This window comes from Solilutibacter pythonis, assembly GCF_003697345.1.
Taxonomy (GTDB): domain Bacteria; phylum Pseudomonadota; class Gammaproteobacteria; order Xanthomonadales; family Xanthomonadaceae; genus Solilutibacter; species Solilutibacter pythonis.
In genome coordinates this window covers 1-54,722 of record NZ_RFLY01000006.1, presented here as the reverse complement: position 1 = coordinate 54,722, position 54,722 = coordinate 1, and the positions used below count along the sequence as shown (strand labels likewise).

Here is a 54,722-nt window from a genome sequence, read left to right as displayed (position 1 = left end):
CGCAGTATTCCGGCCTTTGGGCGCGCGAGGGCGACATCTTCCTCAATGCCGGGTCCGGCCAGGAGCGCACGAATGGCGAAGACGCCTGGCTGGAGTTGAAGGACCTGCGCCTGTACCGCTTCGACGAGGCCGGCCAGTTGACCTCCATCGCCCACGCGGCGGTGGCCGAGCACCGTCCCGGTGGCTGGCTGCTGAGGAACGTGGCGCGCACCCACTTCGACGCGCGCAGCGTGCGGCGCGAAACCGTGGCCGAGGAGCGCTGGGAATCGAAGCTGGATGCCGCCGCGTTGTCGGCCAGCGTGGCGCAGCCGCGCTATCTGGATTCGGCCACGCTGAAATCGAGCATCGACTACCGCAAGCGCAACCAACTGGATGCCAGCGAGTTCGAATCGTTCTACTGGGGCCGCTGGTTCTATCCGCTCAACGTGCTGGCGCTGTGCCTGGCGGCGATTCCGTTCGCCTTCGGCACCCTGCGCGGCGGCGGCCTGGGTAGGCGTCTCTTTCTGGGCGTGGTGTTCGCGCTCGGGTTCTGGCTGTTGCAGGAGATGTCGGCGCGGCTGGCCGGCGCGTACAAGTTCGACTACCGGCTGGCCTACGTGCTGCCTTCGGTATTGATGCTCACGGTTTCGTGGGGGCTGTTCCGCCGCCGTAGCGGTTGAGGCTCACGGCACTTGCGGCGGCTCCCCGCCGACGATCACCACGTCGGCCGGGCGGCGCGCGAACAGGCCGACGCTGACCACGCCGGGAATCTGGTTGATCGCCATCTCCAGCGCCTTGGGGTCGGTGATCGAGAGGTGGTGGATGTCGAGGATGACGTTGCCGTTGTCGGTGATTACCGCCTTGTCCCCGGCCTGCATGCGGAATACCGGCTGGCCGCCGGTCATCGTCGTGATCTGCCGCGCCACCAGGCTGCGCGCCATTGGGATCACTTCGACCGGCAGCGGGAACCTGCCCAGCACTTCCACCTGCTTGGACGCATCGATGATGCAGACGAAGCGCTCGCTGGCCTCGGCGATGATCTTCTCGCGGGTCAATGCCGCGCCGCCGCCCTTGATGAGATGCCTGCGCGGATCGCATTCGTCGGCGCCATCGACGTAGAGCGACAGCGGCCCGGTGTGGTTGAGGTCGAGCACTTCGATGCCATGCGCCTTCAGCCGCGCGGTGCTTTGCTCCGAGCTCGACACCGCGCCCTTGATCCGCGTCGGGTCGCGGCCCAGCGCATCGATGAAATACGCCACGGTGGAGCCGGTGCCGACACCGACGACCATGCCGTCCTCGACATGATCCATGGCTTTCTCGGCGGCGAGGCGTTTGGCTTCGGACATCAGCGGTTCCTTGGGCGGGTCATTCGGATTCGAGCGAGATGAGCAGCTTCCACTGCGCGGCTGTCACCGGCATCACCGAGAGGCGCGAGCCGGTGCGGATGAGGGCGAATTCCTCGCCCAGCTCGTCGCGGTGCTCGCGGATCTCGGCCAGCGCGATCGGGCGCTTCAGCGTGCGCACGTAGCCGACATCGACCAGTTCCCAGCGTGGCTGTTCGGGGGTGGCCTTCTCGTCGAAGTACTTGGATTTCCGCTCGAACTGGGTCTTGTCGGGGTAGGGCGGGCTGGCCACCTCGGCAATGCCGTAGATGCCCGGCAGCGCGCAGTTGGAGTGGTAGAACAGCACGCCGTCGCCGGGTTTCATCTGGCGCATGAAGTTGCGTGCTTGGTAGTTGCGCACGCCGGTCCACGGCTCGATCTCGACCTTTGCCAGGTCGTCGATGGAGAAGTCGGTCGGTTCGGACTTCATCAACCAGTATTTCTTGCGGGTGCTCATGGGGTTCGGAGGATCGTTCTTGATTCGGTGACGATGGCGTCGCAGGGCACGTCCCAGGCTTGCGGCGCGATGGCGGGCACTTGCTGCACGTCGAAGCCGATGCCGACGCAGTGCGGCGGCGCGGTGGATTTGCGGCGGAACGCCAGCGTGCGATCGTACCAGCCGCCGCCCATGCCGACGCGGTGCGCGCGGGCGTCGAAGCCGGTCAGCGGCAGGGCGATCAGCGCCATGTCGCCGGCATCGAGCAGTGCGGTGGGGCCGAGGTCGGGTTCGGGGATGCCGAAGCGGTTGGTGACGAGCGCATCGCCCGCGCGCCATGGGGCGAAGCGCAGCGCGCGCCGGGCGTCGTCGAGCACCGGCAGGCAGTACACGCAGCCGGCCGGCAGGCCGAGCTGCCAGGCATGCAGCGGCAGTTCGCCATCCATCGCCCAGTAGCCGGCGACATGGCCGGCGGCGGGTGCTCCGGGCAGGGCGAGCAGGCGGCCGGCGACGGCTTCCGCGGCGGCCATCCGCGCCGCGGGCGGGATGGCGCGGCGGCGCTCGCGCAGCTCGGCGCGGGAGGGCATCGGTATCGACATGGGCGAATTGTAGTCGCCGCGGCGGCGTTCGCCCGCATCGAAACGCTGGCTGGCGACCGGCGTCCGCATCTTCGGCCGGGCAACCCGGCCAAAAGGAAACCCGGCCGAAGCCGGGTTTCCGATTTGGCATCCTCCGCCGTGGCGATGCGGCGAAACGACCTTGAACCTGTGGGTTCAAGTGGGATCGCTCGCGGGTCGTTGGGCTTTCCGCGACAAGGGCGGACATGCACGCCGGGCCCGGTTGCAGCCCCGGTGTCGTTCTTAAGGGACAAGGCGAATGTTTTGCGCGCTGTCGCTCAAGGCAGAGGACACTGGGGCAGTATAGCCGCGTATCGGGGCGATGGATGAATGGACGAGGCGGCGGCCCGCGCGCGGCGGGTTCAGTCCAGCCCGAGCTTGTTCAACCGTTGTTCCAGCCCTTCCAGCGCGTGCTGGATGCGGGTTTCCCGGGCTTGGTTCCGCTCGCGCAGTAGTTGCAGTTCGTGGGCCAGGTTGAGCGCGGCCAGCACGGCGATGCGCTCGAAGGCCGCCATCCGGTTGCCGCCGCGCAGTTCGCGCATGCGGTCGTCCAGGAGGCGCGCGGCGGCTTGCAGGCTTTCGCGTTCGTCGGGCAGCACGCCGACGGTGTAATCGCGGTCGAGAATGCGGACGTTGACCGGTTCGGCGGCGGGCTTGTCGCTCACGTGTGCTGCTCCAGCGTCTTCAGCCGGGCGATCATCGCCTCCACCCGGTGCCGCGCCTGTTCGTTGCGGTTGATCAGCAGCGCGCGGTCCTGGATCAACTGTTCCTGTTGTTGGCGCAGGCTGCGGTTTTCCTCGCCCAGGCGCTGCTGGCGTTCGGCCATGGATTCCAGCCGGGCGACCAGGGCTTCGAGGCGATCGAGGGGATCGGTTTCGTCCATGAGCGCCACCATGTCAGCGCGCTTGCGCATGGTCAAGCGGGGGCTGGCCGATGCGGCGACGGCGCGCCGATGTGTGCCGGCCCGGGTTCGCCGGCGGTGATGCGGCCGGCGCAATCGCGGCGTTACCATGGCGCGGCCATATTCTGGAGTCCGTCGTGTCGTCATCGCCCTCGCTGCCCGATTGGCGGCATATCGAAATCGCGCTCGCCCCGCTGCAACTGGCGCTGAATCCGGCCGAACTGCACGGCGCCCTGGTCGGCTGGCTGGCCGGCGGCGGCGATGCCGACGGCGCTTGGCTCGGCAAGGTGCTGGCCGATGCCGACCTCCCGCAGCCCGAGGACCGCGGCCTGTCCGAACTGCGCGATGCCACCGTGGCTTCGCTGCGCGACGACGAGTTGGTCTTCCACCTGCTGCTGCCGGACGATGACGCGCCGCTGGCGCAGCGCGGCAATGCCCTGTTCGACTGGTGCCGGGCTTTTCTCGGCGGCTTCGGGCTGGCGGCCGGCGCCAATCCGCCGCTGTCCGAGGAGGGCAGCGAGGCGCTGGATGACCTGGCCAAGCTGGCGATGGCCGAGACCGACAGCGAGGGGGACGAGGAGGACGAGGAAGCGTTCGCCGAAATCGAAGAGTTCGTCCGCGTCGCCACCCTGCTGTTGCATGGGGACGTGGTGCTGGCGGCCCGGCCGCGCGAGACCCTGCACTGATGCCGGCGATGGACAAGGCCCTGTCGGCGAAGGCCTGCGGCAAGCGCCGCCGCCAATTGATGCGGATGGCGGGCGAGGACGCCATTCTCATTATCCCCGCCGCGCCGGAGCGCGTCCGTAGCCGCGATACCCATTTCCCCTACCGGCAGGATTCCGATTTTTGGTACCTCACCGGCTTCGACGAACCTCAGGCGGTGCTGGTGCTGGCGCCTGGCCGCCAGCATGGCGAGGCGCTGCTGTTCTGCCGCGAGCGCGATGCCGAGCGCGAGGGCTGGGACGGCGCCCGGCTTGGCCCCGAGGGCGCGGTCGAGGCGCTCGGCCTGGACGATGCCTGGGCGATCGACGACATCGACGACATCCTGCCCGGCCTGCTCGAAGGCCGCAGTCGGGTTCATTACCACTTCGGCCATGACACCGATTTCGACCTCCAACTGATCGGCTGGCTCAACCGGGTGCGCGCGCAGCGGCGGATGGGCGCGCAGCCGCCGCACGAATTTCTCGAACTCGGCCATGTGCTCGACGAGATGCGGCTGTTCAAGTCGGCCGACGAACTCGCGTTGATGCAACGCGCGGCCGATATCAGCGTGACCGCGCACGAGGCGGCGATGCGCGCGGCCCGGCCCGGCATCCACGAGTACGAATTGCAGGCCGAATTGGAATACGTGTTTCGCCGCCATGGCGCGGCGCCGGCCTACGAGTCGATCGTCGGCGCGGGCGCCAATGCCTGCGTGCTGCATTACCGGGCCAACGGCGCGCGCGCGCGGGCGGGCGAACTGGTGCTCATCGATGCCGGCGCCGAATATCGCGGCTATGCCGCCGACATCACCCGCACTTTCCCGGTCGATGGCCGTTTCAGTGCGCCGCAGCGTACCCTGCACGAACTGGTGGGGCGTGCGCACGCGGCGGCGTTGGCCGCGGCGTTGCCGGGCAAGCCGTGGTCGGCGATTCATGCGGCGGCGGTGGAAACCCTCACCGATGGCCTGCTCTCGCTGGGCTTGTTGAAGGGCGGGCTGAAGAAGAATATCGAGGACGGCGGCTACCAGCGCTTCTATCGGCACAAGACCGGGCACTGGCTGGGGCTGGACGTTCACGACGTTGGCGATTACCAGTTGGATGGCGAGTCGCGCCTGCTCGAACCCGGCATGGCCTTCACCATCGAGCCGGGCCTGTACGTGTCCGCCGACGACAAGACGGTGGAGGCGAAGTGGCGCGGCATCGGCATCCGTACCGAGGACGATGTCGTCATCACCCAGGCCGGCCACCGGGTGCTGACCGACCGGCTGGCCCGCAGCGCCGACGAGATCGAGGCGCTGATGGCGGCGGGGTGAGACGCCGCCGGTGGCCTCAGCGCAGCAGCGCGCCGAGCCGCGCGCCGGCGAACACTAGGAGCGCCCCGGCCGCCAGGGTCAGGCCGAGATAAAGCACGGCCGGCCCCAGGCGTGCGCCGCGCGCGAACAGCAATAGTTCCAGCATCAGCGTCGAATAGGTGGTGAGCGCGCCCAGCACGCCGACGATCAGGAACGCGCGCCAGTACGGCGCCGCCGGGCCGCGATCCTGCAACCATTCGGCCAGGAAACCGATGGCGAACGCGCCAAGCAGATTGGCCGCCAGGGTGCCCCAGGGCAGGCCGCCGCCCAACCGCCGCAACAGTGCGCCGCCCAGCCAGAAGCGCAGGCCCGCACCGAGCGCGCCGCCGGCCATCACCAGCGCCAGTTGCGCACCCCAGCCGTTCATCGGCTCATTCGTCGGCCTTCAGCGTGCGCAGCACCAGGCCGACAGGTGCCGCGGCGCCATCGCCGGACAGCGGTACCAGGCTGCCGTGCGCGCTGACGCGCTTGCCGGCCAGTGAGAAGGCATCGGCGAAATCGCTTCGCGGTACCAGTTCGATCTGGATCAGGCCCTCGTGCGCCGGGTAGCGCGCCTCCTCGCCGGATTTGGCGGCGATGCAGATCGGCTGGTCGAGATTCAGCAACAGCGCCTCGCGGTAGTCCTTGCCGGGTGCGGTGATGCGCTCGGTGGTGGCCTGTCCCGAGAGCGTGACCGCGCCCAGTGCGTATTGCAGGCAGCCGGGCGCGGTGGGGTTGGCGGTCGGGGTCTTGCCGCAGCCCGCCAGCGCCAGGGTCAATACCGCCAGCAGCATGGGGTGACGGAATTTCACGTCGCGCTCTCCTGTTCGATCTCGCGGGTGAGGTTGAGCGGCTCGGCGTCGGTGCAGACCACGTCGTCCTCGATGCGGATGCCGCCATAGGGCTTGAACGCTTCGACGCGTTCCCAGTTCACGCTGGGGCCGAGGCCCTTGTCGCGCAGTTCGTCCAACAGCATGTCGATGAAGTAGAGGCCCGGTTCGATCGTCACCACCATGCCCGGCGCCAGCGTGCGGGTCAGGCGCAGGTAGGGATGGCCTTCGGGCTTGGCGATGCCGCCGCCGGCGTCGGATTCGGCGAACCCGGCGACATCGTGTACTTGCAAGCCGATGCCGTGGCCGATGCCATGCGGGAAGAACGCGGCGGATACGCCGGTTTCCACCGCCACCTCGGGGGAGACGTCAATCAGGCCGAAGTCCTTGAGGATGCCGGCCAGCTTGAGGTGGGCGCCGAGGTGGATGCGGCGGTAATCGGTGCCGGCGCGCACTTCGTCGCACATCTTGCGCTGGGCGGCGTCCACCGCGTCGATCATCGTCTGGAACTCGTCGTCCTTCGCCGAGTAGGTGCGGGTGATGTCGCAGGCATAGCCTTGGTGGCTGGCGCCGGCGTCGATCAGGAAGCTGCGCGCGGGCCGCGGCGGCAGGCGGTCGCGGTGGGTGTAGTGCAGCACCGCGGCGTGTTCGTTGAGCGCCACGATGTTGCCGTAGGGCAGCTCGCTGGCATCCTGCCCGGCGGCCTGGCAATAGGCGAGGTGGATGCCGAATTCGCTGGCGCCGGCGCGGAAGGTGCGCAGCGCGGCGTGATGGGCGCGCACGCCGATGCGGGTGGCCTCGCGCATCATTTCGATTTCGTAGGGTGTCTTGAAGGCGCGGTGGTAGTCCAGGTAGGCCAGGACGGCCGTGGGGTTGTTGGGCACGACGTGGCCCTGCGCGCTCTGCGGCTCGCCCAGCACGGCCATCCGTTTGGAGATGTCGGGCAGCGCTTTCAGCGCCTCTTCCGGAGTGCGCACCACGGTGATGTCGAAATGCTCGACCCAGTAGCCTTGGGGATCCTTCGGCACCACATGCCAGTAATCGTGCGGTTGCAGGTAGATCAGCTTCGGCTTCTGGCCGGGGGCGTACAGCAGCCAACTGCCGGGGGCGGCGGTCAACGGCACCCAGTGCTTGAATGGCGGGTTGACCGCATAGGGGTAGTCGCGGTCGTCGAAGACCTGGTAGTGCAAGGTGCCGCTCGGGATGGCCAGCAGGTCGAAGCCGCCGCGTTCGAGCGCGGTGTCGGCGCGCGTCTTCAGGGTGGCCAGGTGTTCGGCGTAAAGGGCGTCAAGGTCGGGACGGGACATGGCGGGTTCCGGCAGCGGGAAGACGCAGATTGTCGCGCAAAGCCGTGGGGCTGTCCCGTCAGCGCTTCGTGTTCGCCTCGCACCAGCGGCGGAGGCTTTCGCGGTACGCGGGCGCGATCTGGATGAAGCGCGCGCCGGCGGCGTGTTCGCCGGCGGTGCCGGTATCGACCCAGAGCACCTGAACGCCGCATTCGAACGATTGATCGCCGCCGGGCAGGGCGAAGCGCCACTGGTACAGGGCGTCGGGCAATAGGGGCGTCGAAGAGAGGATCTGCATGCCGGTGCTGGAGAGGTCGCGCAGCACGCCGGCGCACGTCTCGGTCATGGTGTCGATGACTTCGGCCTGGCCCCGCACCGGGTGGCGGGCGGCATTGCGGTATTCCGAGTTCATGAGGCCGCTCCGTAAACGGGCGTGGCGCTGACGCCACCGCGCAATACCGTCTGCAACAGTTCGATGGTGGAGCGCAGGGCGCGATCGACCAGCCGCAGTTCTTGTTTCGCCACTATCCGCAACTGATCCCGCGCCATCATCCGCGCCAGGGTGTCCATGTGCATCTCGGCCACGCGCTGGCCGTGCCGATTCACGAACAGCGCATGGTCGGTGATGGTGCTGTACCAGGACAGCCGGCGGCGCTCGTAATCGCCCCGCTGGCTGAGCATGAAATCCATCCAGCAGCCGAAGGGAAGGGTGCGCAGGTGCCGGTAGCACTCTTCTTCCCTGGGGGTGCGCGGCGGCGAGTCGGCGGATTTGCGCTCTTCGGCCGTTTCGCCGCCGAAGCGGGCGTGGGTCTTGATGCGGGCGGCGATCTCGGTCGCGGAGGGTTCGTCTTCGCGCTGCTTCCAGCCCTGGCTGCGCGAGAGCTGGCGGGCGACCGAGCCGGCTTCGTGTTCGTGGTAGCCGATCTGGCGCATCGTCTGCTCGATGGCGCGCGCCAGTTCCGGCGATTCGCGCGGCGCGTCGTCGTTGACGATGTCAAGGATGCGGTCGGTGACTTCCAATTGCGCGCGCCAGGCGGGCGAGGGCTGGCCGCTGCGCAGCAGCGACAGGGTGAGCGCGTCCAGCCAGGCGTTGCGCATCAGCATCTCGATGGCGCGTGGCGGCGTGGCGGCGCGCAGGCGCGCGTCCAGCGCCTCGGCGGCGAGGTTCTTCGCCATTGCCAGCCGTTCGCGCCCGCGCGCGGCTTCGATCAGACGTTTCTCGTTGGCTTGCAAGCGCCTTGCCTGCTGTCGCAACTGCTCTTGCAGCCCCTGGTTGACCTCGGCGACCAGGGTTTCCCCGGCTTCGTGATATTCGTTCTCGATCCGTTTCACCGCGCGCTGCATCGCCGCCTCGTACTGTGAGTCGGCGCTGTGCTTGCCGTAGGCGACGGCATCGTACTCGGCGATGTTGTTGATCAATTGGCGCGCCGGATGCTCGGGGTTCTCGAAGAAACCACGGTCGTCCAGCGCCAGTCGCACCAGTGGCAATTGCAGGCGCTGCAACAGGCTGATCACGGTCGAGCCGGTGCGGACTTCGCGAATCACTTCGGCATAGAGCAGCGCCAGAATCTCGAAGGTGTCGTTGTCCTCGCGGTTCAGCGTGGCGTGCTCGCCGTGGATGCGGCGGGCGCGGCGGAGCAGGGCGTCGCGCAGGCCGGTGATGGAGCGCAGTTGGTTGTCGGGGAGTCCGGTGGCCTCGGTCTGGAGGTCTTCGAGCAGCGGCGCCAGGTCGTGGTGGGCGATTTCCCCGCCAGACGCGGGGGGCGGGGCCGGCGCTTGGCGGCTGGCGATCCGGCGCGCGCTGAGAAGCTGTTGCAGGAAGCGGAAATCCTGCGGCTGGCCGGTGGGTGAGGACGGAGACGGCGATGGCGACTGCACGGGCGTTTCGTGCGCGGCGTCGTCGTTGGCGGATGGGCCAGGCGCCGTCCCGGCGCTGGCGGCAGGACGGTGTTTGGCGCGCGGCGGGCGCACCGGCACGAAGGACAGCCCGGGCAACACCCCGGCCGATTCCAGCACGGTGTTGATGTCGTCCACATAGCGGGCATAGTCGGCCAGCACCCGCTCGGCGAAGAGGGGCAGGAATTCGGTCTGCGGAAAGCGCTCGCCGAACAGTTCCGCGCAGGTATCGCCCGCGGCCGCCAGCAGTTGCCGTGGCCCGACCGGCAGCCGGTCGAGTGCGAACGCCGGCTCCGCCGCCAGCACGCCGAAGCGTTGGCCAAGCAGGTACAAGGCGAGGCTGGCGCCGCTTTCCATCGGCCCGGACAGCTCGCGCAACCGCCTGTCCCAGGTTTCCTCGGTGGCTTCCTTCGTGTTCAGCGCCCACTCCAGCGAGGAGGTCAGCGCGCCGCGTGCCGGGTCGGGTTTCCTTGCCTGATGCCGGCGCATGCCGGCCAGGCGCGATTCGACATGTTTCAGGTAGTGGCGGGGAAAAGCTTGCCGTCGCCGCGCCAGGGCTTGCAGCGATTTCAGCAGATCGTCCTGCTCGGCCGGGTTGCGGGCGCGCTCGGCCATTCCGAGAAGCTGTTGCTCGAAGGCCGCCAGTGTCTGCTCCACGCGCGGGGTCAGCTCGGTTTCGGTCTGCGCCAGGAGGGCGGCAAGGGCGCCGCGCACGCGGAGCGGCAGGTGGCCGTCGGCCAGCGTATGTCCATTGGTCATGTGCAATTCGCCCATCGTCCCCGATTCCCGTAACGGCAGAAATGTGACGGGTGTCACTATCGCTTGGGGCGCTATTAATACAGGAAAAGCCCGATCACGTCATTGGTGAAGCGACGCCCCAGTTCGGTTGGGGACAGCCGGCGGCCATCCGTTTCCAGCCAGCCGCGTGCCAGGGCGGTGTCCAGCTCGGCGCGGATCGCCGCCACGGGCAGGCCGGTGCGCGCCTCGAACAGGTCGAGGCTGAAACCTTCGTTGAGCCGGAGCGCGTTCAGCATGAAGTCGAATGGACGCCGTTCGGGGCCGATGTCCTCGTCGCCGCCGATCGCTCCGGCGCCGCCCGCGTGTTGGAGATAGGCGGCCGGGTGTTTCAGCTTCCAGCGCCGCAGGATGCGTTGCTCGCCGCCCAGGGTCAGCTTGCCGTGAGCGCCGGCGCCGATGCCGAGGTAATCGCCGAAGGTCCAGTAATTCAGGTTGTGCGCGCACTGCCGGCCGGGCCGCGCGTAGGCGCTGACTTCGTACTGGGCGAAGCCGGCATCGGCCATGCGCGCCTGGCAGCGTTCCTGCATGTCCCAGCCCAGGTCGTCGTCGGGGATGCCCGGCGGCGGCTTGGCGGCGAACAGGGTGTTCGGCTCCAGGGTCAGTTGATAGTGGCTGAGATGCTGCGGTTGCAGGGCGATGGCGCGCGCGACGTCGCTTTCCGCCATCGTCAGCGTCTGCCCGGGCAGGGCGTACATGAGATCGAGATTGATATTGTCGAAGCCGGCATCCTGCGCGGCCTTCACCGCGCGCTCGGCGTCGCCCGAGGAATGGATGCGGCCGAGGCGCGAGAGGCAGCCGTCATCGAAACTCTGTACGCCGAAGCTCAGACGGTTGACGCCGGCCTGGCGGTAGCCGGTGAACGGCCCGTGCTCGACCGTGCCGGGATTGGTTTCGAGGGTGATTTCCAGCCCCGGCGCGAGGCGCAGCCGGGCGCTGGCGGCTTGGAGGAAACGGTCGATGCAGGCCGGAGAGAACAGACTGGGCGTGCCACCGCCGAAGAATACCGAGTTCACCGTGCGGCCCCAGACCAGTGGCAGGTCGTGTTCGAGGTCGCGGATCAGCGCGTCGACGTATTCCGCGAACGGTGGCTCGCCCTTCGGCGTGTGGGAGTTGAAATCGCAATACGGGCATTTGCGCACGCACCAGGGCAAATGGACGTAGAGCGAAAGCGGCGGCGGCGTGAGCATGGCGACCCGGTTCAGGCGCTGCCTTCGTGCCCGGCCATCAGGATGCGCGCTTCGCCGGACGGATGCGCGACATGCCCGGCGCCGGCCGAAGCGAAGAAAATGTCGCCCGCGCCAAGCCGTGTCACTTGCGCCTGCCGGGCTTCGCGAGGATGCATGTCCAGTTCGCCATCCAGCGCCAGGGAGACTTCCCCGTCGTCATCGAAGTGCCCACTGCGGGCGCGTTTCCCGCGTGTGCCGAGGTGAAGCCGGCGCCACGGGCCGTCCTCATTGGAAAAGCCCTTGGCCGATGATCCGCCCGCGCAGCAGCGCCAGCGCCTTGCCGCGATGACTGATGCGGTTTTTCTCGTCCCTCGGCAATTCCGCTGCGCTCATGCCGTGCGCGGGCGAAAAGAACACCGGGTCGTAGCCGAAGCCGCCATCACCCCGCCGTGCGTGCAGGATGCGGCCTTCCCACAGACCTTCGGCGAGCAGCGGCTGCGGGTCGTCGGCATGCCGCACCAGGGCCAGTACGGCGACGAAGCGCGCCGTGCGGTTTACATCGGCCACCTCGCGCAGTTCGTGCAGCAGCTTGTCGATGTTGGCGGCGTGGTCGCCATGCCGGCCGGCATAACGCGCCGAATACAGCCCGGGCGCGCCGGCCAGCGCATCGACGCACAGGCCGGAATCGTCGGCCAGCGCCGGCAGGCCGGTGGCGCGGGCGGCGTGGCGGGCTTTCAGAAGGGCGTTCTCGATGAAGCCGGGGCCGGTTTCATCGGCGTCCTCGACGCCGAATTGCGATTGCGCGAGGAGCTGGATGCCGGTATCGCCCAGCAGTTGGCGGAGCTCTTCCAGCTTGCCCGGATTGGAGGAGGCGAGTACCAGCTTCATGCGTGGATTCCGAACGGGGCCGGGCCGTGGCCCCGCCAGTCGTGGAGTATGCCGGCCACCGGGCCGGTGCCCGCGCGCGGATCGAAGCCCGGCGCGCGCCGATGCCGTGCGCGCGCTTCGCCGCCGCGCGCCGCCGCGATGGGCCGGCTCACCCGGCCAGCGCCGCGCGCTGCGCCTCGAACAACCGGGCGCAGCCGGCCTCACCGAGCGTGAGCAGCGCATCCAGCTCGTCGCGGCGGAAGGCGTGGCCCTCGGCGGTGCCCTGCAATTCGATGAAGCCGCCGCCATCGTTCATCACGATGTTCATGTCGGTATCGCAGTCGCTGTCCTCGGCGTAATCGAGATCCAGCACCGGCACGCCGCGCCATATCCCGACCGAAACCGCCGCCACCGCGCCGTGCAGCGGATTCTTGCGTATCTGGCCCTTTGCGAGGAGGCCGTTCACCGCATCCGCCAGCGCCACGTAGGCGCCGGTGATCGCCGCGGTACGGGTGCCGCCGTCGGCTTGCAGCACGTCGCAATCGAGCGTGATAGTGCGCTCGCCAAGCGCGGCGCGATCCACGCAGGCACGCAGCGCGCGGCCGATCAGGCGCTGTATCTCCAGCGTGCGCCCGCCTTGCTTGCCGCGCGCGGCCTCGCGGTCGCCGCGGGTGTGGGTGGCGCGCGGCAGCATGCCGTATTCGGCGGTCAGCCAACCTTCGCCCTTGCCGCGCAGGAAGGCCGGCACCTTGTTCTCCACGCTGGCCGTGCACAGCACGCGGGTGTCGCCGAAGGACACCAGCACCGAGCCTTCCGCGTGGCGGGTGAAGCCGCGCGCGATGGCGACCTCGCGCATCTGGCCGGGAGCGCGGCCGCTGGGACGTTCCATCGCGGAATCCTCGTGAAATGGCGCGCGAGTTTACCATTCGTCCTTCACGTCACTTCTGGAAACAGCCCATGTCCATCCGCAGCATGACCGCCTTTGCCGGCGTCGAGCGCACGAGTGTCGCCGGCCGGCTCGCCTGCGAGCTGCGCGCGGTCAATCACCGCTTCCTCGATGTCTCGATGCGGTTGCCGGAGGAGCTGCGCGCGCTGGAGCCGCGGCTGCGCGAGCGTATCGCCGAGCGCGTCAACCGCGGCAAGGTCGACGTGGCGATACGGCTGGTGTCCGCCGGCGAGGGTGACGCCCCGCAACTCAACCCCGGCTATGTCGAACGGCTTTCGGCCATCGCCCAGGAACTCGACGCCGCGCTGCCGGCGTTGCGGGTCGATCTCGCCAACCTGCTGCAACTGCCGGGCCTGTTGCAGGCGCGGGCGGTCGATCAGGATGCGCTGTTCGCCGAGGCGCTGGCGCTGGTCGATGCCGCGCTGGACGATTTCGTCGCCGCGCGCGAGCGCGAAGGCGCCAAGCTGTGCGCGGTCATCGCCGAGCGCGTCGATGGCGTGGCGCGGATCGCCGCGGAGGTGCGCACGCTGGTACCGATGATCCGCGAAGGCCAGCGGGCCAAACTCGCGGCGCGGATGGGCGAGGTGGCCGGTCAGCTCGACCCGGGCCGGCTGGAGCAGGAACTGGTGCTGTGGTTGCAGAAGCTCGATGTCGATGAAGAGCTCGACCGCCTCGACAGCCACGTCGCCGAGGCGCGGCGGGTGTTGAAGCAACGCGAGCCGGTCGGCCGCCGCCTGGATTTCCTGTTGCAGGAATTCAACCGCGAGGCCAACACGCTGGGCTCGAAATCGGTGGACGTGCGCACCAGCAACGCGGCGGTGGAACTGAAGGTGCTGATCGACCAGATCCGCGAGCAGGTGCAGAACATCGAGTGAGTCCGCGCCGGCGATTGGTTTAGCATTCCCGCTTTGGCAAGGAACCGGCGGATGCGCGGCACCCTCTACATCGTTTCCGCGCCGTCGGGCGCCGGCAAGTCCAGTATCGTCAACGCCGTGCTGGCGCGCGATGCGAACATCGCCCTGTCGATCTCGTTCACCTCGCGCGCGCCGCGCCCGGGCGAGCGCCATGCCGAGCACTACCATTTCGTCAGCGCAGAGGAGTTCCAGCGCATGATCGATGCCGGCGATTTCTTCGAGTACGCGAGCGTGCATGGCGACTGGAAAGGCACCGCGCGGCAGTCGGTGGAGCCGCAGTTGGCGGCCGGCCGCGACGTGCTGCTGGAGATCGACTGGCAGGGCGCGCGCCAGGTGCGGCGGAAAGTGCCTGATGCGATCGGCGTGTTCATCCTGCCGCCGTCGCGGCGCGCGCTGGACGAGCGCATGCGCAAGCGCGCGCAGGACAGCGAGGAGACCATCACGCGCCGCCTGGCCGCCGCGCGCGAGGAAATGAGCCATTACGGTGAGTACGACTACCTGATCGTCAACGACGACTTCGAAACCGCCGTCAACGAGATGGTCGCGGTCTTCGCCGCCAGCCGTCTGCGCCGGGAGCCGCAGATGGCTCGCCACGCCGGGTTGATCGGCACGCTGTTGAGCGATTGAATCCTCCGGTTGGCGCTGCCGCATGGCATGGAGCAGGCGGGGAAATTGGCCGACGTGGCGGGGAAGCGCCAGGCGGCGTCCCGGTTTGAAGCAAGAAGAGAGCCCCACCCGAAATTCCGGAGTGAGGCGCTCCTGGCGGGTTAACACTCATTGGCATGGCATCTGGTAGTGTCCGCGCCATGAATCGTCGCACCGCCACCTTGGATGCCTTTCTTGCCGGGCTCGGAAGCGCGTTCGCCATGTTCCCGACCGGGCAGATGGAGCCTTTTTTGAGCCGTCAGCCGGTGGAAGCGCGTATTCACAACAACTTCGAGCGGGTTGGAAAGCTGCTCGATGAGGCCATGTCCAAGGAAAGGAATGCGCAAGGGCATCAAGCCGAGCGGTAAGCCAGCGAAATCGAATCCGGCGGCGACCGCGGCGCAACAGGCGCAATCCGCACAACATCAAGTGGCCTATCAGGAGTCATCCTGGGCCGGGCCGCTGCCGCCTCCCGCGGTCCTTGCCCAGTTCGAGCAAGCTGTCCCCGGCGCGGCGGAGCGTATTTTGAAGATGGCGGAGGACGAAGGCGAGCACGCAAGGCGCATTCAAGCATCCGCCTATCACGGCGCCGCGCGTGCGCAATTGCTCGGGCAAGTCTTTGCATTGATGGTTGCGCTGGGCGGGCTGGCGAGCGCGACGGTCCTGGCCCTTCACGACCACGACTGGGTGGCGGGGATCGTGGCGAGCACCACCGTCACCACGGTAGTCGCCGCCTTCTTGCAGGCGCGGCGGGCCGCCAAGCAAAAGGCTGCGCAATAAGGCCCGCTTCGGCGGGCGGCGGCCTCTGGCGGCGGCCGGGGGCTTTGTTTATGGATGGCAGCTCACGGCGCGCCCACCACTCAATCCGCAACGTCATGCGGGCGATAAGCTCGCGTCCGTTCGATTTTCTTTGGCGATATTGGAACGCCGGTAACGATGCCGCTGGATTACGCCCGCATGGCCGTTGTCGACGATGCCCCCAGGGCCGCCGCCGCATCGAGCGGCGAGACACGATAGCTGTCGATCGTCGTCTTTATTTCTCATGGCCCCGGTAAGCGCCTCGCCTGGTTTCCGGTCTGTAAGCATTGCCTGTTTTTTCATTTCCCACGGGGGTCTCAGGCAATGCCAATTCCAGGGGCGCTTGTGTTTCCGGTCCCGCTTCCCCTATCATGCCCGGTTCCAAAAACACCAGCCCGGCCCCGGCCGCGGAGAGTACATGGCCCGCATCACCGTAGAAGATTGCCTGGAAGTCGTCGATAACCGTTTCGAACTGGTCATGATGGCCGCCAAGCGCGCGCGCCAGTTGGCCAAGGGCGTCGAGCCGCGTTTGGAGAACGAGGGCGACGACAAGCCGACCGTATTGGCGCTGCGCGAGATCGCCGACCGCGTCATCGACGAGCCTTACATCGAAGCGGTCGAGAAGGCGGAGAAGGCGCGCAAGGAGCGCGAAGCGCTGGAATGGGCCGCCGCCGAGATGGTCAAGGACGAGGACGACATGAAGGGCGAGGACTGATCCCGCCCGCCTCGCGTCGCACCGATCGAACCCCGCTCCGGCGGGGTTCGCCGTTTTCGCGGGGTAGTGCCGGCGGCCTTGCGCGCGCCGCCCGGCAAACGGCGCCTTGGGCGCCTGATCGTCGGCTGTTTCCGGTTTCCGGGCGCGGACTTCACGAATCGTCCCGCAACGCTTAGTCTGCCCGGATGAAATCACCCGTTTCCGGCCCGCCTGCGCCCGCGTCGGCCACGTCCGAGGGCGCGTTGCCACCCGGCTACGTGCAGTCGCTGCTGGCCGCCGCGCACTATCTGCCCGAGGACGAACGTCGCCAACTGGTGCGCGCCTGGGAAGTGGGGGCCGCCGCGCACGTCGGGCAGACGCGCAAGTCCGGCGAGCCCTACATCACCCACCCGGTGGCGGTGGCCGAAGTGCTGGCCGAGCAGCGGATGGACTTCAAAGCGCTGGCCGCGGCGATCCTGCACGACACCATCGAAGACACGCCGCTCAAGCGCGACGCCATCGCCGCCGAGTTCGGCGAGACCGTGGCCGAGCTGGTCGAGGGCGTCACCAAGCTGGACAAGCTGAAGTTCCGCGACCGCCAGGAGGCCGCCGCCGAATCCTTCCGCAAGATGATGCTGGCGATGTCGCGCGACCTCCGCGTCATCCTCATCAAACTGGCCGACCGCCTGCACAACATGCGCACGCTGGGCGCGCAGGGCGGCGAGGCGAGACGCCGCATCGCGCGGGAAACGCTGGACATCTACGCGCCGATCGCCCAGCGCCTGGGCATGAATCTGGTCAAGGGCGAATTGCAGGACCTGAGTTTCAAGGCGCTCTATCCGTGGCGCTACGCCGCATTGGCCAAGCGTATCCGCGAGCAGCCGGTGGTGCGGCGCGAGGCGATGATCCAGATCGAGGCGCAACTGGCGCAGAAACTGGCGAAGGAAGGGTTGCGACACCGGCTGGTGGGGCGGGTGAAATCGCCGTGGAGCATCTACCGCAAGATGCGCGACGAGCAGAAATCGCTGGAACAGGTGCTGGACGTGTTCGGTTTCCGGGTGATCGTCGGGAGCGTGGCCGATTGCTATCACGCGCTGGGCGTGGTGCATTCGGTCTTCAAACCGCTGGATGGACGTTTCCGCGATTTCATCGCCATCCCCAAGGCCAACGGCTATCAGTCCTTGCACACGGTGCTGTTCGGCCCTTACGGCGCGCCGGTCGAGGTGCAGATCCGCACCGAGGAAATGGATCTGCTGGCCGAACGCGGCATCGCCGCGCACTGGACTTACAAGCAAGGCGGCGAGGCGACCAGCCCGTTGACCCGCGCCAGTAGTTGGCTCACCGAGCTCATGGAAAGCCAGAAGGCGACCGGCTCCTCGCTGGAATTTCTGGAAAACGTCAAGGTCGATCTCTATCCCGACGAGGTCTACGTGTTCACGCCGAAGGGGCGCATCCTCTCGTTGCCGCGCAATTCCACCGCGCTGGATTTCGCCTACGCGGTGCATACCGATGTCGGCAATCACGCGGTGACGGCGCGCGTGGACGGCCGGTTGATGCCGCTGCGCAGCAAGCTGGCGAGCGGCCAGACCATCGAGATCGTCATCGCCCGGACTTCCACGCCCAAGCCGCAGTGGCTGGAGTTCGTCGCCTCCGGCAAGGCGCGCACCGCGATTCGCCAGCAGTTGAAGCAGATCGAGCACGAGGATGCGGTGCATCTCGGCCACCGCATGCTGGAGGCGGCGCTGGAATCCCACGATAGCGGGTTGGAGCGTTTGCCGAAGGGCCGGCTCGACAAATACCTGGGCGAGCAGCGCTATCCGCGGCTGGAGGCGCTGCTGGCCGACATCGCGCTCGGCAACCGCATGCCGATGCTGGTGGCGCAGTGGCTGGTGGCCGGCGAGGACGACGGCCAGCCCGCCACCCGCGGCCAGCCGCACGAAGCGCTGGCCGCGCTCGGCCGCGACCGCATCCTGATCACCGGCGCCGAGCGCGGCGTGATCAGCTTCGCCCAGTGCTGTCAGCCGATCCCCGGCGACGACATCATGGGCTTCCACGCCGCCGGCAAGGGCGTCGTGGTGCACCGCATGGCCTGCCCCAACCTGGCCGAGTACCGGCGCGCGCCCGAACGCTGGGTGGAGATCGGCTGGGATCGCCAGGTATCGGGCGATTACGCTTCCAGCCTACGAGTGGACGTGGACAACCGCCCGGGCGTGCTGGCGCAGGTGGCGGCGGCGATCGCGCAGGCGGAATCGAATATCGACAGCGTCGATTATCTGGAGCGCGACGGCTCGGTCTCACTGATTCGTTTCGGTATCGAGGTGCACGACGTCCGCCATCTGGAAGAGGTCATCCGCCGCGTCCGCCGCCTGCAAGTGGTGCATGAGGTGGCGCGGCTCTGAGCCAGGGCGCGCCCCTACAATGGCCTTTTCCATCGAGGAGACCGCCATGCCCCGCAGCCCGATCCACACCGACCTCGCGCCCGCCGCCATTGGCCCGTATTCGCAGGCGGTGAAGTCCGGCCAACTGGTGTTCCTGTCCGGCCAGATTCCGCTCGATCCGGCCACTGGCGAAGTGGTGGCGGGCGGCATCGAGGCGCAGGCGCGCCGGGCTTTCGACAACCTCAAGGCGGTCTGCGAAGCGGCTGGCGGCGGCTTCGACGATATCCAGCGCCTCGGCCTGTACCTCACCGACCTTTCGCAGTTCGCCGCGGTCAACGCGGTGATGGGCGAATACTTCAGCGCGCCGTATCCCACGCGTTCGACTATCGAAGTGTCGGCCCTGCCGAAGGGCGTGATGTTCGAAGTGGACGCGATCCTCGTCACCCCGTAAGCATGGCGCGCAAGGCCCGTCCGGTGCCGGCGATCGCCGGTGGCGACACGCCGCTGGCGGCGCTGCCGGGCGTCGGCCCGCAGACGGCGGAGAAACTCGCCGCGCGCGGGTTGGCGCGGCTGGCCGACCTGTGGCTGTGGCTGCCGCGCGAGTACGAGGACCGCACCCGCCTGACGCCCATCGCCGCGCTGGCGCCGGGCGTGGCCGCGCAGGTGGAGGGGCGCATCCTCGCCACTGAAACCGCGTTCCGCTTCCGGCCGATGCTGAGGGTGGCGATCGGTGACGATTCGCATGGCGCGCTGACTTTGCGCTTCTTCCATTTTCGCGGCCAGCAGGCCAATGCGTTCCGCGCCGGCGCGCGCATCCGCGTCTATGGCACGCCGCGTCCCGGCCAACTCGGCCTGGAGATGGTCCATCCCAGTTATCGTCTGCTGGGCGATGGCGAGGCGCCGCTGGGCGAGGCGCTGACGCCGGTGTATCCGACGATCGAGGGGATCGGCCCACAGACCTTGGCGAGGATGATCGAACGCGCGTTGGCCGCGTTGCCGGACGAGGATGCGCTGGAACTGCTGCCCGCCCACTGGCTCGAAGCATTGAAACTGCCCCCGCTGGGCGAGGCCGTGCGCCTGCTGCACCGGCCGCCGGTCGAGGTCGATCTCGGTCTGTTGCAATCGGGGCGTCACCCCGCGCAGCGGCGGCTGGCGCTGGAGGAAATGCTGGCCCATCACCTGTCGCTGCGGCGACAGCGTATCGCCTTGCAGGCGCATGCGGCGTCGCCATTGCCCGCGCGCGGCGAAGGCGCGGCGAAGTTGCTCGCGGCCCTGCCATTCCGGTTGACCGCCGCGCAGGCGCGCGTATTCGCCGAAGTGGAGCGCGATCTGGCCCGGGCGAAACCGATGCTGCGGCTGGTGCAGGGCGATGTCGGCTCGGGCAAGACCGTGGTCGCGGCGCTTGCCGCCATGCGCGCGCTCGATGCCGGCCATCAGGCCGCGTTGATGGCGCCGACCGAACTGCTGGCCGAGCAGCATTTCGCCAATCTGCGTGGCTGGCTGGCGCCGCTCGGCGTGCGCATCGCCTGGCTGGCCGGCAAGGTCACCGGCAAGGCGCGCGTGGCGGTGCTGGCCGAGGTGGCGGGTGGCCAGGCGCGGCTGGTCATCGGCACCCATGCGCTGATGCAGGAAGGCGTCGAATTTGCCGATCTGGCACTGGCCATCATCGATGAACAGCACCGCTTCGGCGTGCAGCAGCGCCTGGCGCTGAAGGAAAAAGGCGGGGGAGGCGGCCGCGTGCCGCATCAGTTGGTGATGACCGCGACCCCGATCCCGCGCACCCTGGCGATGGCCGCCTACGCCGACCTGGATGTCTCGGTGATCGACGAACTGCCGCCCGGACGCACGCCGGTGCAGACCGTGGCGATTTCCGCCGAGCGCCGGCCCGAACTGATCGCGCGTATTCGCGCGGCGATCGCCGAAGGCCGACAGGCGTATTGGGTCTGCACGCTGATCGAGGAGCGGCAGGACGGCGCGCAGCGGATCGAAGCCCAGGCGGCGCGGACCGCCTTCGAGGATTTGCGCGCGGCGTTGCCGGACATCCGCATCGGGCTGGTGCATGGCCGCATGAAGCCGAAGGAGAAACAGGCGGCGATGGCCGCGTTCAAGGCCGGCGAAACCGACCTGCTGGTGGCGACCACGGTGATCGAGGTCGGCGTGGACGTGCCCAACGCCTCGTTGATGATCATCGAGAACGCCGAGCGCCTCGGCCTCGCCCAACTGCACCAGCTGCGCGGGCGGGTGGGGCGCGGCAGCGTGCAGTCGAGCTGTGTGCTGCTGTACCAGCCGCCGCTCGGCCAACTCGCCCGGCAGCGGCTGGACACGCTGCGCCAGACCAATGATGGCTTCGTCATCGCCGAGAAGGATCTCGAACTGCGCGGCCCCGGCGAACTGCTCGGCACCCGCCAGACCGGCCTGGCCGAATTCCGTATCGCCGATCTCGCGCGCGACGCCGACCTGTTGCCGCGCGTGCAGTGCCTGGCGGAATCGCTGCTGGCGGAATCGCCAGGCGTCGCCGAGCGCATCGTGGCCCGCTGGATCGGTGGCGCGGCGCGTTATGCCTCGGCGTGAAGCCGTGAGTGGTTATGATCGGTCGTCCCACCGACAGGGTGCCGTCACGATGCCATTTCCCCCCGATCAACGCGAAGCCCTGCTGGCGCTGATGGGCGTCGGTCCCACCGTCGTCGCCCGGTTGGAGCAGATGGGCTTTGGCTCGCTGCGGGAATTGGCCGCCGCCGAACCGGGCGATGTCCTCGCCGGCGGCGCGGCGCTGACCGGATCGAGTTGCTGGAAGAACAGCCCGCGGGCGCGCGCCGCCATCGTCGCCGCCATCGAACTTGCCAGGAAGGAAACCCACGCCGCATGACCGACCGCATCCCGCTGCTCATCGACACCGACCCCGGCGTCGATGACGCGCTCGCCCTCCTAATGGCCTTCGACGACCCTGCCCACGAAGTGGTCGGCTTGACCATCGCCGCTGGCAACGTCGGTCTGAAGCACACCGTCGCCAACGCGCTGAAACTTTGCGAGGTCGCCGGCCGCGACGATGTGCCGGTGTTCGCCGGCTGCCCGGCGCCGCTGCTGCATCCCGCGCCCGATGCCGCCGACGTCCATGGCGCCGACGGCTTCGGCGATGCCGGCTACACGCCGGCCGCGCGCGCCGCAGAGCGCGAGCACGCCGCCCTGGCCATCGTCCGCCTCTCGCATGCGCATGCCGGCCGGTTGCTGCTGGTCGCGCTGGGGCCGCTGACCAACTTGGCGCTGGCGCTCAAGCTCGACCCGTCGCTGCCATCGCGCATCGCCCGGCTGGTGGTGATGGGCGGCGCGGTCAATGGCCGGGGCAACATCACCCCGTTCGCCGAATTCAACACCCATTTCGATCCCGAGGCCGCGCACATCGTGTTCGAAGCCTTCGTCAGCTTCGATCTCGCCGATTGGGAAGCGACGCTGGCGCACGGCTTCCTGCATTCGGATGTCGATGCCTGGTGCCGCGCCGACTCGCCGCGCGCGCGCTTCTACGACGCGATCTCGCGGCAGACCCGCGCCTGGGCCGGTCAGCGGCGTGGCGAGCGCTGGCACAGCGCCGATTCCCTGGCGATGGCCTATGCGCTGGCACCGGGGGCGGCGGAGACCTCGCGCCACCACCTGCGAGTGGCGCTGGATGGCCCCGCGCGCGGCATGACCCTGGTGGACTGGCAGGGCAGGCAGCCGTGCCCCGCCAATGCGCGCATCCTGTCGGGCTACCCGCAGGCGGATTTCGATGCCCGGGTGGCGCGCGCGCTGGCCGCCGGCTGAGGCGCGCGCTTCGCGGGAGGCGTCGCTTGCATTTGCCGGACGGGGGCGGCTATGATGTCCGGCTCATTCCCAGCGACACCGGTGCCCCATGAAGGCCGACATCCATCCCGAATACCGCGAAGTCGTTTTCCACGACGTGACCTCGGACTTCAAGTTCCTGACCCGCTCGACCCTTGCCAGCAAGGACACCGTCAAGTGGGATGACGGCAACGAGTACCCGCTGGTCAAGGTGGAAATCTCTTCCGCCTCGCATCCGTTCTACACCGGCCAGAATCGCGTCGTCGATACCGCCGGGCGCATCGACAAGTTCAAGAAGCGCTACGCCAAGTAAGCGGCAAACCCCGCATCGGGCCACAGCTGTGGTCCGGTGTGTAGTTGCTTGCCGGGCTGGCGCTGCTGGCTTACCTCGCTGCTGTTGAATGGATTGATTCAGTCCTCATCCTCGAGCGCCCAGAGTTGGATTTGACGAAACAACGCCGCACGGGTTTCTGCGGTAATGAAGTGGCCACCGTGTTCGACCCGATGCAGGCGGACGTCATGCAATTTTCGGTAGAACGCCTCGGCCGAGGCGAAGCTCACGCTCTCATCATTCACCGCATGCCAGGCATCGGTACTGAAACCGTGATGAAAAGGGTCGAAGCCCCAATCGTTGGCGATTCGTTGCATATCGTTGATCCCGCCAAGACCGTCATGCGCCAGGGTCTCCACTAGCGCATGGCCGAGCCATTCGCGTTCGGCAGGCTCTATGCCTTCGATGGAATCCGTATCGAAAGCGTGCAGGAATTGGCACAACTCCTCGATCAATGCCGTGGTCGGTGTGTGGGCATAATGCTGCCATAGCGCGCTTTCACGCGTGCTCAAGGCGCTGGCGACGTCCGTATCGGTGATGGCCGGCACCGCGCTCAACAGCCACAGGCGGCCGATGCGGGCATCGGCGGCAGCCAGCACGCAAGCATAAGGAGCGCCCCCGGAAATCCCAAGCGCTGCCACGCGGTGGATACCACGTGTGGCGAAGACATCGGTGAGCAGGGCTTCCATCACCTGGGGCCAGAACATCAAGTTTTTTTCCGCGACCGGCGTTGACGCGCCGTAACCGGGGCGCGCCGGTACGATGAACTGCACGCCGCTTTCCTCCGCGTCGTGCGCCCAGTTGTCGGGCAGCCGCGCACTGCCGATAGTGCCGTGGTGATAAACGACGCCGGGTGCGCCCGGCTTGCCATACACTTGGTATTCAAGGACATGGGGCTCGCCGCTCAAGCGGTAACTCAGTTTCATTTGCGGAAACTTTCCTGCTGGCATGCTGATGGGGAGTATTTCACTTTCCAAGCCTGAGGCAATGTCAGAGCGCTTGACCGGATATCGGCTTGGCTCGCGGAACTGTTCCGCAGTATGCGATAATGCTGCGTTGCGTCACGTTCGGCCTGAGCGCCCCTTCGCTGCGTCGTTGGCCGCCAAACGAGGAATTTCCCCATGTCCAATCTCAAAGAAGCCGGCCTGAGCGCCGGCGACAAGCGCCTCACCATGCCGGTGCTTGAGCCGACGCTCGGCCAGCCGTGCATCGACATCGCCAAGCTGCCATCGACGACCGGCTGCTTCACCTACGATAACGGCTTCACCGCCACCGCCAGTTGCAAGTCGGCGATCACCTACATCGACGGCGACCAGGGCGTGCTGATGTACCGCGGCTACCCGATCGAACAACTGGCCGAAAAATCCAGCTTCCTGGAAGTGGCCTACCTGCTGATGAACGGCGACTTGCCGAAGCAGGATGAATTCGCCCGTTTCGAGCGTGAAGTCACTGAGCACACCATGCTGAACGAGAAGTTCAAGCAGTTCGTGGAAGGCTTCCGTTACGACGCCCATCCGATGGCGATGCTGATGGGCATGCTGGGTTCGATGGCCAGCTTCTACCACAACGATCACGACTACGAAGACCCGGAACAGCGCCGGCTAGCCGCGATCCGCCTGCTCGCCAAGGTACCGACCATCGCCGCGCTGTGCTATCGCCACCGCATCGGCTGGCCAAGCGCCTATCCGCGCAACGACCTGGAATACGTCAACCGCTTCCTGCACATGATGTTCGAGGTGCCGAGCGAGCCACTTCGGATTTCGCCGGTGGCGGCCAAGGCGCTAGACCTGCTGTTCATCCTGCACGCCGATCACGAGCAGAACGCCTCCACTTCGACCATGCGCTTGGTCGGTTCCACCGGCGCCAACCCGTATGCCTGCACCGCCGCCAGCGTGGCCGCGCTGTGGGGCCCGGCGCACGGCGGCGCCAACGAGGCGGTGTTGAAGATGCTGGAGGAAATCGGCAGCCCGGCCAACGTGCAGTCGGCGGTCGACAAGGCCAAGGACAAGACGTCCGGCTTCCGCCTGATGGGCTTTGGCCACCGCGTCTACAAGAACTTCGACCCGCGCGCGAAGATCATTCGCGAGATGACCTACAAGGTGCTGAACGATCTCGGCATCGACGACCCGCTGCTGGACGTGGCGATGAAGCTGGAGGAAGCCGCGCTGAAGGACGATTACTTCGTCCAGCGCAAGCTCTATCCGAACGTCGATTTCTACAGCGGCATCATCTACAAGGCGCTGAAGATCCCGACCGAGATGTTCACCGTGATGTTCGCCATGGCCCGCACCGCAGGCTGGATCAGCCACTGGCTGGAGCAGCAGAACGACCCGGAAAACAAGATCGGTCGCCCGCGTCAGGTCTATACCGGCAGCGCCGGCCGCGATTACGTGGCGATGGACAAGCGCTGATTCCGGCGCCCCTGCGACATCGAACGCCCCGCAGCGATGCGGGGCGTTTCGTTTTTGCGGGGCGGGTGTGGCTCAGCGCCGGGGTGGATGCGGCTCAGCGTCGGGGTGGATGCGGCTCAGCGTCGGGGCGGATGCGGTTCAGCGCCGGGTGGATGCGGCTCAGCGTCGGGTGGATGCGGCTCAGCGTCGGGGTGGATGCGGTTCAGTGCCGGGGCGGATGCGGTTCAGCGCCGGGGTGGCGGCGGGATCGGTGGCAGGGCGTTTTCGTATTCGCGGCACTCGTTTTCGGCCAGCAGCCTCCGCAACTGCGTATTGGAGGCGCGCGCCATCGGTTTCTCGTCCACTGCCGAGAGCGGCGCCTGGCGCAGTGCGCGCATCGGCAGCACGCTGAGGTCGAAGCTCTCCTCGTCGGCGGAGAACAGCCAGACGTCGACATCGAGGCTTCTATCGCGGTCGAGCCGGATACGGCGCATCCGCGATTCCGCCGGGATGCCGGATTCCAGCAGGAGGGCGGCGACCTGCTGCGGATCGTCGGCGTGCAGATGCAGCGAGACAGGCGAATGGGCGTCGCCGCCGCCATCGAGCGCGGCGCCGACCAAGCGCGGGTGGAACCGGGCGAAGAACGCCATCGCGCGCAGGGCGGCCAGGCGTCGTTGTCGCAGGCGATCGGCCTGAGTGGCGGCATCGCCGAACAGGCGGCGGTATTCGCGCAGCGCTTCCTCGATCTCGCGGTTGCGCGGCAGCGAAGCGTCTTCGAGGATGCCCAGCCGCAGGGCGGCCTTGCGTTTGGCCTGGCGGAAGTCGCGGATGCCGCTTTCGGCCATGAGCCGGGCGGCTTCGTGGGCCAGCCGGCGGCGGCGTTCGCGGGTGCGGGTCTCGGCGTGTTGGCGCGCGCGGTGCATGGCCATCGTCCCCCATTGAGTCGCGGGGGACTTTAGCTCATCGGTGCGAATTTCGGATGAAGGTGGCGCGGCGCGCGTCCGGCCTGTCGCCTCGGGGCGGGCGCGCAGTGCGGGTCAGAAGATGTCGTAGGTGTCTTCGGCCGGTTCGGCCAGGCTGTCGTCGGGCGCGTCGTGATCGACTTGCGTTTCCAATTTCTCCAGATCCTCGGCCTTGATCCATTCGACGATCCCGCCGGCGCCGCCCGGGATCAACTGGCCGCCGGCGCTGACGCTGACCTTGACCATGCCCTCCGGCGGCGCCAGCGGGCGCACCGGCTGGCCTTCCAATGCCGCCTTCATATAGCTGATCCAGATCGGCAGCGCGGCCTTGCCGCCGTATTCGCGGTAGCCCAGTGATTTGAAGTCGTCGCGGCCAACCCAGACCACGGTGACGTAGGGGCCGCCGTAGCCGGTGAACCAGGCGTCGCGGTGGTCGTTGGTGGAGCCGGTCTTGCCGCCGATGTCCTCGCGCTTGAGCACGCGCGCGGCGGTGGCGGTGCCGCGCTTGACCACGTCGGCCATCATCGACTGGATCTGATAGGCCACGCGCGCGTCGATCGCGCGCGGGGCGATCACGCCGCCTTCCGGCAACGCGGTCGGTTTGGCGGCCTGGCTGGCGACGGCGGCTGGTTTGGCCGGCGCGGCGGCGCCGAAGTTGAAGCCATCGACCACTTCCGGCCTGGCCGGCGTGTTGCCGTCACCGCTCCCGGCGGCGTGGCCGCCGCAGCCACGGCAGGCGGTCGGCGGGTTCTCCTTGAAGACGATCTTGCCGTCGCGGTCCTTCACCTCGTCGATGAACCAGGTGTTGACCCGCGAGCCGCCGTTGGCGAATACCGCATAGCCGCGCGCGACCGACAGTGGCGTGAGCGAGGCGGTGCCAAGCGACATCGACAGGTTTGGCGGCATTTCCTTTTCATCGAAACCGAAGTGACTGATGTAGCGGCGGGCGTAATCGACGCCGATCGCGTCGAGCAGACGCACCGACACCAAATTGCGCGACCACACCAGGGCCTCGCGCAGGCGTACCGGGCCGGCGAAGCGGCCGCCGTCGTTCTGCGGCCGCCAGACCTTGCCGTTGCCCTGGCGAAAGACAACCGGCGCGTCCTGCACGATCGAGGCGGGGTTGAAGCCACGTTCGAGCGAGGCGGCGTAAATGAAGGGTTTGAAGCTGGAACCGGGCTGGCGCCTGGCCTGGGTGGCGCGGTTGAACTTGTTGCCGGCGAAGCTGTAGCCGCCGACCAGCGCCACCAGTGCGCCGTTGTCGGGGTCGAGCGAGACCAGGGTGGCCTGGGCGCGCGGCAACTGGTCGACCTTCCACTCGCCGTCTTTTCCCGGCTTGCGGATGCGGGCGAGATCGCCGCGCTTGTAGAGCTGTGACGGCGACTTGCCCGGCCAGGGCCGGCCGGCGGCGGCGGGCAGGACGATGCGCTGGCCCTCGCGGTCGATCACGGTCGCGCTACCGTCGCCGCCGGTTTCGACCACGACCGCCGGGACGCTGCCGGCCTGCGGCGGGATAGCGGCGAGGCGCGCGGCGATGGCCGCATCGGTTTCGCCTGGCGCCAGGTCGAAGCGCCGTTCGACCTTGTTGAAACCGTGGCGACGGTCGTAGATGCGTAGACCGGCGATGACCGCGCCGTCGGCGGCGGCTTGCAGGGCGGGATCGATGGTGGTGGTGACGTGGTAGCCGCGGGTCAGGGCGGCCTCGCCGTAACGGGCGATCATCTCCTGCCGTACCATCTCGGCCACGTAGGGGGCGTATACCTCGACCGGGCGCTCGTGCGGCGCGGCGTGCATCGGCTCGGCCGCCGCGGCATCGGCCTCGGCCTGGCCGATCATCCCCAGTTGCACCATGCGCGGGAGGATGTAGTCGTTGCGGCGCTCGCGGTTGCGCGCCGGGTTGGTCAGCGGATTGGCGCTGGAGGGGAACTTGGGCGTCGCCACCAGGGTGGCGATTTCGCCCAGCGTCAGTTGGTCGAGGGTCTTGCCGTAGTAGTACTCGGCCGCCGCGGCGATGCCGTAGGAGCGGTGGCCGAAGAAGCTCTTGTTGAGGTAAAGCTCGAAGATCTCGTCCTTCGACATCTCCTGCTCGATCTTTCGCGCCAGCAGCATCTGCGCGAGCTTGGCGTCGTAGTCGCGCTTCTGGCCCTCCTGGTAGAACATCTTGGCGACCTGCATGGTGATGGTCGAGCCGCCGGGGATGCGGCGGTCGCTGGTGGTCGCCATGAGCCAGACCGCGCGGGCGATGCCCTTGAAATCGATGCCTTCGTGCTTGTAGAAATCAGCGTCCTCGGCGGCGAGGAAGGCGTCCTTGACCGGCTTCGGCACGCTCTCGATGTCGATCGGGTAGCGGCGGCCCTCGCCGAAGAGGGCGATCAGGCGGCCATCCTTCGCGTACACCTGCAAAGGCTCCTGCAATTCGGTGCTGCGCAGCGTCTGGACATCGGGCAGGCCGGATGAAATCCTGGCATGGATCGTGGCGCCCACGGCCGCGCCCAACAGGCCAAGAACCACGACCCCGACCAGGGTCCAGCGCAGCAAACGGCGAAAAAAGGACATGAAACGAGGAATCCTCGAACCGATCAGGCAGACGGTGAAGTATAGTGCGCGGTAGGGGGGATCAGGGCTGGCCGTGAAGTTCCGATTGGTTCGAGAAAACGGCCAGAACCGATTGATTGTTTTGGTGCAGGGTATTGCGTCGGTGTAAAGATTCCGTTATGAATGTCGATTGAGCATGGCCGTCCCGGCCGTGTTCATGGGGAGGAAGGCTGCGTGAGATTCGTCAGAAATACACAAACGGCGCTGGTAGGCGTCGATATCAGTTCGACCGCGGTGAAGCTGCTCCAGCTCGCGCGCGTCGGAGAGCGTTACCGTGTTGAGCACTATGCCGTGGAGCCCTTGCCCCCCAATGCGGTGGTCGAGAAGAACGTGGTCGAGCTGGAGCAGGTGGCCGAGGCCATCCGCCGCGCGTTCGCCCGTTCCGGCAGCAAGGTCAAGTTCGCGGCGGCGGCGGTGGCCGGCTCCTCGGTCATCACCAAGCTGATCCCGATGCCGGGCGACCTCAGCGAGGAAGAGCTGGAGGCCCAGGTCGAGCTGGAGGCCGCCAATTACATCCCTTACCCGATCGAGGAAGTGAGCATCGATTTCCAGCCGGTCGGCCCGTTGCCGGGAACGCCGGACATGCAGCAGGTGCTGCTGGTCGCGGCGCGCTCGGAAGACGTGGAGACCCGCCAGTCGGTACTGGAAATCGCCGGGCTGAAGGCCAAGGTGATGGACGTCGAGGCATTCGCGATCGAAAACGCCTTCGCACTGATGCGCCCAGCGATGAACCTGCCGGCCGGTGGCCTGGTGGCGCTGGTGGACATCGGCGCTTCGATGACCACCCTCAGCATCCTGCGCGATGGGCGCAGCCTGTACGCCCGCGAGCAGGTGTTCGGCGGCCGGCAGCTGACCGAGGAGATCATGCGCCGCTACGGCCTGACCTGGGAAGAAGCCGGTCGCGCCAAGCGGCTGGGCGGTCTGCCCGAAAGCTACGAGGCCGAGGTCCTGGAGCCGTTCCGCGAGACGCTGGCCCAGCAGGTGAGCCGCCTGTTGCAGTTCTACTACGCCAGCAGCGAATACAACCGCGTCGACCAGATCGTGCTCTCGGGCGGTTGCGCCTCCATTCCCGGTATCGCCCAGCAGGTCGAGGAGCAACTGGGCGTTTCCACCTTGCTGGCCAATCCGCTGGCGCAGATGACGCTTGGGCCGCGCGTGCAGGCGCAGGCGCTGGCCCAGGACGCCCCGGCCCTGATGATTGCCTGCGGCCTCGCGCTGAGGAGCTTCGACTGATGCTGAAGATCAATCTATTGCCGTGGCGCGAAGAGCGCCGCAAGCAGCGTGAGCAGACGTTCTACATGATGATCGGCGGCTCGGTGCTGGCCGCCGTCCTGGCGTCGCTGCTGGTCTGGTTCTGGTTCAACGGCCAGATTGCCGGCCAGCATGATCGCAATGCTTTCCTTGAGGCTGAGATCAAGAAGGTCGATGAGCAGATCAAGGACATCGAGGCCCTCAAGCAGAAGAAGGAAGCGCTGCTCAATCGCAAGCAGGTGATCGAGGAACTGCAAGGCAACCGCTTCCAGATGGTGCACTTGTTCGACGCATTGATGCGCACCGTGCCCGAGGGGCTGATGCTGACCGCCCTGAAGCAGGAGGGCGAGCAAATGACGCTGGAGGGGCGCGCGCAGTCGAATGCGCGGGTGGCCACCTACATGCGCAACCTTGAGGGAGCGGGCTGGATGAAGAATCCGGATGTCAACGTGATCGAGGCCAGCCAGGCGAAGGAGGGCGGCGCGGTCTCGCAACTGCCTTATGTCTTCACCATGCGGGTGACGCTGTCCAACCCAAGCGAGCCGCGTGATCCGAATGCGCCGCCGACACCCGATCCGGTACCGGTGCCGGCACCGGCCGATGCGCCCGCCGGCCCGCCGGCCGCGGTGGCGCCGATCACCCCGGCGCCCGCCGCGACCGATGCCGCGCCAGCAGCGGCCGCACCCGCCGAATCGCCCAAGCCCGAGCGGCCGGCCAGTGTCGAAACGGAGGCGAAATGAGCAAGCAGAATCTCAATCTCAACAACATCGGCAGTTGGCCGCGCAACATGCAGTGGGTGTTCTGCGGGCTTGCCGCGCTGATCATCCTGTTGCTGGCCTACCTGCTGTTGTTCAGCGGCAAGAAGGAAGAGCTCGAAGGGTTGGCGGCTCAGGAAGCCACCTTGCGTTCGACCTTCGAGGAGAAACAGGGGCAAGCCGCCAACCTGGAGCCGCTCAAGCAACAGATGGAGCAGATGGAGCAGGAACTGCAACAGATGCTGCGGCAACTGCCGAGCAAGACCGAGATGCCGGACATCATCGTCGATATCTCGCAGACCGCGCTGGCATCGGGTATCCGCAACGAGCTGTTTCAGCCGCAGCAGGAAATCGCCCGCGAGTTCTATGCCGAGAAGCCGATCCAGTTGCGTCTGGTGGGTAATTACCACCAGTTCGGCGCCTTCATGAGCGGCGTCGCCTCGTTGCCGCGCGTGGTGATCATGACCATGCACAACATCACCCTGACGCCGAAGGAGAAGAACGGCGCGCTGGCGTTGGAGGGGACGGTCAAGACCTACCGCTACCTGGACGAGAACGACCCCGAAGACAAGCAGGCGCTGGATGCCGCCGAGGCGGCGAAGAAAGAGGAGGCCGGGAAAAAATGAGGACTCGACCGATATCCTTCCTGGGCCTCGGCTGCGTCGTGCTGCTTTCCGCGGGGTGTGGGCGAGACATTACAGATAGCCCCGGTGACGCCCCCAATCTGGTCGAATGGGTTGCCCAGGTACGCGCCCGGCCGGCGCCGCCGCTGGAGCCGATTCCGGTGATCAAGCCGTTCGAGACTTTCCAGTTCGACGGCAGCGGCATCCGCGACCCGTTCGACCCCGAAGCGGTGGTGCAGAACGTGGGCGGCACGCGCCCGGATTCCGACCGCCGCCGCCAGCCGCTTGAGGCGTTTCCGCTCGACTCGCTCGACATGGTCGGCACCCTTGGCCGCGGTCGGGGCGTCGTGGGGCTGGTGATGGGGCCGGACAAGGTCACTTACCGGGTCTCGCCGGGCAACTATCTCGGCCAGAGCGATGGCCGGGTGGTGGCGGTGTACGAAGACCGTATCGAACTGATCGAACTGGTGTCCGATGGCGCTGGCGGCTGGCTGGAACGTCCGGCCACGATCACGCTGGAGAATCAATAATGAAAGGTAAGAACATGCCGTCCTATACGATCTCCCGTCCGTTGCGGACGGTTCTCGCGGGCCTGACCTGCGGGATGTTTGCCGCCTCGGCCAGTGCCGGCCAGCCCGTCACCGCGCCGCTGCCCGCCCCGCAGACGGTGGCGACGACGATGCCTGCCCCAGCCGCCGCACCGGCGGTCAGCAACATCGATTTCCGTCGCGGCACCGATGGCGCCGGCCGTCTGGTGGTGAGTTTCAGCGGCGAGGGCGCCGCGCCCGACCTGCGCAACCAAGGTTCGCAGGTGGTGGTCGATCTTGGCCAGGCGCAGTTGCCGGCCGCGCTCGCCAAGAACCTCGACGTGACCGACTTCGCCACCCCGGTGCGGCGGATCGAGTCCGGCGGTCGCCGGATCGTGCTCGACACCAGCGGCGCCTTCGAATCGATGGCCTACCAGCGTGGCCGCGAGTACATCGTCGAAATCCTGCCGCGCACGGAGCAGGTGGCGCAGGGCGCTCTGGCTTCGACCATCGCCAGCGCGGCGCAGAGCGCGGCGGCCAAGAGCGATGCCCGGGTCTATCGCGGCAAGCCGGTCAACTTCAATTTCCAGGACATCCCGGTGCGCCCGGTGTTGCAGCTCATCGCCGAGGAATCGGGGTTGAACATCGTGGCTTCGGACACGGTCGCCGGCAATATCACGCTGCGTCTGGTCAACGTGCCGTGGGATCAGGCGCTCGACCTGATCCTACAGGCCAAGGGGCTGGACAAGCGCCGCCAGGGCAACGTGATCTGGGTGGCGCCGCAGTCGGAGATATCCAAGTACGAGCAGGACAAGGAAGATGCTCGCATCGCCCTGGAAAACCGCCAGGATCTGACCACCGAATTCATCCGTATCAACTACCACAGCGCCGAAGCGATCTACAAAGCGCTGACCGAGGCTAAGGGCATTGGCGGTGGTTCGTCTCAGCCGGGTGGCGGCTCGGGCGGCAGCAATCAGGAAGGCAGCTTCCTGTCGCCGCGCGGGCGCCTGGTCGCCGACCAGCGCACCAATACCTTGATGATCAGCGACATCCCCAAGAAGGTCGAGGCGATGCGCCGGCTGATCAACGAGATCGACCGCCCGGTGGATCAGGTGGTGATCGAGGCGAGGATCGTGATCGCCACCGAATCGTTCGCTCGTGACCTTGGCGCGCGTTTTGGCGTCAGCGGGAGCAGAAAGGGCACCAACCAAGCGGGTATCGGCGGCAAGCTGCCGGGTTCGGGATCCACCTCGCGTCTGCCCGGCGGGCTCAATGTCGATTTGCCGGCCAGCCCTTCCACCGGCAGCGCGGCGGGCATCGCCTATACGCTGCTGGGGGCCAATTTCTCGTTGGACCTCGAGCTGACCGCCATGCAGCAGCAGCAGCGCGGTGAAGTACTCTCCAACCCGCGTATCCTCACCACCAACCAGCGCGAGGCGGTGATTCAGCAGGGTAAGGAAATCGGCTACGTCACCACGACTGCTTCCGCCGGCGGTGTGGCCATGCCGACGGTGCAGTTCAAGGACGTGCTGCTGGAACTGAAGGTCACGCCGACCATCACCAACGACGACCGGGTCTTCCTCAACATGTTCGTTACCAAGAACGAGGTGGACAGTTACCTCAACAGCAGCATCGGCCGGGTGCCGGTGATCGCCAAACGGCAGATCAACACGGCGGCGTTGATCGAGAACGGCCAGACGGTGGTCGTCGGCGGCGTATACGAATTCAAGGACACCGATTCGATACGCAAGGTGCCCTTCCTCGGCGACCTGCCGGTGCTCGGCAATCTGTTCAAGAACAAGAGTTTCGGAAACGAGAAAGCCGAGTTGCTGATCTTCGTCACCCCGAAGATCCTCAGGGTCCAGCAGCAGATGCACTGACCCTCGCTTGTCGACTGGAAACGGACGGGGCCTGCGGGCCTCGTTTCGTTTGCGCCGGGATCGAGGCTGAATGCCGCCTCGCGAGTTGAACCGATGCGGGGGAAAACGGTCAAACTGTCGCTCCCGCCGCCGCCGTTTCAGCCGATGGATACCGCCACGCCGCCGCCCGTTCCCGTCAGCGATGCCCCGCACGCCGCCTTCAAGTCGCTGCAAGAGGCGTTGTGTCGGGAGATCGTCGGGCAATCGCTGTTGGTCGAGCGGCTGCTGGTCGCCTTGCTCGCCGATGGGCACCTGCTGGTGGAGGGCGCGCCGGGGCTTGCCAAGACCACCGCGATTCGCGCGTTGGCGGCGCGCATCGAAGCGGAATTCGCCCGGGTCCAGTTCACGCCCGACCTGTTGCCGGCCGATCTCACCGGCACCGAGGTCTGGCGCGCAGAGGAGTCGCGTTTCGAGTTCCAGCCCGGGCCGATTTTCCATTCGCTGCTACTGGCCGACGAGATCAACCGGGCGCCGGCCAAGGTGCAGTCGGCGTTGCTGGAGGCGATGGCCGAGCGCCAGGTGACGGTTGGCCGCCATACCTACGCGCTGCCCCGTTTGTTCCTGGTGATGGCGACGCAGAACCCGATCGAGCAGGAAGGTACTTTCCCGCTGCCCGAGGCCCAACTCGACCGCTTCCTGATGTATGTGCGGATCGGCTATCCCGATGCCGAGAGCGAAGCCGAAATCCTGCGGCTGAACCGCACCCAGGCGCTGGCCGGCAACGAAGGGCGCGCGCCTGTCGAGCATGTGCGCATCGGCCAGGACGAAGTGCTGGCCGCGCGCCGCGCCGTGCTCGGCCTGCACATGGCGCCGGCGCTGGAGCGCTATCTGGTGGAAATCGTGCTGGCGACGCGCGATGCCGGGCGCTACGACCCGTCCTTGGCGCGGCGGATCGCCTGGGGCGCCAGCCCGCGCGGTTCGATCGCCCTGGAACGCTGCGCCCGGGCCCGCGCCTGGCTGGCCGGGCGCGATTTCGTCACGCCCGAGGACATCCGCGCTGTCGCCCCCGACGTGTTGCGCCACCGCGTGCTGCCCAGCTTCGAGGCCAGCGCGGAGGGCTGGGATGGCGAACGGCTGGTGCAGGCGGTGCTGGCGCGGGTGCCGCATCCCTGAGCGCGATGATCCCGGAGGACGCCATCGCTCCCACGCTGCCGGCATTGATCGCCTTGCGCAATTCGGTGCAAAGACGGTCGCCGGCGCGGCGTGGCCATCACGGCGTCAGCGGCATCGCGCGCTCGCCGTTGCGTGGCCGTGGGATGGAATACGCCGAGTCGCGCGAATATGTGGCCGGCGACGACGCTCGCCACATCGATTGGCGCCTGAGCGCGCGCAGCGGCCGCGCCCACACCAAATTGTTCCAGGCCGAGCGCGACCGATTGACGCTGATCGTGGCCGATACCGCGCCCGCGTTGTACTTCGGCAGCCGGGTGCGCTTCAAATCCGTACAGGCCGCCCGCGCCGGCGCGGTTGCGGCCTGGGCGGCGCAAGCCGACGGCGACCGTATCGCGGCGCTGCGCGGCTCGATCCGCGAAGCGCCGATTTCGCCGGCCGGTGGCGTGCGGGCCGTGCTGCGCGTGCTGGAGGCGCTGCGCCGCTGGTATGCCGCGCCGCCGCTGGAGGACGCCGGGCTCGCCGTCGCGCTCGATCACGCGCAGCGCGTGCTGCGTCCCGGCGCGCGCCTCGTGGCGCTGGCCGAGTCGGCCAGCGTGCTGACGGTCGCGGCCGCGCGCTGGGCCGCACTGGCGCGCCACGGCGAGGTCATCGTTCTCCTGTTGACCGACCCGCTGGAACAGGCCCCGCCCAGGACACGGCTGCCGTTCGCGCTGGGACATGGGCGCATCGAACTGGATTTGCAGGGCACGGCCCAGCGCCGGCAGTGGGCGAAGGATTTTTCCGCGCCGCTGGCCGAGGCGCGGAAAGTGCTCGAAGCGCGGGGCATCCGTGTCATCGAGCTTTCGAGCGGGGCCGACAGCACCGCCTGGCTGCCGCCGCCGCGTCGCCGCGAGGTGGCCTGATGCGCGTCGCCGCGCCGGACATCGTGCTGCGCGACATCCATCGCGCCCTCGCGCCCGCGTGGTGGCCGCCGGCGCCCGGCTGGTGGGTCGTGCTGGCCGTGGCGGTGGCCGCCGGCGCCGCGTTCGTCTACTGGCGACGCCGCCGGCGCCGGCGGCGGGTGGCCATCGAAACCCTGTTCGATCGAACGGTGACGGAAGCCGGGGAAGGGCCGGCGCAAGTGGCGGCGATTTCGTCACTGCTGCGCCGCGCCGCGCGTCGCCACCGCGAGGACGCCGACGTGCTGGAAGGCGAGGCCTGGCTGGCCCTGCTCGACGAAGGCATGCCGGTGGGTTCGCGCTTCGATGGCGAAAATGCGCGTCTGTTGCTGGAAGGCGGTTATCGCCGCGCGATCGACCCGGCGCATCTGGCCGCTTTGCGCCAGACCGCCCGTCTGCGCTTCCTGCGCTGGATGGGTGTCTCGCCGTGAGCGCATGGTGGCAGGCGCTGGTTGCGGATTTCGCCTGGCCGTGGATGCTGGCCGCACTGCCGCTGCCGTTGTTGGCCTGGTGGTGGCTGCCGCCGGCGCGCGCGGCAACGGCGGCGGCGCTGAAATTGCCGCAGGCGGAGACCCGCGTTCACGCGGTGCCGGCCGTGGCGCGTTCGATGCGCGGGCGCGGGTTCGATTTCGTCGCTTTCATCGCCTGGGCGCTGCTGTGCATCGCCGCCGCCCGGCCGCAGACGCTCGGCCCGGTGGAAGCGCCGCCGCAGACCGGCCGCGACCTGATGCTGGCGGTCGATCTCTCCGGCAGCATGGAGGCGCCGGACATGGAGTTGGGCGGCCGGCAGGTGGAGCGATTGACCGCGGCCAAGGCGGTGCTGGCGGATTTCCTCGACCGCCGCGCCAGCGATCGCATCGGCCTGATCGTATTCGGCCAGCGCGCCTACGCGATCACCCCGCTGACCCGCGACCGCGACAGCGTGCGCCGGCAATTGCGCGATGCGATGGTCGGCATGGCCGGGCGCGAGACCGCCATCGGCGATGCCATCGGCCTGGCGGTCAAACGCCTGCGCGCGCAGCCGGCGGAGCACCGGGTGCTGATCCTGCTTACCGATGGCGACAACACCGCCGGCACGCTGACGCCGGGAAAAGCCGCCGAGCTGGCGCGCGCCGAGCGGGTGCGCATCCATGCCATCGCCTTTGGCGGGGAAGAGGCGGCCATCTCGATGCTGGGCGTGCGCATCCCGGTGCCGGGCATGCAGGCCGGCATCGACGAGGCGGTGCTGCGCGAAGTCGCCGAGACCACGGGGGGCCGTTTCTTCCGCGCCGGCGATACGCGCTCGCTGGCCGGCATCTATGCCGAGATCGACCGGCTCGAACCGGTCACGCGCGAAGGGCCGGCGGTACGCCCGCGCATCGAACACTACTGGCGTTGGCTGGGCATGGCGTGGGGCGTGGCGGTGCTCGCCTTCGCACTGCGCCTGCGGAGGCGCCGCGCGTGAACTTCGATCTGCCCGCGCTGCCACTGCATTTCCTGCGCCCGCATTGGCTGTGGCTGCTGGCCCTGCCGCCGCTTGCGTGGTGGTGGTGGCGTCGCCGGCGCGGCCGCGTGGAGGTATGGGAGCGGCACATCGACCCGCATCTGCGTGCGCATGTGCTGGAAGGCGGCGCGCGTGAGACGGGCGCGGCATCGCCGTGGCCGTGGCTTGCCGCCCTTGTGCTGGGCGCGCTGGCGATGGCCGGGCCGGCCTGGCGACAACTGCCGCAGCCGGTATGGCAGAACGCGCGGGCATTGGTGGTGGCGGTGGATCTTTCCAGCCGCACGCTGGCCACCGACCTGCCGCCCTCGCGCCTGCTGCGATTGCGGGCGAAGTTGCAGCAATTGCTGCGCGAGCGCCGCGATGGCCAAATCGCCCTGGTCGCCTTCGCCGAGGATGCCTTCGTGGTCACGCCGTTGACCGACGATGCCGCCAACGTTGCCTTGTTCGTCGATGCCCTGGCGCCCGAGATCATGCCGGTCGATGGCCAGCGCCCGGCGCGCGCCATCGAACTGGCGCAGCGCTTGATGCGCCAGGCCGGAGCCGATGGCGGCGACATCCTCCTCATCACCGACCGTGCCGATGACGCGGCGATCAAAGTCGCGGGCACGGCCGCCGCGCGGGGCTTCAGGGTATCCGTGCTCGGCCTCGGCAATGCGCGCGGCGCCGAGGTGCGCGATGGCGTTGGCCGGGTGGCGAGGGCGCGGCTGGAGGCGGCTTCGCTGCACGCGCTGGCGGCGGCCGGCGGCGGGCGAATGACGACGCTGAGCGCCGAGGACACCGACCTGCGCGTGCTTGACGTGCTCGATACCGATGCCGCTGCCGGCACCGGCGAACGCGTTGGCGCCAGCGGCCAGCGCGGACGCCACTGGCGGGACAAAGGCTATTGGCTGCTGCCGCCGCTGATGCTGCTCGCGCTCTGGGCTTTCCGTCGCCGGGCGTTGAACCTGGTGCTGGCGATGCTGCTGCTCGGCGCATGGCCCGCGCCGCCGGCGTGGGCGCAGGCCGCCGCGCCGGCAAGCGAAAAAGGCGGATGGTGGTGGCGCGCCGATCAGGTGCGCTATCGCCTGTCGCGCGAAGGCGATCGCGCCTACCGTGCCGGCGATTACGCGCGCGCCGCCGATAGCTACGCGCGGGTGCCCGGGGCGGCGGCGCGCTACAACCTCGGCAACGCGCTGGCGAAAGCGGGCCGCTACCGCGAGGCCATCGCCGCCTACGATCAGGCGCTGGCGCTCGATCCGGCGCTGCCGGACGCGCGCGAAAACCGCGCCGTGGTGGCGCGCGCGTTGGCGCGCAAGTCCCCGCCGGGCCGGAAATCCAAGGACGAATCGCGGGACGACGATCGTCGGCGGGGCGAGCCGGACGGGCAAGGGCGTCCGAGGCAAGACGGCCAGCAGGGCGAGCCCCGGTATTCGCCGAAGGATGCCGCGCGCGCTGACGAGCGGGAGCGCCAGCGCGGCGGACAGGGACAGCCGCCCGCATCGCTGCCGTCGGCACCGGGCCGGAACCCGCCGCCAGCGCCCGCCGAGGACGCCGCCGCCCGGCGCGCCGCCGAACAGGCGCAGCGCGAAGCGATGCGGCGCGCCCTGGCCGAAGCCGCCGCTGGCGAGACGCCAGCGCGGACGCCGCCCGCCCCGCCCGAGAGCCAGGCCGAGCGCGAGCGCCGGCAGGCGGTCGATGCCTGGCTGCGGCGCGTGCCGGATACGCCCGGCGACTGGCTCCGGCAGAAATTCTGGATCGAATACCAGCGCCGGCGCGCCGGGAAGGACGACTGATGCGCGCGCGCTTCCGCCGCGTCGCCATTCGCCTTGCCGCCGTGCCGGCGCTCGCGCTCGGCCTGGCCTGCGCCGCCTTCGCCGATACTCGCGCCACGCTCTCGCGCGATGCCATCGCCCTGGACGAAACGGTCACGCTCACCCTCGATACCGACATCGCCCGTGGCCTGCCCGATCTGGCGCCGCTCAATCGTGATTTCGTCGTGGTGCGGATGGACAGCGGCCGTCAGTTTTCCTTGAGCAATGGCCGCATCCGCTCCAGCCAGCGTTTCGCCATCGAGTTGCGGCCACGTCGGGTCGGTGTCCTGCCGTTGCCGGCCATCGCCATCGGCCAGCAGCGCAGCCAGCCACTGCGCCTGACGGTGGCGGCCGCCACCGCCGTGTCTTCGCCGCCGCCCGCCGATGATGGCGGCGCCCGCGGCCCAGTGTTCGTCGAGACCGAGCTCAGCGATTCCGCACCCTACGTGCAGCAATCGGTCGGCGTCACCGTGCGCCTGCACTATGCGCTCGACCTGTTCAATGGCGAGCTCAGGCAGCCCGACCCCGAGGGCGCCAGCCTGACGTCCGCCGGCCACGACAGCCGGACGGTCCGGGTGGTCGGCGGCCGCGAATACCGGGTGCTGGAACGGCACTACCTGCTGGTGCCGGAACGCAGCGGCGTGCTGCGCCTGCCCGGCGCCGGGTTCCAGGGAGAGGGCGAACGCGGCTTTTTCGATGGCCTGTTCGGCGACGGGCGCGAAACCATCCGGGCCAACGCCGCGCCGCGCACCTTGCGGGTCAGGCCGATGCCGGTGGCGGCGCGCGAGCCGTGGCTGCCGGCGCGCTCGGTATCGATGCGGGTCGCCCCGCCGCCGGCGCAGGCGAAAGCCGGCGAAGCCTTCGACGTGGTGGTGGAACTGCGCGCCGACGGTGCCACCGCCGCGCAGCTTCCGGCGCTGGAGATGCGCGCCACGGGGGAGGCCCAGGTGTTCGCCGAGCCGGCCCGGCCGACCGAGAACTTCGTCGATGGCCGGCCGCGGGTGGTGATGACCCGGCGCTTCTCGGTGGTGCCATCCGCCGCCGGTGTGCTGGAACTGCGGATGATGCCGGTGCCGTGGTGGGACGTGGCCGCCGATGCGCCGCGCGATGCCGGCGCGCTACCGATCCGGGTACGGGTGGCCGGATCGCCCGCCGCCGGGACGGCCAATGGCGCGGCCCCGCCGACGCCCGCGCGGCGGGACGACGATGTTGCGAAAACCTCGCCCCTCCCGGCCATGCGCTGGCCGTGGCGCGCGGGCGGCATCGTGGCGCTGGCGTTGGCATTGTTGGCCTTGGCCGCCTGGCGGCTTGTCCGCCGCGCGCGCGGGCAGGCGGCGGGGTGGAGAGAACTCGCGCCGGAACCGATTCGCAAGCTGGTCCGCCGTGCGTGTGCGGCGGGGGCGGACACGGCCCAGCACGCGTCATCCACCGAAATGCAAAGACCGGCCGGGCATGCCGGCAGGGCCGAATGGCGCGCCGCGCTTGCCGCCGGCGATCTGGCGGCGCTGGCGCGCCTCCTGCCGGCGCTGGCCGAGCCGCCCGCCGCCAGTCTCGGCGAGGCCCGCGCACGGCTTGCGGCCGCCGACCAGCGCCATGCCGTCGATCTGCTGGAGTGCGCGCGCTGGGCCGACGGCGATGCCGAATCCGCACGCAGGGCGCTGCGCGCGGCATTCGCCCGCGGCCCGCGTTGGCGGCCCCCGGCCCGGGTGGCGAAGCCACTGTTGCCGCCGCTCTATCCCGAGCGCTGAGCGGGCCGCCCAACAGGCGCGACAGGGGGTTTGTTAAGCTCGCGGCCTGACTCAGAGGCCCGCATGTCCACACCCGTCAAGTCGAAATCCCGCCTACCGCTGCACTGGAAGATCGCCATCGGCTTCGTCGCCGGGCTCTTGCTCGGTCTGCTCGTCCACTACGGTGCCGGCCCGCACGCGGCCTGGGTCGCGGGCCTCACCCGATACGTTACCCAGCCGTTCTCCACACTCTTTCTCAGCCTGATCTTCATGATGATCGTGCCGTTGCTGTTCTCGGCGCTGGTGGTCGGGGTGGCGGAAATGGGCGATGTCGCTTCGCTCGGGCGGATCGGCTGGCGCACGCTCGGCTATACCGTGGTGCTCTCGGCGGCGGCGGTACTGCTGGGGCTGGCGATGGTCAACGTGTTCAAGCCCGGTACGGGCGTCGACCCGGTGCTGGCGCAGCAACTGCTGAGCGAAGGCGCCGAACGCGCCGCCACCATCGTCAAGGACAGCGGCAGCCAGCCCAAGGGCATGGAGATGCTGCTTTCCATCGTGCCGCAGAACGTGGTCGGCGCGGCCGCCAACAACGCCAACATCCTCGCGCTGATGTTCTTTGCGTTGATGTTCGGCGTCGGCCTGGTGCTGACCGACAACCCCAATACCCGGCTGGTCAAGCGCGCGGTCGAGGGCCTGTTCGAGATATCGATGACCCTGATCGGCTTGGTCATCCGGCTCGCCCCCTATGCGGTGTTCTGCTTCATGTTCAATCTGGCCGCGCTGTTTGGCTGGGACCTGCTGGTCCGTCTCGGCGCCTACGTCGCGGTGGTGGTGGGCGCGCTCGCCCTGCACATGTTCGTGGTCTATTCGCTGGCCCTGCGTACGCTGGGCGGCTGGTCGCCGCTGGCCTTCTTCAAAGGCGTGCAGGAGGCGATGCTGATGGCGTTCTCCACCGCGTCGAGCAACGCCACCCTGCCCACCGCGCTGCGGGTGGCCGACGAGAACCTGCGCCTGCCGAAAAAGGTCTCGCGCTTCGTGCTGACGGTCGGCGCCACCGCCAACCAGAACGGCACCGCCTTGTTCGAGGGCGTGACGGTGATCTTCCTTGCCCAGTTCTTCGGCGTGGAACTGTCGCTCGGCCAGCAGTTCATGGTGATGCTGGTATGTATCCTCGGCGGCATCGGCACCGCGGGCGTGCCTTCCGGTTCGCTGCCGGTGGTGGCGCTGATCTGCGCGATGGTCGGCGTGCCGCCGGAGGGCATCGGGCTGGTGCTCGGCGTCAATCATTTTCTCGACATGTGCCGCACCACGTTGAACGTGACCGGCGATCTCGGCATCGCCGCGCTGGTATCGAAGGGCGAGAGCGACGACAGCCTGCCCGGAGACGCATCCGCGGATGTCGCCAGCCAAGGCGATGGCGATCGTATTATCTGAACCACGCCAACATGGGCTAATCTCGGTGGCGGGGGGGGATCGAACCGAACTGGAGAATCCCATGCGCAAGTTTCTGTCCGTCACTGTCCTGGCCGTGGCCATCGCCGCGCTGTTGCCGGCCTGCAATAAATCCGGCGATGCCGCTGGCCCGGAGCCAGCTGGCGGCAGCGCGACGCAGGCTGGAGGCGCCAAGCAGTCCGACGAGGCATGGAGCGAAAAGGTCAACGGCTACATCGAGGTGGGCAACCGTCTGCGCAGGTTCAGCGATGGCGGCAATGAGGCTCAGCAGCGCTGGGCGGCCCAGTCGCGCGCCAAGGTGGCGGCGGGCGATTTCAAGGAAATCCGCGACGACACGCATTACTTTGGCGACAGCACCCTCAACAAGCTGAAGGAAGCGCTCGACATGCCGGCCGCCACCCCGGCCGCCGACGAAGCCGCGCGCGCGCTGCTGGCGGCGCTGGACAAATACCTGCCGAACTGGAAAGCGCTGGAAAGCTACAACAAGGCGAAGAAGTACGAGGACGATGGCGGCCAGGAAGGCAAACGCCGCTTGCCGGAGTACGTCGAGGGCATCGCCGCGATTTCGGCTGCGCTCGACAAATACAGCATGGAAGTGGACAAGCTGAGTGACGAGATGCACGCCAGGAGCCTGGCCAAATACAAAGCCGAGGGCCGGCTGCTGGAGATGCACACGCTCGTCGCGCTCGGCAGCGCGGAAAAGATCATCGACAGCTTCGACGAGGCGGGCGACTTCAAGAACCAGGCCAAGGTCGAGGAGGCCAACAAGCAACTGGCGGAAATGGATGCCGCCATCGTGAACATTCGCAGCGAGCACGCCAAACGCAAGGAAGCGGACGAAGGCAAGGATTTGAGCGGCCGCAGCCTGCCGACGATTGACAGATACGAGAGCGTCGCCGAGGAGCTGGAGCGACTGGGTGGTTATTACCGCGAGGCGCGCAAGAATCCGAGCAAGTTCAACGAAGCGGTCAAGAAGTACAACGACGCCGTGGAGGAATACAACCGGATGAATTGATCGCCGGCGTCGCGCTTGTCCGAAGCCCGGCCGATGCGCCGGGCTTCGTTTTTTCCAGCGCCGTGGCGTGGGACAATGAGCGCGCCCCGGTTCGAGGGCGCAGCCACCAAGATGCCATGACTGAGCCGACCCGCCGCGAGCTCGCCAATGCGATTCGCTTCCTTGCCATCGACGCCGTGCAGGCGGCCAATTCCGGGCACCCCGGCATGCCGATGGGCATGGCCGACATTGCCGAGGTGCTGTGGCGCGGCCACCTGCGGCACAACCCGGCCAACCCGGGCTGGCTGAATCGCGACCGTTTCGTGCTCTCGAACGGCCATGGCTCGATGCTGATCTACGCGCTGCTGCACCTGACCGGCTACGACCTGCCGCTGGAGGAGTTGAAGAACTTCCGCCAGGCGGGCTCCAAAACGCCGGGCCACCCGGAAAACTTCGTCACCGGCGGTATCGAGACCACCACCGGCCCGCTCGGCCAGGGCATCGCCAACGCGGTTGGCATGGCGCTGGCGGAGAAGCTCCTGGCGCAGCGGTTCAACCGCGAAGGTTTCGATGTCGTCGATCACCGCACCTGGGTGTTCCTGGGCGATGGCTGCCTGATGGAAGGCATCAGCCACGAGGTCGCCTCGCTGGCCGGCACCTGGAAACTCAACAAGCTGGTGGCCTTCTGGGACGACAACGGCATCAGCATCGATGGCCAGGTGCACGGCTGGTTCACCGACGATACCGCCGCGCGCTTCGAAGCCTATGGCTGGCAGGTGATCCGCAACGTCGACGGCCACGACCCCAACGAAATCGAGACCGCGATCCAGACCGCGCTGAAATCCACCGACAAGCCCGTCCTGATCTGCTGCCGCACCACCATCGGCTATGGCTCGCCGAACCGCGCCGGCAAGGAGTCCAGCCACGGCGCGCCGCTTGGCCAGGACGAGGTGCGATCGACCCGCGAGGCGCTGGCATGGCCATACGGCCCGTTCGACATCCCCGCGCCCATCATGCGGGGCTGGAGCGCGGTCGAAGCCGGGCAGGCGGACGAGGCCGAATGGCGGACGCGCTTCGACGCCTATGCCGCCGCCCACCCGGAACTCGCCGCCGAGTTCCAGCGCCGCATGGCCGGCGAACTGCCGCGGGGCTTCGCCGGCGCGGCCGACGACTACATCGCCCGGTTGCAGGCGGAAGGCCCGGTCGTCGCCAGCCGCAAAGCCTCGCAGATGGCGATCGAGGCTTTCGCGCCGCATCTGCCTGAACTGGTCGGCGGTTCGGCCGACCTCGCCCATTCCAACCTCACCCTGTGGAGCGGCAGCCGCGACGCCAACAGCGGCGATGCCAACGCCAACTACATCCATTACGGCGTGCGCGAATTCGGCATGACCGCCATTTCGAACGGCATGACCCTGCACGGCGGCTTCATTCCCTACGACGCCACCTTCCTCGTCTTCAGCGATTACGCCCGCAACGCGGTGCGGATGAGCGCGTTGATGGGCGCGCACGCCATCCATGTCTATACCCACGATTCCATCGGCCTGGGCGAGGACGGCCCGACCCACCAGCCGGTCGAGCATCTGGCGTCGCTTCGCTACATCCCGCACAACGATGTCTGGCGTCCTTGCGATGCGGTGGAATCGGCGGTGAGTTGGCGCGCGGCGATCGAGCGCGGGGATGGCCCGAGCTGCCTGGTGTTTTCGCGCCAGAATTTGCCGCACCAGCCGCGCGACGACGCGCAGCTGCGCAACATCGCGCGTGGCGGCTACGTGCTGAGGGAGAGCGCGGGCGCGCCGGAGATCATCCTGATCGCCACCGGCTCGGAAGTGGCCCTGGCGATGGCGGCGGCCGAGCGGCTCGGCCCCACGGTGCGCGTCGTTTCCATGCCCTCCACCGACGTGTTCGACCGCCAGGATGCCGGCTACCGCGAGGCCGTGCTGCCGGCCAACTGTCGCAAGCGCCTCGCCATCGAAGCCGGCACCGCCGATTTCTGGTGCAAGTACGTGGGGCTGGATGGCGCGGTCGTCGGCATGCGGCGCTATGGCGCTTCCGCGCCCGCCGATGAACTGTTCGAGCGTTTCGGCTTCACCGTCGAACACGTGGTCGAAGCGGCCAGGTCGCTTTGACCCGTCCCGCGTCGTAGTATCGACGGGCCGGGGGTTTCCCGGCCCGTCGTTTTTTTGGAGTAGCGCCGTCATGCGCCAGCCCGCCTGAACCGTCCATCGCCGCGAAGCCCGCTTCGCGGTATCCGTTCGTTTCAGATCGCAGGTGTCGCATGTCCACACGTTCCCCAACCGGGGCCGCTCGGCTTTCCGTTTCCGCGCTTTCCTTCCTGCTGCCCGATGGCCGCGTGCTGTTGGATGGGTTGAGCTTCGTCCTATACGGCGGGACATGCGCGCTGGTCGGCGCCAATGGTGCCGGAAAATCCACCTTGCTGCGTGTATTGGCCGGGATCGATGCGCCCGCGTCGGGCCGGGTCGAATCCATGTCCCGCCCGCTGCTCCTGTCCACGGGGAGCGAGCGCCGAGGCGCGGTCATTGATCTTCTGGGGTTGCGCGAATGGCGCGACGCTCTGCGCCGGCTGGAGGCCGGACAAGGCCGCGCCGAAGACCTGGCCCTGATCGACGAACGCTGGACGCGGCTCGATGACGCCCGTGACCTGGCCGAAAAAATGCAATTGCCCCGTTACGATCCGGAAACCCCGCTCGAACGATTGTCCGGCGGCGAAATCCAGCAGTACCGCCTGCTGGGCGTGGCATTGGCCGATCCGCCCGTGGCGTTGCTGGACGAGCCCAGCCAGTACCTGGATGCCGGTGCATCCGCGCGTTGGCGCGACCATTTCATGCGGCGCAATGGGGCCACGCTCGTGGTCAGCCATGACCCGGTCTGGCTGGCGCAAGTGCCGCGCCTGCTGGAATTGGAAAAAGGCGGTGTGCGCGATTACCCCGGTGGCCTGTCCTTCTACCAGCGGGTGAAGGCGGAAACCCGGCGCACGCTTTTGCACGACCATCGGCAGGCGCGTCACGAACGGGCACGGGCGGAAGCCGAATCGACCAAGCGCCTCGACGCCTTGCGAAAGCGTGAATCCAAGGGCCGTCGTGACGCCAGGGCGGCCAATTTGTCGAAGCTGGCGCTTGATCGCCGCAAGGACAATGCCGAGCGATTCCAAGGCCGTGAACGTGAATCACGGCGGATCTGTGTCGAAGTATCGCGGCGGCGCGTCGGCGAGACCTGGCGGGCGTTGGGAGAAAACCACACGCCGCGATTCGTTGCCGCGGGCGTGGCCTTGCCCGCAGGCCGGCGCGTGCTCGATTTCCACGATTTCCATCCCTTGAGCGAGCAGCCCGAGGCCGGCATCAGCGCCAGCCTCGCTGGCCCGCTGCGCATTGTCCTGACCGGCGACAACGGCAGTGGCAAGAGCACGTTGTTGCGCGCCATCGCTGATCCTTCCCACCTTCCAGCGCATGGAAGGGTGAACGCCGAGGTTCCTGTCTTCTGGCTCGACCAGGCGCTTTCCCGGCTTCCGGACGATGTGCCGGCGCTGGATTGGCTCGATCCGCATGGGGGGGCCGAAAGCCGCGCACGTTGGCACGACCGGCTTGCCCAGCTTGGATTTCCGGCGGACCGCTTACGGCAACCGCTGGCTTCGCTGTCGTCGGGCGAGCGCATGCGTATCGCCCTGGCCCAGGCCGCATACCGCGATCCACCCGCACCGTTTCTGCTGCTGGACGAACCCGATCAGCATCTCGATTTCGCCACCCGCGATGCGCTGGCGGCGTTGTTGAGCGCATGGCCGGGGGCGTTCGTCATCGTCAGCCACGATCGCGAATGGCGGGATGCGCTCGGCCCGACGCACAGGATCTCGCTGACCAGACATTCCGCCAGCCTGCATTCGTTCGCCTGATGCATGGCAATGCCGGAGGCCCCATCCGGCAAACGTGAGGCTCAACCGTCCATTGAAGGAAAGGGGCGCGGAAGGCGGCGGTGCGAAGCGGCGGATGAAGGGCGTGGTGGAACAAGCCACCTGGAACGATGTCGGCCCCGCGACGCGGAAGGCGCGCAGCGGCCCCGCCGGTGCGGGACGCGGGGCGCTTTACGAATGCGGCCGGGTCGCGCGCAGGGCCGTGTCCAGCATTCGCGCTTCCAGTTTCTGTTTGAAGCCTTGTGGGTGCGTCATGTCCATCCGCGCCATCGCTTCCGGGTCGTGCCAGTCGCCAGCGGCCAACAACGCGGCGGCCATCGCCCGCCATTTGCCTTGGCGGGTCGCGGTATCGGCCTTCAGCCTGGCCAGCGCTTTCGCCAGCCGCTGTTCGGTGTCGGTGAAATCGCTGCCCAGCGGATAGTCGGGCAGGGTGCCGTCGCGGCGGAACGGCGCCAGTGCTTCCAGCAGCCGTGGCCGCGTGTTCCGCGCCCAGTACGATGGCGGGCTGAAGTCGCGGGCCAGTTTGCCGTTTTGCTTGGCTTGCTCGATCAATGCGGGCTGGTGCGCGGCATCGGCGATTCCGGCCATCGCTTCGATCACGTCCTCGTCCACCCGGCCGAGCACGTCGGCGATGCCGTACTCGCTGATGTAGATGTCGCGCAGATGGCGGGGAATGGTGGCGTGGCCATAGTTCCAGAGAATGTTCGGGCGTGTCTCGTTGCCGTTTTCGCGGCTGGCGCGCAGCATCAACACCGAGCGGGCATCGTCCATTTCCTGCGCCATCGTCACGAAGTTGTACTGGCCGCCGACGCCCGAGACCACGCGGCCGTCTTCCAGCATGTCGGATACGGCGGCGCCGAGCGCGGTCGCCATCATGCAGGTGTTGAAGTGGCGGGAATGGCGGCGTTGCAGCCGCTCCAGCGTTTCGTTGTCGCGCGGCAGGGCGTTGATGCGGCTGACCGGCAGCATGTCGATGGCGCGCGCGGCATCGGGGTCCAGATCGCGCAGCCATTGGTAGAAATCGGGCGAGCCGAGGTAGAAGGCGCCACGCAGGAACTGCCCTTCGCGCGCCAGCCGCTCATGGTCGTCCACGCGGGCGTTGCCGGCATCGAGTCGCCGCATCAGGTCGAGGTCGTCGACCACCTTGCGCTTGAGGATGCCGCGTCTGGCCAGCAGGCGGAAGCCTTCGTTGAGCATTTCGCTGCAACCGTAGAGGCCCTGTTCGAATGGATCGAGCCCGCCCCAGCGCGCGACGAGCGGATGCCGCTCGATTTCGGGATCGAGCGCGCGCAGCACTTCGCGGTAGCGGGCGTTGTCGGTGTGGCGCAGCACCAGGGCGTGCGAAAGCGCGTCGGCCAGCGCGCCGATGCCGATCTGCAAGGTGCCGCCATCCTTCACCAGCGTACTGGCGTAGAGGCCGATGGCGTAATCGACATCGCCCACCGGCTGGCGCGGCAGGGCGAACAGCGGCGGGTGCGGCGCCGGCGGCGCGATGACCAGGTCGAAGAAGGCTTCGTCCAATGCGGCGTGGTTGCCGAGCCAGGGCAGGTGCGGGTCGATCTCCGCCACCAGCAGCGGGCGCGGCCGGCCGGCGGCATCGAGCGCGCGCAGCGTGTCGAGGGTCAGGTCGGTGTTGCACGAGAGCGACAGGCGCGGATCGTCCGGCGAGCTCGCCACTTTCTGCACGATGCAGTTGACGCCGCGATCGGCCAGCGCCCGGGCGACGTGGGTGTAGTTGAGGCTGGCGTAACGGCGCTGCGCCTGGGACGAGTTCATGAGCGCGCCGGACTGCATGTAGAACTCCTCGACCTCGATGTGCGCCGGCAGCGCGTTCTTCTTCTCCGCCGCCACGTATTTCAAGCGCGGGAAATCGCGGCCGTACATCCGTTCGGCGAAGGGGCCGAGAAAGCGCGCATCCAGGCCGTCGCCGCGCGCACGCGGCGGGTCCAGCGAGAGGGCGGTGTAGATATGCAGCTCGCGCGAGGGATCGGCGGCGATGCGTTCGTAGAGCGCGTTCAACAGCCGGTGCGGCTTGCCGAGGCCGAGCGGCGTGGCGATGCGTAGCGGGCCGTCGATGCGCGCGAGCATCGTGGCGATGGCGGTGTCGAAATCGGCGTGGTGTTCGCTCATGGCGGTGTCGGCGTCGGCGTCGGCGTCGGCGGGAGTCCCCATCCTGCCGAGGATATGCCAGTACGACGTGAGCCTGATCAAATCCCCCCCCCGACCATCGTCGTGTAGCCGGCGCGCCGGCCGGGCGCGCTACAGCGTGTCGAGTGGGATCTTCAGATAGCGTACGCCATTGTCCTCCGGCGCGGGTGGGGCGCCGGCGCGAATGTTGAGTTGCACCGCGGGCAGGATCAGTTTCGGCATATCGAGGCCGGCATCGCGGGTTTCGCGCATCGCCACGAAGGCCGCTTCGGTGGTGTCGGCACGGAGGTGGATGTTGCCGAGCTTCTCTTCGCCGATACTGGTTTCGCAGCGGAATTCGCGGCCGCCGGGGCCGTAGTCGTGGCAAACGAAGACGCGGGTGTGGTCGGGCAGGGCGTACAGGCGCTGGATCGAGCGGTACAGCGTGGCCGCGCTGCCGCCAGGGAAATCGCAGCGCGCGGTGCCGCCATCGGGCATGAACAGCGAGTCGCCGACGAACAGTGCGTCGCCAATCAGGAAGGCATTGCTGTCGCTGGTATGGCCGGGCACGGCGATAACCCGCGCCGACAGATTGCCAATGGTGAAATTCTCGCCGTCTTCGAATAGATGGTCGAACTGCGAACCATCGACCGGGAAATGCTCCCCAAGGTTGAAAACCGGCCGGAAGACCTTTTGCACCTGGGTGATGCCGGCGCCGATGGCGATGCGCGCATCGTGATACCGGGTGCTTTTCAGCCAGTGCGCGGCGGACAGGTGGTCGGCGTGGGCGTGCGTTTCCAGCAGCCATTCAACGGTGAGCCCGCGCCCGTGCGCGACATCGGCGATGGCTCGCGCCGAGGCGGTGGAGGTGCGGCCGGACTTGAAGTCGTAATCGAGCACGGTGTCGATCAGCGCGGCGCGGCCGCTGGCGGCATCGGCCACCATGTAGCTCCAGGTGTTGCTCTCGGCGTGGAAGAAGGGATGTACTTCGGGCTTGATCATCATGGCCTCGTCAAGGTGCGGCCTCGCCGCAGTAGATCGCGTGGAGGGTTTCCAGGATGCGCCGGGCGGGGCCGGGCGCCAGCGAATAGTGGATGGTCTGCGCCTCGCGCCGGGTGCGGACCAGACCGTCCGCGCGCAGTACGGCGAGATGCTGCGAGAGCGCCGATTGGCTCAGGTCGATGTTGGCGTTCAACTCGCCGACCGATCGCTCGCCTTCCACCAGTTGGCACAGCAGCAGGAGACGCTTCTCGTTAGCCAGGGCCTTCAGCAGGCGCGCAGCCTGCCCGGCGTGCTCGCGCATGGTCGCCGCGTCGATAGCCTGCCGCCGGCGCGCGCGTATCGTCATTGGCCCAGCGGCAGGCCGGCATTGCGCCAGGCATCGATGCCCCCGGCGAGCGAACGCACGTCGGAGAAGCCGAGCTTCCGCAGGGTGTCGGCGGCCAGGGCCGAACGGCCGCCGGTACGGCAGTAGAGCGCCAGCGGGCGCTCGCGGTGGGCCAGCGCGGGATGCGCATCGACCTGGAACTCCAGCACGCCGCGCGGGATGTTGATGGCGCCCTGCAAGTGGCCGGTCTCGAATTCGGCGGGTTCGCGCACGTCGATCAACGCGATGCCAGCCCCGGCGGCATGAAAATCGGCGGGCGAAACTTCACGGATACGGCCGCGGGCATCGGCGACCAGATCGGCGGCGGTGAGCGCCATGACAAGCTCCTGATGGGGGTCGAGCTCATCATATCAGTTGACGCTAATATTATGAATGTCTAATTTATAGGCTGGCCGATCAAGCTTCGATAAGCGGCATGATGACGGCCGGGCGCGCGGCGATGGATGAAGGCCCGTCGATGAAACATCCCGCCGACGCCCTGGACGCCCTTGGCGAACTCGACATTTCGAACACACCGGCATGCGCCGGACTGGAGCGAAGATGAAATCCCCGATGACCCGACTATTCCCCCTCGCCGCGTGTCTGGCGTTGACCGTGTCCGTTGCCGGCTGCGCGCAACCACCGACGCGCGATCATTCCGCACCCGCACCCGCACCCGCACCCGCACCCGCATCCGCACCCGCATCCGCATCCACACCCGCATCCGTCGCTGGCGTCGTGCTGTTGAACCCGCGTCCCGGCCTCTATACCGCCGCGCAACCGGCCGCCGCCGACTGGACAGGCATCGCCGGCAAGGGCGTCAAGACCGTCATCAACCTGCGGCCCCAGGCGGAAATGCGGGCGCGGGACGAAGCCGCGGAAGTCGCCGCCGCCGGCATGCGCTACATCGAGATTCCGGTGGCGAATGCCGATGCCATCAACGATGACAGCGCGCGCGAATTGCACCAGGCGCTGTCCGCCGCCCAGGGCGATGGCCCGGTATTGCTGCATTGCGCCAGCGCCAACCGCGCCGGTGGTCTGTTGGCGTTGATGGCGGCGAAATACGAGGGCGTGGATGTCGAAACCGCCCTCGGGCTGGGGCGCAAGGCCGGGATGAAATCCACCGAGCGAGCCGTGCGCGCCAAGCTGGGCCGGGATTGAGCCGGCGCAAAGGCAGGGCCGAATCCCGGTCGCGGTTCCTTGGGTCGCATGGCCGGCCGCCGCGCCGTGGCCATTCCTGCCCGGGCGGCTCCGTACAGGCAGTCGGCGCGCGGGGTATGCGGCCGTTCGCGTCCTCCCCGGTCTGGAAATGAAGCGCCATTGCCGTCGCGCCGGTGCCGCAAAAGCGCCGGCGCGACGGCAAGGCCGGGTTACATGCCGGGCGTGATCGCGGGTGCGGGCTGGGCGGCATCCTGCTGATTCGCGTCCTGCTGCCGCGCGGCCAGCCGGCTGCTGGTTTCGATGGACTGGCCGATGCCGGCGCCGATGTCGATGCTGGCGATGCGCCGGTGCTCCGAATGCGGGTCGCCCTGCACCGCGAAAAGGCGGGCGCCGTCCTTGCTGGCCAGCAGGTGATCCACGCGGGTGATCCCGGCATCGCGCAGGGCGGGTACCGCGGCGGCGGCCAGGTTCTTCTGCTGCTGCGCGTCCAGCCCGCCGGGTGCCGCGCCATTGGGCTGCTTCAGTTGGCTCAGCATGTTCTGGAACAGGCCGTTCAGCGCATGGGCGCCGCTGCTCAAGATGACGCCGACGCGCGCCGCTTCGCGCAGATCGCCTTGCCATTGCCGCATCGGGTCGTCATTGCGCGCCTGCCCGGCGTTGGGCGCGAGATAGGCGCCGCGCACGCGTCCGTCATCGTGTTCGCGCAGGTAGCGCTTCACGTCGCGCATTTCCAGGTCGAGAAACTCGCGGGCGTTTTCCTTCGCCGCGCGGGCCAGCCGCACCGCGTCCTCGCTGGATACGGCGCGCGCCAGCTTGCCGTCGGCCAGTGCGTCCACCAGGCTCTCCGGAGCCACTTTCTGTTTCAGGAAGGCCAGGTAGCGCTCGCGCGTCTCGGGGTTCTCGCCGAAGAGCGCCAGGATGCGCTGGGCGGTGGTCGCGGCGTTGTCGGGGCCATCGGGCATGCCGCCAATCAGCCGTAGCACCCGGGTCATCGCGTGCCGGGGTTCGATGCCCTCGGCAAACGGGAAGCGCTCGCGGAATTCGTCCCAGCGCGGGGCGAGCAGGGCCTCGCGGGTACGTTTGATCAATTCGTAGGCCGCGGCGGCAAAGGCCACGATGGCAAGCCCGACCGGCGCGATGGCGATCAGACTGCCGGCCAGCCCAGTGGCGCGCGCGCCCATCAGCATCGCCGTGGTGCCGATTTCCCCGGCCAGCTTGAAGCCGCCACGCAGCAGGTCGAAGGCGGCATCGACGCGTTGATCGGTATTGATCGGCTTGCCCGTGGCCGGGTCGAATCCGCCGAAGACCCGGCGCGCGTTCATGGCCAGCTCCCTGACGCTGCCGGACAGGCCCTTGATGGCGGTATAGCGCTCCAGGATCTTGGCCGCCTCGCGCTCGCGGCCCATGCCGCTGGCGAATTCCAGCATGCCACGCAGCGCCACTTCGCCGGCGGGCGCGCCCTCGGCCTCCGCCTTGCGGCCGCCGTCGATGCCCCGCTTCACCGCGTCCAGGGTTTTGACGATGTCCTGGCGGCCGGCCGTGTCGGCCAGGCCGCGCAGGTCGGCGATCAACGCATTGACCTGCGCGGGGCTGGTTTGCGGCTCGCGCGCCAGTTCGGCACGGGCCTCGTCGGTCAGCGTCCGCTGGGCCGTGGCGGAGACCGGCAGTACATGGCCGGCGAAGCGCGAGCCCTTGGCGGCGTCTTCATGCACGCCCCATGCGCCTGGCTCGAAGGTCGAATAATCCGGTCCGCCGGACTCGCCGGCCGGCCTGGCCTCGGCTTGCGCGATCAGCTTGTCCAGGGTGTCCTCGTCGGCCACCAGGCCGTGGCGCTGCAAGATGTCGGCCACCCAGGCCCGCGTCAGCAGCGGGCGCGGTAGCGGCGTGTCGCTTGGCAGTAACGCCAGATAATCGCCCGCCACGGCACCGCCTTCGCCAATGAAACAACGCTCCAGCGAGGAATCGAAAGGACGCGGAAGGCTTGCCGACATGCGAATGCTCCGATCACCAGACCCGCCCAAGCCTAGCGCGGCGGTGGCGGGATGCCAAACTCCGGCGGCTCAGTCCCGGTGCGAGGCCACCGGGATTTCCCGGTACCGCCAGGTCAGCCAGATACCCACCGCGATCGCGTAGCAGATGTTGGGAATGAAGGCTTTATCAAGCGTGGTCACCTTGGTGGTCAGCGTGACGTAGTTGGTATAGGCCGCCTGCGAGAGCGTGAATGCCGCGACGATCAGCATGAAACGGATCGGAATCGGCTTGCGCATGCCGAGCGCGAACACCGTGCCCTCCGATACGAATATGCCAACCAGGAAAGGCATCACCCCGCCCATCAGGATCTTCTCGATCAGATTGCCCTCCCCGTGCGCGCGCAGCATCAGGTCGGCGAAGGTGAGGCCGAGCGGCCGGCACAGCAGAAACAACAGCAGCCCGGTGCAGAACGACATCAGCCGCACATATTGTTCGGTGCCCTTCGCGTTGCGAACGACGAGGATCGAGATCCACAACTGACCGGCGATGGTCAGGATGATCAGGATTTGTTGGATGATCGTGAACAGATCCCAGTGCATGTGGCCCCAGACTGCCGGCGGATTCCGCTGAGGATAAGTGTCCGGCGACGCGATGGGAAGCGTGCCAAGGCGGCGGCGTTGGGGTGTGCGATGATCTCGCCTGGATCATTTATGCCGAATGGAGGGGTGCATGCGTGCAATGCGGATCGCGTTTGTTCTTATGGTTCTGCTGGTGGCGCTGTTGGGTGGGGTCTATCTGTCGGGGTTTTTGGTGAAGCTGTTGATCGGCGTGGACATACCCGTCGATACCAAGACTTGGTGGACGTATTTCCAGGCGCTCGATACCCCGCGCATGCAGCCCTACGCGGCCAAGGTGAAGTGGGCCGGCTACATCGGTTTCGGCGTGCC

Annotated in this window: 54 protein-coding genes and 1 other RNA gene (1 of these 55 running past the window's edge); 31 read left to right on the top strand and 24 right to left on the bottom strand. The window is 67.9% G+C overall.

Features of this window, described 5'->3' with window-relative positions; all coding sequences use genetic code 11:
- Positions 1 to 659: the 3' portion of an LPS export ABC transporter permease LptG gene (lptG, locus tag EBB59_RS05360; RefSeq protein ID WP_122101119.1), read on the top strand. Its footprint begins 451 nt before the window's first position; 659 of the gene's 1,110 nt are visible here — the last part of the coding sequence; the start codon falls outside the window, past its left edge; the stop codon is at positions 657 to 659.
- Positions 660 to 662: 3 nt separating this feature from the next.
- Here the strand turns inward: lptG and rpiA are convergent, their stop codons facing one another.
- The 6 genes from rpiA to EBB59_RS05330 form a co-directional block, all read right to left on the bottom strand.
- Complete coding sequence (gene rpiA, locus EBB59_RS05355; RefSeq protein ID WP_122101118.1) at positions 663 to 1,325, bottom strand: ribose-5-phosphate isomerase RpiA; 663 nt, start codon at positions 1,323 to 1,325, stop codon at positions 663 to 665.
- Positions 1,326 to 1,344: 19 nt separating this feature from the next.
- Positions 1,345 to 1,818, bottom strand: coding sequence for an EVE domain-containing protein (locus tag EBB59_RS05350; RefSeq protein ID WP_122101117.1), 474 nt, complete (start codon positions 1,816 to 1,818; stop codon positions 1,345 to 1,347).
- Positions 1,815 to 2,465, bottom strand: a complete 651-nt coding sequence (locus EBB59_RS05345) for a 5-formyltetrahydrofolate cyclo-ligase (RefSeq protein ID WP_342769030.1) — start codon at positions 2,463 to 2,465, stop codon at positions 1,815 to 1,817. Before EBB59_RS05345 ends, EBB59_RS05350 begins: the two co-directional genes overlap by 4 nt.
- Before the next feature lie 57 nt (positions 2,466 to 2,522).
- Positions 2,523 to 2,707: non-coding RNA, 6S RNA (ssrS, locus tag EBB59_RS05340), on the bottom strand.
- Positions 2,708 to 2,776: 69 nt separating this feature from the next.
- Positions 2,777 to 3,079, bottom strand: coding sequence for a cell division protein ZapA (locus tag EBB59_RS05335; protein ID WP_122101116.1), 303 nt, complete (start codon positions 3,077 to 3,079; stop codon positions 2,777 to 2,779).
- Complete coding sequence (locus EBB59_RS05330; RefSeq protein WP_122101236.1) at positions 3,076 to 3,297, bottom strand: TIGR02449 family protein; 222 nt, start codon at positions 3,295 to 3,297, stop codon at positions 3,076 to 3,078. The genes EBB59_RS05335 and EBB59_RS05330 overlap by 4 nt, the downstream gene beginning before the upstream one ends.
- Positions 3,298 to 3,452: 155 nt before the next feature.
- Here EBB59_RS05330 and EBB59_RS05325 point away from each other — a divergent pair, with 155 nt between their 5' ends.
- Both EBB59_RS05325 and EBB59_RS05320 read left to right on the top strand, forming a co-directional pair.
- Positions 3,453 to 4,001, top strand: a complete 549-nt coding sequence (locus tag EBB59_RS05325) for a UPF0149 family protein (protein WP_425451797.1) — start codon at positions 3,453 to 3,455, stop codon at positions 3,999 to 4,001.
- 8 nt (positions 4,002 to 4,009) lie between these two features.
- Positions 4,010 to 5,329, top strand: a complete 1,320-nt coding sequence (locus EBB59_RS05320; RefSeq protein WP_122101114.1) for an aminopeptidase P N-terminal domain-containing protein — start codon at positions 4,010 to 4,012, stop codon at positions 5,327 to 5,329.
- A 16-nt stretch (positions 5,330 to 5,345) separates the two neighbouring features.
- On the opposite strand, the gene EBB59_RS05315 is transcribed toward EBB59_RS05320, so the two are convergent.
- From EBB59_RS05315 to rph, 9 genes are all read right to left on the bottom strand, one after another.
- Complete coding sequence (locus EBB59_RS05315; protein ID WP_122101113.1) at positions 5,346 to 5,735, bottom strand: CrcB family protein; 390 nt, start codon at positions 5,733 to 5,735, stop codon at positions 5,346 to 5,348.
- A gap of 4 nt (positions 5,736 to 5,739) precedes the next feature.
- Positions 5,740 to 6,159, bottom strand: a complete 420-nt coding sequence (locus EBB59_RS05310) for a VOC family protein (RefSeq protein ID WP_147455513.1) — start codon at positions 6,157 to 6,159, stop codon at positions 5,740 to 5,742.
- The gene (gene pepQ, locus EBB59_RS05305; RefSeq protein ID WP_122101111.1) at positions 6,156 to 7,484 is read right to left on the bottom strand and encodes a Xaa-Pro dipeptidase; all 1,329 of its coding nucleotides are present in this window, start codon (positions 7,482 to 7,484) and stop codon (positions 6,156 to 6,158) included. Before pepQ ends, EBB59_RS05310 begins: the two co-directional genes overlap by 4 nt.
- A gap of 58 nt (positions 7,485 to 7,542) precedes the next feature.
- Positions 7,543 to 7,875, bottom strand: coding sequence for a PilZ domain-containing protein (locus EBB59_RS05300; protein WP_122101110.1), 333 nt, complete (start codon positions 7,873 to 7,875; stop codon positions 7,543 to 7,545).
- Positions 7,872 to 10,118 (bottom strand): DUF1631 family protein, encoded by a 2,247-nt coding sequence (locus EBB59_RS05295; RefSeq protein ID WP_158601722.1) that lies wholly within the window; start codon positions 10,116 to 10,118, stop codon positions 7,872 to 7,874. Before EBB59_RS05295 ends, EBB59_RS05300 begins: the two co-directional genes overlap by 4 nt.
- 74 nt (positions 10,119 to 10,192) lie before the next feature.
- Positions 10,193 to 11,344, bottom strand: a complete 1,152-nt coding sequence (hemW, locus tag EBB59_RS05290) for a radical SAM family heme chaperone HemW (RefSeq protein WP_122101108.1) — start codon at positions 11,342 to 11,344, stop codon at positions 10,193 to 10,195.
- A gap of 11 nt (positions 11,345 to 11,355) precedes the next feature.
- Entirely contained in the window at positions 11,356 to 11,499 is a 144-nt protein-coding gene (locus EBB59_RS13775; protein WP_158601721.1) for a hypothetical protein, read from the bottom strand.
- 109 nt (positions 11,500 to 11,608) lie between these two features.
- The gene (gene rdgB, locus EBB59_RS05285; protein WP_122101107.1) at positions 11,609 to 12,211 is read right to left on the bottom strand and encodes an RdgB/HAM1 family non-canonical purine NTP pyrophosphatase; all 603 of its coding nucleotides are present in this window, start codon (positions 12,209 to 12,211) and stop codon (positions 11,609 to 11,611) included.
- Positions 12,212 to 12,359: 148 nt separating this feature from the next.
- Entirely contained in the window at positions 12,360 to 13,079 is a 720-nt protein-coding gene (gene rph / locus EBB59_RS05280) for a ribonuclease PH (RefSeq protein WP_122101106.1), read from the bottom strand.
- Positions 13,080 to 13,162: 83 nt separating this feature from the next.
- Between rph and EBB59_RS05275 the strand changes: the two genes are divergently transcribed.
- The 11 genes from EBB59_RS05275 (at position 13,163) to EBB59_RS05230 (ending at position 22,691) form a co-directional block, all read left to right on the top strand.
- Positions 13,163 to 14,011: a YicC/YloC family endoribonuclease gene (locus EBB59_RS05275; protein ID WP_122101235.1), complete on the top strand. Its 849-nt coding sequence runs from the start codon at positions 13,163 to 13,165 to the stop codon at positions 14,009 to 14,011.
- A gap of 51 nt (positions 14,012 to 14,062) precedes the next feature.
- The gene (gene gmk, locus EBB59_RS05270; protein WP_122101105.1) at positions 14,063 to 14,677 is read left to right on the top strand and encodes a guanylate kinase; all 615 of its coding nucleotides are present in this window, start codon (positions 14,063 to 14,065) and stop codon (positions 14,675 to 14,677) included.
- 179 nt (positions 14,678 to 14,856) lie between these two features.
- Positions 14,857 to 15,063 (top strand): hypothetical protein, encoded by a 207-nt coding sequence (locus EBB59_RS13770; protein ID WP_158601720.1) that lies wholly within the window; start codon positions 14,857 to 14,859, stop codon positions 15,061 to 15,063.
- On the top strand, positions 15,035 to 15,475 hold the full coding sequence (locus EBB59_RS05265; protein ID WP_158601719.1) for a DUF2335 domain-containing protein: 441 nt from the start codon (positions 15,035 to 15,037) through the stop codon (positions 15,473 to 15,475). Before EBB59_RS13770 ends, EBB59_RS05265 begins: the two co-directional genes overlap by 29 nt.
- A 436-nt stretch (positions 15,476 to 15,911) precedes the next feature.
- Positions 15,912 to 16,208: a DNA-directed RNA polymerase subunit omega gene (rpoZ, locus tag EBB59_RS05260; protein WP_122101103.1), complete on the top strand. Its 297-nt coding sequence runs from the start codon at positions 15,912 to 15,914 to the stop codon at positions 16,206 to 16,208.
- 185 nt (positions 16,209 to 16,393) lie between these two features.
- Entirely contained in the window at positions 16,394 to 18,586 is a 2,193-nt protein-coding gene (locus EBB59_RS05255; RefSeq protein ID WP_122101102.1) for a RelA/SpoT family protein, read from the top strand.
- Between the two features lie 46 nt (positions 18,587 to 18,632).
- On the top strand, positions 18,633 to 19,016 hold the full coding sequence (locus EBB59_RS05250) for a RidA family protein (protein ID WP_122101234.1): 384 nt from the start codon (positions 18,633 to 18,635) through the stop codon (positions 19,014 to 19,016).
- 2 nt (positions 19,017 to 19,018) lie between these two features.
- Positions 19,019 to 21,136 (top strand): ATP-dependent DNA helicase RecG, encoded by a 2,118-nt coding sequence (recG, locus tag EBB59_RS05245; RefSeq protein WP_122101101.1) that lies wholly within the window; start codon positions 19,019 to 19,021, stop codon positions 21,134 to 21,136.
- Between the two features lie 49 nt (positions 21,137 to 21,185).
- Positions 21,186 to 21,431: a helix-hairpin-helix domain-containing protein gene (locus EBB59_RS05240; RefSeq protein ID WP_122101100.1), complete on the top strand. Its 246-nt coding sequence runs from the start codon at positions 21,186 to 21,188 to the stop codon at positions 21,429 to 21,431.
- Complete coding sequence (locus EBB59_RS05235) at positions 21,428 to 22,360, top strand: nucleoside hydrolase (protein ID WP_122101099.1); 933 nt, start codon at positions 21,428 to 21,430, stop codon at positions 22,358 to 22,360. The genes EBB59_RS05240 and EBB59_RS05235 overlap by 4 nt, the downstream gene beginning before the upstream one ends.
- Before the next feature lie 88 nt (positions 22,361 to 22,448).
- Positions 22,449 to 22,691 (top strand): type B 50S ribosomal protein L31, encoded by a 243-nt coding sequence (locus EBB59_RS05230; RefSeq protein ID WP_122101098.1) that lies wholly within the window; start codon positions 22,449 to 22,451, stop codon positions 22,689 to 22,691.
- Positions 22,692 to 22,789: 98 nt separating this feature from the next.
- Here EBB59_RS05230 and EBB59_RS05225 read toward each other — a convergent pair whose 3' ends face one another.
- Positions 22,790 to 23,617, bottom strand: coding sequence for an alpha/beta fold hydrolase (locus tag EBB59_RS05225; RefSeq protein ID WP_147455511.1), 828 nt, complete (start codon positions 23,615 to 23,617; stop codon positions 22,790 to 22,792).
- A 213-nt stretch (positions 23,618 to 23,830) separates the two neighbouring features.
- Here EBB59_RS05225 and EBB59_RS05220 point away from each other — a divergent pair, with 213 nt between their 5' ends.
- Positions 23,831 to 25,120, top strand: coding sequence for a citrate synthase (locus tag EBB59_RS05220; protein WP_122101096.1), 1,290 nt, complete (start codon positions 23,831 to 23,833; stop codon positions 25,118 to 25,120).
- 224 nt (positions 25,121 to 25,344) lie between these two features.
- Here EBB59_RS05220 and EBB59_RS05215 read toward each other — a convergent pair whose 3' ends face one another.
- Positions 25,345 to 26,022, bottom strand: a complete 678-nt coding sequence (locus tag EBB59_RS05215) for a hypothetical protein (protein ID WP_122101233.1) — start codon at positions 26,020 to 26,022, stop codon at positions 25,345 to 25,347.
- A gap of 114 nt (positions 26,023 to 26,136) precedes the next feature.
- Positions 26,137 to 28,617, bottom strand: coding sequence for a penicillin-binding protein 1A (locus EBB59_RS05210; RefSeq protein ID WP_122101095.1), 2,481 nt, complete (start codon positions 28,615 to 28,617; stop codon positions 26,137 to 26,139).
- A gap of 213 nt (positions 28,618 to 28,830) precedes the next feature.
- Here EBB59_RS05210 and EBB59_RS05205 point away from each other — a divergent pair, with 213 nt between their 5' ends.
- From EBB59_RS05205 to EBB59_RS05135, 15 genes are all read left to right on the top strand, one after another.
- Entirely contained in the window at positions 28,831 to 29,889 is a 1,059-nt protein-coding gene (locus tag EBB59_RS05205; RefSeq protein ID WP_245979075.1) for a pilus assembly protein PilM, read from the top strand.
- Positions 29,889 to 30,647, top strand: a complete 759-nt coding sequence (locus tag EBB59_RS05200; RefSeq protein ID WP_122101093.1) for a PilN domain-containing protein — start codon at positions 29,889 to 29,891, stop codon at positions 30,645 to 30,647. The genes EBB59_RS05205 and EBB59_RS05200 overlap by 1 nt, the downstream gene beginning before the upstream one ends.
- Positions 30,644 to 31,288 (top strand): type IV pilus inner membrane component PilO, encoded by a 645-nt coding sequence (locus tag EBB59_RS05195; protein WP_122101092.1) that lies wholly within the window; start codon positions 30,644 to 30,646, stop codon positions 31,286 to 31,288. The genes EBB59_RS05200 and EBB59_RS05195 overlap by 4 nt, the downstream gene beginning before the upstream one ends.
- Positions 31,285 to 31,815, top strand: a complete 531-nt coding sequence (locus EBB59_RS05190) for a pilus assembly protein PilP (RefSeq protein ID WP_122101091.1) — start codon at positions 31,285 to 31,287, stop codon at positions 31,813 to 31,815. The genes EBB59_RS05195 and EBB59_RS05190 overlap by 4 nt, the downstream gene beginning before the upstream one ends.
- Positions 31,815 to 33,692 carry a type IV pilus secretin PilQ gene (locus EBB59_RS05185; protein ID WP_425451796.1) on the top strand — a complete coding sequence of 626 codons (1,878 nt, stop codon included), beginning with the start codon at positions 31,815 to 31,817 and terminating at the stop codon, positions 33,690 to 33,692. Before EBB59_RS05190 ends, EBB59_RS05185 begins: the two co-directional genes overlap by 1 nt.
- Positions 33,693 to 33,836: 144 nt before the next feature.
- Entirely contained in the window at positions 33,837 to 34,844 is a 1,008-nt protein-coding gene (locus EBB59_RS05180) for an AAA family ATPase (protein WP_122101231.1), read from the top strand.
- Positions 34,845 to 34,849: 5 nt separating this feature from the next.
- Positions 34,850 to 35,746 (top strand): DUF58 domain-containing protein, encoded by an 897-nt coding sequence (locus EBB59_RS05175; protein ID WP_122101090.1) that lies wholly within the window; start codon positions 34,850 to 34,852, stop codon positions 35,744 to 35,746.
- Entirely contained in the window at positions 35,746 to 36,213 is a 468-nt protein-coding gene (locus tag EBB59_RS05170) for a DUF4381 family protein (RefSeq protein WP_122101089.1), read from the top strand. Before EBB59_RS05175 ends, EBB59_RS05170 begins: the two co-directional genes overlap by 1 nt.
- 44 nt (positions 36,214 to 36,257) lie before the next feature.
- Entirely contained in the window at positions 36,258 to 37,226 is a 969-nt protein-coding gene (locus tag EBB59_RS05165) for a vWA domain-containing protein (RefSeq protein WP_122101230.1), read from the top strand.
- On the top strand, positions 37,223 to 39,037 hold the full coding sequence (locus EBB59_RS05160; RefSeq protein WP_122101088.1) for a VWA domain-containing protein: 1,815 nt from the start codon (positions 37,223 to 37,225) through the stop codon (positions 39,035 to 39,037). Before EBB59_RS05165 ends, EBB59_RS05160 begins: the two co-directional genes overlap by 4 nt.
- A complete protein-coding gene (locus EBB59_RS05155) occupies positions 39,037 to 40,803 on the top strand; it encodes a BatD family protein (RefSeq protein WP_122101087.1) in 1,767 nt (588 codons plus the stop codon). Before EBB59_RS05160 ends, EBB59_RS05155 begins: the two co-directional genes overlap by 1 nt.
- Before the next feature lie 63 nt (positions 40,804 to 40,866).
- On the top strand, positions 40,867 to 42,216 hold the full coding sequence (locus tag EBB59_RS05150) for a dicarboxylate/amino acid:cation symporter (protein WP_122101086.1): 1,350 nt from the start codon (positions 40,867 to 40,869) through the stop codon (positions 42,214 to 42,216).
- A 61-nt stretch (positions 42,217 to 42,277) separates the two neighbouring features.
- Positions 42,278 to 43,249: a DUF3829 domain-containing protein gene (locus tag EBB59_RS05145; protein ID WP_158601718.1), complete on the top strand. Its 972-nt coding sequence runs from the start codon at positions 42,278 to 42,280 to the stop codon at positions 43,247 to 43,249.
- Between the two features lie 116 nt (positions 43,250 to 43,365).
- Positions 43,366 to 45,354: a transketolase gene (gene tkt, locus EBB59_RS05140; RefSeq protein ID WP_122101084.1), complete on the top strand. Its 1,989-nt coding sequence runs from the start codon at positions 43,366 to 43,368 to the stop codon at positions 45,352 to 45,354.
- A 149-nt stretch (positions 45,355 to 45,503) separates the two neighbouring features.
- Positions 45,504 to 47,132, top strand: coding sequence for an ATP-binding cassette domain-containing protein (locus EBB59_RS05135; protein ID WP_122101083.1), 1,629 nt, complete (start codon positions 45,504 to 45,506; stop codon positions 47,130 to 47,132).
- 189 nt (positions 47,133 to 47,321) lie between these two features.
- On the opposite strand, the gene EBB59_RS05130 is transcribed toward EBB59_RS05135, so the two are convergent.
- The 4 genes from EBB59_RS05130 to EBB59_RS05115 all read right to left on the bottom strand — a co-directional run bounded on the left by EBB59_RS05130 (position 47,322) and on the right by EBB59_RS05115 (position 50,981).
- A complete protein-coding gene (locus EBB59_RS05130) occupies positions 47,322 to 49,280 on the bottom strand; it encodes an acetyl-CoA hydrolase/transferase C-terminal domain-containing protein (RefSeq protein WP_122101229.1) in 1,959 nt (652 codons plus the stop codon).
- Between the two features lie 129 nt (positions 49,281 to 49,409).
- Positions 49,410 to 50,279 carry an MBL fold metallo-hydrolase gene (locus tag EBB59_RS05125; RefSeq protein WP_122101228.1) on the bottom strand — a complete coding sequence of 290 codons (870 nt, stop codon included), beginning with the start codon at positions 50,277 to 50,279 and terminating at the stop codon, positions 49,410 to 49,412.
- Positions 50,280 to 50,289: 10 nt separating this feature from the next.
- The gene (locus EBB59_RS05120; protein ID WP_211327692.1) at positions 50,290 to 50,625 is read right to left on the bottom strand and encodes an ArsR/SmtB family transcription factor; all 336 of its coding nucleotides are present in this window, start codon (positions 50,623 to 50,625) and stop codon (positions 50,290 to 50,292) included.
- Positions 50,622 to 50,981, bottom strand: a complete 360-nt coding sequence (locus EBB59_RS05115) for a rhodanese-like domain-containing protein (RefSeq protein WP_122101082.1) — start codon at positions 50,979 to 50,981, stop codon at positions 50,622 to 50,624. The genes EBB59_RS05120 and EBB59_RS05115 overlap by 4 nt, the downstream gene beginning before the upstream one ends.
- 400 nt (positions 50,982 to 51,381) lie before the next feature.
- On the opposite strand from EBB59_RS05115, the gene EBB59_RS05110 reads away from it, so the two are divergent.
- Positions 51,382 to 51,804 (top strand): protein tyrosine phosphatase family protein, encoded by a 423-nt coding sequence (locus tag EBB59_RS05110; RefSeq protein ID WP_245979093.1) that lies wholly within the window; start codon positions 51,382 to 51,384, stop codon positions 51,802 to 51,804.
- Positions 51,805 to 52,013: 209 nt separating this feature from the next.
- Here the strand turns inward: EBB59_RS05110 and EBB59_RS05105 are convergent, their stop codons facing one another.
- On the bottom strand, positions 52,014 to 53,795 hold the full coding sequence (locus EBB59_RS05105) for an XVIPCD domain-containing protein (protein WP_122101081.1): 1,782 nt from the start codon (positions 53,793 to 53,795) through the stop codon (positions 52,014 to 52,016).
- Between the two features lie 69 nt (positions 53,796 to 53,864).
- A complete protein-coding gene (locus EBB59_RS05100) occupies positions 53,865 to 54,374 on the bottom strand; it encodes a hypothetical protein (protein ID WP_122101080.1) in 510 nt (169 codons plus the stop codon).
- Positions 54,375 to 54,722: the final 348 nt, after the last annotated feature.

What these genes read in the sequence shown, in the direction of transcription:
- rpiA (WP_122101118.1), bottom strand. Translation starts at nt 1,325, where the DNA reads ATGTCCGAAGCCAAACGCCTCGCCGCCGAGAAAGCCATGGATCATGTC.
- EBB59_RS05350 (WP_122101117.1), bottom strand. Translation starts at nt 1,818, where the DNA reads ATGAGCACCCGCAAGAAATACTGGTTGATGAAGTCCGAACCGACCGAC.
- EBB59_RS05345 (WP_342769030.1), bottom strand. Translation starts at nt 2,465, where the DNA reads ATGCGGACGCCGGTCGCCAGCCAGCGTTTCGATGCGGGCGAACGCCGC.
- EBB59_RS05330 (WP_122101236.1), bottom strand. Translation starts at nt 3,297, where the DNA reads ATGGACGAAACCGATCCCCTCGATCGCCTCGAAGCCCTGGTCGCCCGG.
- EBB59_RS05320 (WP_122101114.1), top strand. Translation starts at nt 4,010, where the DNA reads ATGGACAAGGCCCTGTCGGCGAAGGCCTGCGGCAAGCGCCGCCGCCAA.
- EBB59_RS05315 (WP_122101113.1), bottom strand. Translation starts at nt 5,735, where the DNA reads ATGAACGGCTGGGGTGCGCAACTGGCGCTGGTGATGGCCGGCGGCGCG.
- pepQ (WP_122101111.1), bottom strand. Translation starts at nt 7,484, where the DNA reads ATGTCCCGTCCCGACCTTGACGCCCTTTACGCCGAACACCTGGCCACC.
- EBB59_RS05300 (WP_122101110.1), bottom strand. Translation starts at nt 7,875, where the DNA reads ATGAACTCGGAATACCGCAATGCCGCCCGCCACCCGGTGCGGGGCCAG.
- EBB59_RS05295 (WP_158601722.1), bottom strand. Translation starts at nt 10,118, where the DNA reads ATGACCAATGGACATACGCTGGCCGACGGCCACCTGCCGCTCCGCGTG.
- hemW (WP_122101108.1), bottom strand. Translation starts at nt 11,344, where the DNA reads ATGCTCACGCCGCCGCCGCTTTCGCTCTACGTCCATTTGCCCTGGTGC.
- EBB59_RS13775 (WP_158601721.1), bottom strand. Translation starts at nt 11,499, where the DNA reads ATGCATCCTCGCGAAGCCCGGCAGGCGCAAGTGACACGGCTTGGCGCG.
- rdgB (WP_122101107.1), bottom strand. Translation starts at nt 12,211, where the DNA reads ATGAAGCTGGTACTCGCCTCCTCCAATCCGGGCAAGCTGGAAGAGCTC.
- rph (WP_122101106.1), bottom strand. Translation starts at nt 13,079, where the DNA reads ATGGAACGTCCCAGCGGCCGCGCTCCCGGCCAGATGCGCGAGGTCGCC.
- EBB59_RS05275 (WP_122101235.1), top strand. Translation starts at nt 13,163, where the DNA reads ATGACCGCCTTTGCCGGCGTCGAGCGCACGAGTGTCGCCGGCCGGCTC.
- gmk (WP_122101105.1), top strand. Translation starts at nt 14,063, where the DNA reads ATGCGCGGCACCCTCTACATCGTTTCCGCGCCGTCGGGCGCCGGCAAG.
- EBB59_RS13770 (WP_158601720.1), top strand. Translation starts at nt 14,857, where the DNA reads ATGAATCGTCGCACCGCCACCTTGGATGCCTTTCTTGCCGGGCTCGGA.
- EBB59_RS05265 (WP_158601719.1), top strand. Translation starts at nt 15,035, where the DNA reads ATGCGCAAGGGCATCAAGCCGAGCGGTAAGCCAGCGAAATCGAATCCG.
- rpoZ (WP_122101103.1), top strand. Translation starts at nt 15,912, where the DNA reads ATGGCCCGCATCACCGTAGAAGATTGCCTGGAAGTCGTCGATAACCGT.
- EBB59_RS05255 (WP_122101102.1), top strand. Translation starts at nt 16,394, where the DNA reads ATGAAATCACCCGTTTCCGGCCCGCCTGCGCCCGCGTCGGCCACGTCC.
- EBB59_RS05250 (WP_122101234.1), top strand. Translation starts at nt 18,633, where the DNA reads ATGCCCCGCAGCCCGATCCACACCGACCTCGCGCCCGCCGCCATTGGC.
- recG (WP_122101101.1), top strand. Translation starts at nt 19,019, where the DNA reads ATGGCGCGCAAGGCCCGTCCGGTGCCGGCGATCGCCGGTGGCGACACG.
- EBB59_RS05240 (WP_122101100.1), top strand. Translation starts at nt 21,186, where the DNA reads ATGCCATTTCCCCCCGATCAACGCGAAGCCCTGCTGGCGCTGATGGGC.
- EBB59_RS05235 (WP_122101099.1), top strand. Translation starts at nt 21,428, where the DNA reads ATGACCGACCGCATCCCGCTGCTCATCGACACCGACCCCGGCGTCGAT.
- EBB59_RS05230 (WP_122101098.1), top strand. Translation starts at nt 22,449, where the DNA reads ATGAAGGCCGACATCCATCCCGAATACCGCGAAGTCGTTTTCCACGAC.
- EBB59_RS05220 (WP_122101096.1), top strand. Translation starts at nt 23,831, where the DNA reads ATGTCCAATCTCAAAGAAGCCGGCCTGAGCGCCGGCGACAAGCGCCTC.
- EBB59_RS05215 (WP_122101233.1), bottom strand. Translation starts at nt 26,022, where the DNA reads ATGCACCGCGCGCGCCAACACGCCGAGACCCGCACCCGCGAACGCCGC.
- EBB59_RS05210 (WP_122101095.1), bottom strand. Translation starts at nt 28,617, where the DNA reads ATGTCCTTTTTTCGCCGTTTGCTGCGCTGGACCCTGGTCGGGGTCGTG.
- EBB59_RS05200 (WP_122101093.1), top strand. Translation starts at nt 29,889, where the DNA reads ATGCTGAAGATCAATCTATTGCCGTGGCGCGAAGAGCGCCGCAAGCAG.
- EBB59_RS05195 (WP_122101092.1), top strand. Translation starts at nt 30,644, where the DNA reads ATGAGCAAGCAGAATCTCAATCTCAACAACATCGGCAGTTGGCCGCGC.
- EBB59_RS05190 (WP_122101091.1), top strand. Translation starts at nt 31,285, where the DNA reads ATGAGGACTCGACCGATATCCTTCCTGGGCCTCGGCTGCGTCGTGCTG.
- EBB59_RS05185 (WP_425451796.1), top strand. Translation starts at nt 31,815, where the DNA reads ATGAAAGGTAAGAACATGCCGTCCTATACGATCTCCCGTCCGTTGCGG.
- EBB59_RS05180 (WP_122101231.1), top strand. Translation starts at nt 33,837, where the DNA reads ATGGATACCGCCACGCCGCCGCCCGTTCCCGTCAGCGATGCCCCGCAC.
- EBB59_RS05175 (WP_122101090.1), top strand. Translation starts at nt 34,850, where the DNA reads ATGATCCCGGAGGACGCCATCGCTCCCACGCTGCCGGCATTGATCGCC.
- EBB59_RS05170 (WP_122101089.1), top strand. Translation starts at nt 35,746, where the DNA reads ATGCGCGTCGCCGCGCCGGACATCGTGCTGCGCGACATCCATCGCGCC.
- EBB59_RS05165 (WP_122101230.1), top strand. Translation starts at nt 36,258, where the DNA reads ATGCTGGCCGCACTGCCGCTGCCGTTGTTGGCCTGGTGGTGGCTGCCG.
- EBB59_RS05155 (WP_122101087.1), top strand. Translation starts at nt 39,037, where the DNA reads ATGCGCGCGCGCTTCCGCCGCGTCGCCATTCGCCTTGCCGCCGTGCCG.
- EBB59_RS05150 (WP_122101086.1), top strand. Translation starts at nt 40,867, where the DNA reads ATGTCCACACCCGTCAAGTCGAAATCCCGCCTACCGCTGCACTGGAAG.
- EBB59_RS05145 (WP_158601718.1), top strand. Translation starts at nt 42,278, where the DNA reads ATGCGCAAGTTTCTGTCCGTCACTGTCCTGGCCGTGGCCATCGCCGCG.
- tkt (WP_122101084.1), top strand. Translation starts at nt 43,366, where the DNA reads ATGACTGAGCCGACCCGCCGCGAGCTCGCCAATGCGATTCGCTTCCTT.
- EBB59_RS05135 (WP_122101083.1), top strand. Translation starts at nt 45,504, where the DNA reads ATGTCCACACGTTCCCCAACCGGGGCCGCTCGGCTTTCCGTTTCCGCG.
- EBB59_RS05130 (WP_122101229.1), bottom strand. Translation starts at nt 49,280, where the DNA reads ATGAGCGAACACCACGCCGATTTCGACACCGCCATCGCCACGATGCTC.
- EBB59_RS05125 (WP_122101228.1), bottom strand. Translation starts at nt 50,279, where the DNA reads ATGATCAAGCCCGAAGTACATCCCTTCTTCCACGCCGAGAGCAACACC.
- EBB59_RS05120 (WP_211327692.1), bottom strand. Translation starts at nt 50,625, where the DNA reads ATGACGATACGCGCGCGCCGGCGGCAGGCTATCGACGCGGCGACCATG.
- EBB59_RS05115 (WP_122101082.1), bottom strand. Translation starts at nt 50,981, where the DNA reads ATGGCGCTCACCGCCGCCGATCTGGTCGCCGATGCCCGCGGCCGTATC.
- EBB59_RS05105 (WP_122101081.1), bottom strand. Translation starts at nt 53,795, where the DNA reads ATGTCGGCAAGCCTTCCGCGTCCTTTCGATTCCTCGCTGGAGCGTTGT.
- EBB59_RS05100 (WP_122101080.1), bottom strand. Translation starts at nt 54,374, where the DNA reads ATGCACTGGGATCTGTTCACGATCATCCAACAAATCCTGATCATCCTG.